We start from the raw sequence: 57,671 nt of genomic DNA on the forward strand, positions 1-57,671 counted from the left end.
TAATAGATCGCATTCAAAAAGAAATAGATAAATGCAATAAAAATTTCGGCAAATGGGAACAAATAAAACGTTTTGAATTAACTTCTGATGTATGGTCTATTGATGGCGGACATTTAACCCCAACAATGAAAATGAAAAGAGCAATTATTAAAGAAATTTATAATGACTTGTATGAAAAAATTTATAGAGGTTAATTTTCATTGTATAAAAATATTTGTAAAAAGAGATTGTAAGTACAATCTCTTTTTTATTTTAGATGTTTAACAAAAAAACAAATAATAAAGAAAAGCTTATCTTCAATACATCAATCATAAAAAAATACCATGCAGCAAAAAAACAACACAACAGCAATAGTAATTATTGCTAGTCTATTTTTCATTTTCGGATTTGTAACTTGGATTAACGGTGCATTAATTCCGTTTATGAAAACAATAAACGAACTAACAGATGCACAATCTTATTTAGTAGCCTCTGCTTCTTATATTTCTTTTGTTGTTATGGCATTGCCTGCTTCATATATTTTAACAAAAATCGGTTATAAAAAAGGAATGTCTTTAGGTTTAACTGTAATGGCAATTGGCGCTTTGGTTTTTATACCTGCTGCAGAAGCAAGAACTTACTGGGTATTTTTAGTGGGTATTTTTATTCAAGGTTTAGGAATGACTATTTTGCAAACCGCTTCAAATCCTTATATCACTATTTTAGGGCCTATAGAAAGTGGTGCAAAACGTATTGCAATTATGGGGATAGCAAATAAAACTGCTGGTGCTTTAGGCTCTGTAATTTTTGGAGCGTTGTTATTGTCTGGTATCGATGAAACTAAAGAAAAACTAGCAAATACTACTATCGAAGAAAAAAACATACTTCTAGACGGAATGGCAGATAGCGTTTTTATGCCTTATTTAATAATGGCAATTGTATTATTTGTCTTAGGTATTTTAATTAGAAAAGCTCCATTACCAAACGTAGAAGCCAAAGAAGAAGACATTTTAGAAAATGGAAAAACAGCAAAAACTAGTATTTTTGATTTCCCAAATTTATGGCTAGGTGTTTTAGCACTATTTGTATATGTGGGCGCAGAAGTAATTGCTGGCGATACTATTATTGCTTACGGAATTTCTTTAGGTTTTACTGGAGAAGAAGCAAAATACTTTACAACTTATACCCTACTAGCCATGGTTGCTACCTATGCTTTGGGAGTGGTATTAATTCCGAAATATGTAAAACAAAAAACAGCTTTAATTGCAAGTGCTGTACTCGGAATTATTTTTAGCTTTTGTATTTTAAATACTACTGGTTTTACCTCGGTTATTTTTGTAGCTGCACTCGGAATTGCAAATGCATTAGTTTGGCCAGCAATTTGGCCATTAACACTAGAAGGCTTAGGTAAATTTACAAAAACTGCCTCTGCCCTATTAATTATGGCTATTTCTGGTGGCGCAATTATTCCGCCTTTATATGGTCAAATTGTTGATGCAACTTCCGAAGAACTTATTGCCAACGGAATACCTAAATTAGAGGCATTAGCAACTGCTGCTACTAGTAGCTATTGGATATTAATACCTTGTTATGCCATCGTACTTTTCTTTGCTATCTGGGGACATAAGATTAAAAATTGGAGAAATTAATAAAAAAACCTCCACATTTCTGAGAAGGTTTGAGTTATAATTATTTTTGAAATTGTCTATACTACTTTACTTAGGATTTAAAATTTTAAACTCTGTTCTCCTATTCATTTGATGTTGCTCTCTTGTACATTGAACCGTATTAGAACATTTGTTTGTCAATACAGTTTCTCCATATCCTTTTGAAAAAATTCGATCGTTAGTTATACCTTGAGATAGTATGTATTCTAAAACAGCACTTGATCTTCTCTGAGAAAGATTCATGTTGTATGATGCCCTACCTCTACTGTCTGTATGCGATCCTATCTCTACTTTTATAGAAGGATATTTTTGCATAATGTCAACTAAATTATTCAATTTAATAGCAGCATCTGTTCTGATAAAAGACTTATTAGTATCAAAATAAATTTCTCCAATAACAATAAGTAAATTGTTATTTACCATTTTAATGCTAGCGTCTTTTGTAAAATCTTTGGCTAAATATAATTTTAATTCATTTTTATTTGTTGCTGTAACTACTTCTGATGATGGCTTGTACAACTTGTTTGTTGCTTTAATTTCACCAAAATTCAAACTACATTTTCTATTAAAATGAAACACGCCTTTACTATCTGTATAGGCTTCAAAGCTTGCCAAACTATCTTTAAAAGTGATTAAAACATTTTTTAATGGCAAATTAGTTTTCTTGTCTAAAACAACTCCATTAATGGTTTCAAAACAGTCTTTTTTAAATAATTCTGGCATGTTGTAAAACGCATAAATATCATCATCTCCTTTACCTCCAGTTCTATTAGAAGAGAAGTATCCTTTATTCTCTTTTACTAATTTTATAAAAGCAAAATCATCTGCAGAACTATTAAATGGTGCACCAATATTTTTAGGGTTAGAATATGAGTTGTTCTTTAACTCAGAAGCATAGATATCTAATTTACCAGTATTATTTTTCTGCATATCAGATGAAAAATACAATGTGTTATTTTCATCTATAAATGGAAACATTTCTTTGCCGATGGTATTAATTTTAGGACCTAAGTTTTTGGGTTGTGAATAAGTATTGTTAGATAGAACATCTACTACAAAAATATCTGTAGCACCTACACTTCCTGGCATATCAGAAACAAAATATAATTTTTTATTATCGTTAGACAATGCAGGATGCCCGGTAGAATATAAATCTGAATTAAAGGGTAATGCCGTAATATTTGTCCAAATATTGCTCACAAACTCTGCTTTAAACAGTTGTAGCACAACTTTTTTATTCTTGTCAGGATTCCCTAATTTACCATTCGAAAAATTATTCCTAGTAAAGTACATTGTCTTAAAATCTTTTGTAAACACAACAGAGCTTTCATGGTATTTTGTATTTACCTGTTTTGCTAAAGGCAGTGTATTTAAAATAGAATCGTTTGCAGAACTTATCGTACCAATATATAAGTCTAAATAAGGTTGCATATTGGTTTTCCAAAGTCTTTTTACAAATTTATTTAACTTCTTTGTGCTAGAATACACCAATTTATTTTGTTGATATATTCCTGTATTAAAATCAGAGTTTTCTGTATTTATATTTAAGTTTTTGATGTAAACATCTTTCTGTGCAACGCTTCTATTAGCATGAAACAATACCAATAAGCAAGTGAATATTATATTTTTCTTCATATCTGTTGTTTTTAAAAGAATCTTGGTGATTTTACTTGTGCTCCAATAAAACTAAAATCAAAAAGAATAAAAATTTCATGTGATCCAGAATTAAACATTCCTAAATTAGACAAGGTATGATCGTATGCGTACCCTACTTTTAGATTGTCAGAAACCAAAACATTAAACATTCCACTTACAGCATCATCCCATCTGTAAGAAGCACCAAATTCTAACTTATTATTTAGTAAAAAATTAGCCGAAACATCTAACGAAAGTGGAGTATGCAAAGCAAATTTTGATAAAACAGAGGGTTTAAATTTTAATTCATCAGACAATTCAAAAACAACACCTGCTGTAAAAAAGGCGTGCATTTCTTCAGAAGCTTTTGTAATGATACCATTACTCTTTTCAAAATGTTTTGTTTTTAATATGTTAGGAATTGATAATCCGACATAAAAATCGTCTTGATAATACAAAAGACCTGCTCCAAAATTCGGACTCGTTCTTTGTGAATTCTCGCTAAACAAAGGATCATTTTGATCAACTTGCGTTAAAGATAGCAAACCAATTGTCTGATTTGTAAATCCTAATTTAACACCAAATGCAAGTTTTGAATTCTCGCCTGTTCTTAATGTATAAGAAATATCACTATACACATTAAGTTCTTCTACAGGTCCTACTTTATCTGAAATAATAGACAAACCAAAACCTAAATTATTACCAACAGGTGCATGTGCAAATCCTGTAAAAGTTCTTGGAGCTCCATCTACATTTACCCACTGCTCTCTTACCAAAAAACCAAGACTTAAAACATCTTTAGAACCAGCATAAGCGGGGTTTACAACACTCATGTTGTACATGTATTGTGTGTACTGTGGCTCTTGCTGTGCGCTAATACTTTGTGTAAAGGTAAAAAGCAAGATTATAAGTAATTTATATATCGTTTTCATGTCTTATCGTTTTTTTATGATACTTATTTGTTCAAATACAACCACTTTTGAACTGGTTTTGTAACACCATCATTAAAATCTATGATGTACCAATAAGTTGCTGCAGGAACAATTTTTTGGTTGCTTGAAACTGTTACTCTTCCTTGAGATTTACCATTCCACCAAACAGGATTACCAGAACCGTTATTCTTATAATCATAAACGATATTTCCGTAACGATTATAAATTTGCATGTTGAAATTTGGAAAATTCGCTGCCAAACCAGGTATTTTAAAACTATCATTGATACCATCGTTATTTGGTGAAAAAGAATCTGGTAAATTCAGTATCTCAAAAGCATTTACATTTGCCAATGTAAAAACACCATAACCAGAAGGCAAAGTTGTTACAGAATTATTATTTAGGTTTACCGTACCTTTTTCATTAATCCATTGTTCTCCATTCCATCTAACAATTACTATTTCTTTGGGATTAAAAAGCAAGTTAGAAGCAGTAGTAACATCACTCCAACTTAAAGTAATAGCTACATTAGAATTCCCTTCTTCTGGTTGAATTACCCAATACTCTTCTGTATTGATATTGGTAATTGTAGACTCTTTTTTATCATGATCATAATCAGTATTAGAATTCCTCCAAATATATTCTGCAGAAAATATATCTGTTTGTAAATCTGGTGCACTAATTGCAGTAAATCTAGAAATATATCGTCCTAAAATATTATGCCCTAAAGGAAAAACAAATGCTTTATTTCCTTGTTTATATACTTTATTATCAAAATAACTTTCATCTTTTAAATTTGCATGTGAGGCTTCATCTTGAAAAATCACCTTACCATTATCTTGTTTTTCGACAACACCATCATGTAAGTCGGTTAGACCATGTATACTAATAATGCTATTTGATGTTATAGAAAAATCTGGAGAACTATTCATCACCTCTAAATTAAAAAACTCTGTCAACCCTTCTCCGTTTATGTACTGCTTTTCTAAACCTTTAAATATTGTTTTAGCAGAATTTTGACTTGTAAAACTTACAATACCATTATTTTTAAAATTTTTGCTTAAATGTAAAATTCCGTTATTTACAATCATTGCAGTATCCTTATTTTCTAGACTTTGCAATACACTTACATCCGTATTTTGTCTGATATGCATCTGACCAATATTAGTCATCTGAGCATTCACCTGGACAACAAAAACCAAAAATATGCATGTTATAATCTGTTGAATTGAAAATTTCATAATGTTGATTTTTTAAGTGTTTATATTGTGCTTTTAGAAATCACATACCAATCTTGCCCATCACTTTGAAGTGTCAATGAGCTATTAATATTAAGATCTAAGATTTCTATATCTTCTAGCACACCAATACCTAGACCACTTACTAATCCTCCATTAATTGTATCATCAGAACTTGCAGCAACATCTAAACCTAGGCTTACCACACTTCTATTTACAATTCTTAAAACTCTACCTGGGTAATTATTTGCATTAGGTAAACTTACTCTTCCTCCTGCAAGACTTCCCAATAAGGATGTCGTTTGTGAAACTATTAATGTAAAGTCATCATCTTGTATAGTGTAGAGTTCTGAACTTGCAAGGGTAACTCTTCTTAATTGAAAAGCCATTGAGCCCGCAACTGTTAAACTACTATTCTTATTAGTTGTGTTTATAGAAACCTGACCAGAGTCATGTAAAAATATATTAGAAGCATTAGGTTTCGCTGTTGAACCATCAGATTGATTTCTTAATTTCACATACGTGTTGGTCGTATCATTTTCCCATTTACTACCTTCTTTAGTAGTGTTTGCAGCAACACTTGTTGCTAAAGTTGAATTTGATAAATCTACACTTCCACCATCTACTAATGAAATCGTATTATCAGACAAACTTAAATCTTGCGTATCGCTATTAATTTCTACCCATGTAGTTCCGTCTACAGTACTATAAGACTTACCAGTTGCAGTATCTACATAAAACTGACCAGCTACTCCTGTTACAGAGCCATTCGGATCTCCAGCACCTGCTAAAGCAGCATTTGTTCCGTTTGTCCCATTAGCTCCAGCATCTCCTTTTAATGAGGCTATAAAATCAGCTTCAGTACCATTGTTATTGGCATCTTTCCATTCTTGATAAGCAGATTTTCCATTAGATCCATTTGTACCGTTTGTTCCATCATCACCGTCAACACCATCTAATCCATCCGTTCCGTTTGAACCGTTAGCTCCGTCTGCTCCTTTTAATGACGTTAAGTAGACAGATTCTGACCCTGTATTTCCGGCATCTAACCAAACTTGATATGCCGATTTTCCATCTGTACCATTTGTACCGTTTGTTCCATCTTCACCGTCAACACCATCTAATCCATCCGTTCCGTTTGAACCGTTAGCTCCGTCTGCTCCTTTTAATGACGTTAAGTAGACAGATTCTGACCCTGTATTTCCAGCATCTAACCAAACTTGATATGCCGATTTCCCATCAACTCCATTAGTCCCGTTTGTTCCATCTTCACCGTCAGCACCATCTGATCCGTCCGTTCCGTTTGAACCGTTAGTTCCGTCTGCTCCTTTTAATGACGTTAAGTATGCTGCTTCTGATCCTGTGTTGCCAGCATCTAACCAAACTTGATATGCCGATTTTCCATCTGTACCATTTGTACCGTTTGTTCCATCTTCACCGTCAGAACCATCTGTTCCATTTGAACCGTTAGTTCCATCTGCCCCTTTTAATGAATTTAAGTAAGCTGCTTCTGATCCTGTATTTCCTGCATCTAACCAAACTTGATATGCCGATTTTCCATTAACACCATTTGTACCGTTTGTTCCGTCTTCACCGTCAGAACCGTCAGAACCGTCAGAACCATTCGTACCGTTCGAACCGTTAGTTCCATCTGCTCCTTTTAATGACGTTAAGTATGCTGCTTCTGACCCTGTATTTCCAGCATCTAACCAAACTTGATACGATGATTTTCCATTAACACCATTTGTACCGTTTGTTCCGTCTTCACCGTCAGAACCATCTGATCCATCCGTTCCATTCGTTCCATTCGCTCCATTTGAACCGTTAGTTCCATCTGCCCCTTTTAATGAAGTTAAGTAAGCAGCTTCTGATCCTGTATTTCCAGCATCTAACCAAACTTGATATGCTGATTTTCCATCAACTCCATTAGTCCCGTTTGTTCCATCTTCACCGTCAGCACCATCTGATCCATTCGTTCCATTCGTTCCGTCTGCTCCTTTTAATGACGTTAAGTATGCTGCTTCTGATCCTGTATTTCCAGCATCTAACCAAACTTGATACGACGATTTTCCATCTTCACCGTCAGCACCATCTGATCCATTCGTTCCGTTTGAACCGTTAGTTCCGTCTGCTCCTTTTAATGACGTTAAATAAGCAGCTTCTGATCCTGTATTTCCAGCATCTAACCAAACTTGATATGCCGATTTTCCATCTGTACCATTTGTACCGTTTGTTCCGTCTTTACCGTCAGCACCGTCAGAACCATTCGTACCGTTCGAACCGTTAGTTCCGTCTGCTCCTTTTAATGACGTTAAGTAAGCAGTTTCTGATCCTGTGTTGCCAGCATCTAACCAGACTTGATACGATGATTTTCCATCAGTTCCATTTGAACCATTAGTTCCGTCTACCCCTTTTAATGACATTAAGTATGCTGCTTCTGATCCTGTATTTCCAGCATCTAACCAAACTTGATATGCTGATTTTCCATTAACACCATTTGTACCGTTTACTCCGTCTTCACCGTCAGCACCGTCAGAACCATCCGTTCCATTCGAACCGTTAGTTCCGTCTACTCCTTTTAATGACGTTAAATAAGTAGCTTCTGATCCTGTATTTCCAGCATCTAACCAAACTTGATATGCCGATTTTCCATCTGTACCATTTGTACCGTTTGTTCCATCTTCACCGTCAGAACCATCTGATCCATCCGTTCCGTTAGTTCCATCTGCTCCTTTTAATGAACTTAAGTAAGCAGTTTCTGATCCTGTGTTGCCAGCATCTAACCAAACTTGATACGACGATTTTCCATCAACTCCATTAGTCCCGTTTGTTCCATCTTCACCGTCAGAACCATCTGATCCATCCGTTCCATTCGTTCCGTTTGAACCGTTTGAACCGTTAGTTCCGTCTGCTCCTTTTAATGACGTTAAGTATGCTGCTTCTGATCCTGTGTTGCCAGCATCTAACCAAACTTGATATGCCGATTTTCCATCTGTACCATTTGTACCGTTTGTTCCATCTTCACCGTCAGAACCATCTGTTCCATTTGAACCGTTAGTTCCATCTGCCCCTTTTAATGACGTTAAGTAAGCTGCTTCTGATCCTGTATTTCCTGCATCTAACCAAACTTGATATGCCGATTTTCCATCCGTACCATTTGTACCGTTTGTTCCATCTTCACCGTCAGAACCATCTGATCCATCCGTTCCGTTAGTTCCATCTGCTCCTTTTAATGACGTTAAGTATGCTGCTTCTGACCCTGTATTTCCAGCATCTAACCAAACTTGATACGATGATTTTCCATTAACACCATTTGTACCGTTTGTTCCGTCTTCACCGTCAGAACCATCTGATCCATCCGTTCCATTCGTTCCATTCGTTCCATTCGCTCCATTTGAACCGTTAGTTCCATCTGCCCCTTTTAATGAATTTAAGTAAGCAGCTTCTGATCCTGTATTTCCAGCATCTAACCAAACTTGATATGCTGATTTTCCATCAACTCCATTAGTCCCGTTTGTTCCATCTTCACCGTCAGCACCATCTGAACCATCCGTTCCATTCGTTCCGTTTGAACCGTTAGTTCCATCTGAACCTTTTAGTGAAGTTAAGTAAGCAGTTTCTGACCCTGTATTTCCAGCATCAAGCCATACTTCATATGCAGATTTTCCGTTTATACCTTGTAAACTTGATAAATCAACCGATTTACTCCCCCCATTTTCCAAAGAAATGGTCAGAATATTATTTGAAAGTGATAAATCTGTAATTTTTTGATCATCAGAAATATCTGAAATCAAACTTACCACCTTTGTGTAGTTCATTAATTTCTCCCATTCAACTCCTGTCCAAAAATAAAAACCCTTGCCTGTTTGTGAATTTGTATTATACACCAATAAACTTTCCTTTATAACAAGACTTGAGACTGGTGCTGCTGTTAAAAGATCGTCTATTTTTACTCGTGGAATTAAAATTCCTTTATCTGATGCTACAACATCTAATTGAGCAGAAAAATCTGGCTCGATAGTTCCTATTCCAACTTGTGACAATACATTTACGCTACTCATTAAAAGTAGAAAGACAAAGATTACTTTTTTCATGGATCTCTTATTTAAATTAAACTTCTGACGAAACATGTTTCATAATTATTGGATAATAGAATTATTATCATAAAAATTTAACATAATTTAACTAAAAACATATATTATTATAAGGTTTTAACTAAATACTCACACAAAAGTATAATTTGTAAATACTTAAATAGAACGAAGCAGGGTCATTGATCAATTGGTTTAGTTGAATGGTACATAGGTATCGGCTAAACAACCACCATATTACTATGCATGCATAGTAATATGGTGGCAAAAATTTAAAAATTTTTAGTTTTAAATAATAAGTTGATTAAAATCAGCTCAAAAAAAAAGCATAACTAAATCATTATTAACTATTTAAAAAATTAATTCAAAAAAAAACAATCTTTTAAAGAGAAAAATAAATTTTAACTTATATAAAAGTTTAATTGAATTAAATAGAATTTACATTTAATTAACCGATACTTTAACGTCATTCAACAGCACCAATTGATACGAAACCGACAATTTTTAAGGAAATATCAGTATATTAACTATTTTTAAAAAAAATTAAAAAAATGACTAAAAAAATATCTATTTTATTTATTGATGATGATCAAATAGAATGCATCAAGATAGACCGAGTTATAAAAAAATTAGATTTACCTCATAAAATTACAAAGGCAAAAAATGGTGAAAAAGCTTTTAAAATTCTAAATACCAAAAAAAACATTCCAGATTTAATTCTATTAGATTTAAATATGTCTAAAATGAATGGTATCGAGTTTTTAACAAAACTAAAAAAAGATGATGTATTATGCTGTATACCAACTGTAATTGTAACCACATCGCAAAACAAACAAGACCTTTTAGATTGTTATAAAGCTGGTGTTTCTGGCTATATCATAAAGCCTTTAAGATATTCAGAATACGTGTCAAAAATGCAAACAGTTTTGTCTTATTGGTCAGAAAATGAATTAATGAAACTCAATTAATTGGACTAATATCTATCAGAATATTAAAAAAACATCAAATGAAACTTAAATAATTTAGATGAAAGAAAACACTTTAATGAATGAGAAAGAGTTGAAAGCAGTTGAAATAAAAATTAAGGCTAAGAAATTAGAATTAAAAGAAATTTCAAAAAAACTTAAAGATTCTAAAAAAACACTCCAAAATCTAAACACAAACTGCATGTCAAAGAATCTACTAGACGCATACTGTCAGGTAGATATGTTTGGAAATGTTCAAAAAATGAATAACGAGGCTTCTAGACTATTAAGTTTTAATGGAAACAACACCAAAATCAACTTTTTAAGCTTAGTTCATAAAGACGATTTATCCTTAACGCTTGATGTTTATGATCAGTTGCTAAGAGACGGTTCTTTTAAAAATTATAAGTGTAGACTAGTTTTAAAAGACAAATCTGTTAAAAAATTTCATATTAACGCAAGTTTACTTTATGATAGTAACGGAAAACCAGATGGTATTCAGGGAATTGCAAGAGATATTACGAATGATGAATTTCTAAATGAACAACTTGTAAAATCTGAAAACAGATTTAAGATGATATTAGAGCATTTTGATAGCGCTATTTTATTAGAAGATGAAAATCGAAATATTACATTAGTTAATAAAAAGTTTTGCGATTTATTTACTCCTAAATCAGACTCAAAATCTTTAATCGGTAAAAATTGTGTTGCTGCAGCCGAACAAGCAAAGTTATTGTTTAAAAACTCTGAGGATTTTATGAGTCAAATAAATTCATTAACCTCAAATAAGAAGGAATCTCTATCTGAGGTTTTAGTAATGTTAGACGGTACTGTTTTAGAGAGAGATTACATACCAGTATACAATGATAATGAATTTAGAGGGCATTTATGGAGCTACAAAAATGTAACCGCAGAAAAAGTTGCACAACAAAACCTGGTAGAATCTGAAAAAAACTTAAAAACGTTAATTCAGAATTTAGATCATGGTATTTTCTTAGAAGATGAAAACGGAATTGGTGTACTTGCAAACAAAAAATTATGTGAACTTTTTCACATGCCTATGTCTCCAGAATAAGTTACCGGACAAGATTTTTCTAATGGAGCCAAAGAAAGCATGGCACTTTTTAAAGAACCAGAAGAATTTTATTCACGATATAAAGAAATTATTAAAAACCAAAAAATTGTTATTGGTGATGAATTAAAAATGGCAGATGGTAAAATTTTAGAAAGAAATTACATTCCTATTTTTAAAGACAATACCTTTAAGGGGCATTTATGGAGTTTTAATGATATTACTCTTAGTAGAAAATACAATGAAAGTTTAGAAATAGAGAAGCAAAAGTATAGAAACATTATTGCAAATATGAACTTAGGTTTTGCTGAAGTAGATTTTGACGGCAAATTAGCATCTGTAAATCATAGCTTTACAGAAATATGCGGGTATTCTGAAAAGGAACTAATTGGATTAAAAGCTAGAGATGTATTTCCGGTTGATAAAGAATATGCTTTAGAAAAAACTGAGGAAACAAGGCAAGGTAAATCCGATTCATTTAAATTAGATATTGTAGATAAAAACGGTAATTTAAAAGTTGTACTTATTAGCTCTGCACCTAATTATAATTTTCAAGGAGAAATAACAGGAACTATTGGTATAATATTAGATATTACAAGACTTGAAGAATTAGAAAAACAAAAATTAGAACTACTTCAGAATTTAGAAAAAAGTAATAATGAGTTAAAAGAGTATGCGCATGTTGTTTCTCATGATCTTAAATCTCCACTTCGCAGTATTTTTTCTTTAGTTTCTTGGATTAAAGAAGATAATGAAGGAAAACTTGATACAGCAACTCTAGAAAATTTTGAACTGATAGAGACTACACTAGAAAAAATGGAGCAGTTAATAACAGATATTTTATTATACTCTAGTATTAACTCTCAAGTTAATGAAGAAAAATTAATAGACCTTAATTTTGTTATAGAAGACGTAAATCAACTATTATTCATTCCAAAACATATACATGTAACAGTTTTAAACAAGTTGCCTAAAATTTATGGTGATAGAGTAAGGTTTCAACAATTATTTCAAAATTTAATTAGTAATGCCGTTAAATTTATAGACAAAGAAAAAGGAAGTATTGAAATTGATATGGAAGAAAACAACACCCATTACCAGTTTTCAGTTAAAGACAATGGTATTGGTATTGAAAAGAAATACAATGATAAAATATTTAAAATATTTCATTCATTAAGTGATGAAAAATCAACTTCGGGTATTGGACTATCAATAGTTAAAAAAATTATTGAAAGATACGATGGTGAGATTTGGTTAGAAAGTGCTCTAGGAAAAGGAACAACTTTTTATTTTACAATAAAAAAATAATGATGATAGAAAAGCCTAATTTGAAATACATAAAAGAACTTGCTGATGGAGACACTTCTGTAGAGAAAGATGTTATAGAAATTATAAAAAATGAGTTTAAGGAAGAAGAAACTCAATATTTAAAACATTTAGTAGCTAGTAGTTATAAAAATGCAGCAGCTTCTGTTCATAAACTTAACCATAAAGTCATTATCTTTGGGCTTGAAAATAACTATGAATTAGCAATTTTACATGAGCAAAATTTAAAAAATAGTAATTTGAGTTTAATCTCTGAATATGAAAACATACTTTTAAAAATATCTATTTTTATAAATAATCTTTAACTTTTATGACTTGTATTTTTATTGATGATGAAAAGACTTCACGGTTTATTTTACAAAATTTATGTGAAAAGGTAGGAAATCTAGAGGTTATAGGTCAGTTTTCTAACGCTATGGATGCTCTTAAATTTTTAAATAAAAATAGCGTAGATCTTATTTTTCTAGATATTCATATGCCTGGTTTTTCAGGCTTTGATTTTATTGAAACCTTAAATTTACCACCTAAAATTATATTAACAACTTCAGATAGAAACTTTGCTATCGAAGCTTTTGAATATGAAAGTGTTATTGATTATTTAGTAAAACCACTGCAACTAGATAGATTAAAAAAAACATTAAAAAAAATAAAAGCCCCTGAACCTATACAAGTAAAAACTCCAATCGTAGAATCAGTAGAAATTAAAGATAATAAAAATAAAAATCACCTTTATATAAATATCGATAGAAGGTTAATTAAAATAAATATCAACGCTATTCAATCAATAAAGGCACTTGGAGATTATATTCTTTTAAAAACTGATGATACAGAATATAAGGTACACAACACATTAAAAAGTATTCATATCAAATTACCAGACTCACTTTTTTTAAAGGTACACAGATCTCATATAATCAATACTTCTAAAATTATTGATATTGAGGATAATAGTGTTTTAATTGGCAAAGACATTATCCCAGTAAGTCGTTCTAATAGACCTGAATTAATTAGAAGGTTAAACTTACTTTAAGTCTAAAATAATGGCACACCAAATTGCAGCCCTAAAATGATCTCACTTACTTAATCGTTCAGTAGTTCTAAAATAACCCAAAACCTTTATACTATAAAAAACTGTAGAAAACAAAAAACCTTCACATTTCTGTGAAGGTTTAAGTGATTTTAAAATCAAACGTCTAACTTTTTTTTGAGGATATTAAGAAGTTTTTAAGAAATATTGTTCAATAAGTAGGTAAACTTAAATACCCAAATTTTAAATATTAACATGATCTAATTTTATACCTCTAATTGAAATTAATTATTCTAGATTCCTATAGATCTTAATTTGAAATAAATAAAGAGAGGGGCAACAATTTTCATTAAAAAAAGCCTTAATAAAATTAAGGCTTTTCTATAAAATAAATTATGCTGTTTTTAAAACCCTGTTCCAGGACTGGCTGGGCTTTGGGCTTGTGCCTTTTGTGGATTCAGTATCATGTAGGTACCAAGAGCTGTTAAAGCAGTGTACTTACCATACTTTCCAATTTTCTTTAAAGCTTCTTTTCGAGTAATTTCCTTTTTATTTTCTGTATTATTATTCATGATATTTTATTTTTTAAATTCTCGATTTTTATTCTAATATTATTTTTTTACTCAAACTACCTAACTTTGTTTGAAGTTTGATGATATAAACACCTGTTGCTAAATTTGGCAAAGAAATATTTTGACTCCCTTTTGAGTTAAAAGATGTGTTTACAACTTGTTTACCTAAAATGGTAAATATTTTAAAACTACTTTCACCTTCTGTAAGACCTGATATTCTTAAATTATTGTTAGATGTTTTAAATATTCTTACACTATTAAAAGAAATGTTTTCTGTATTAAGTGCTGCAGAAGGCAAGGTATGTAGATAAAAACGCCCTATACCCTCTTGTTGTGTATCTAATGTTAAAGTGTAATTAGAATTAAGATCTAACTTGGTAAAAACATTGTTTAACCTATCCTCTAAGTAAACATTAATTCCGTTCGGTAAATTTTGATTTTCAGCACTAAAAGAGATTTGTTTTCCAGCATTTGCAACTACACCAACCGGAATTACCATCTCTTCTAAATTTGTTTCAGGTAATGCTTGTTTTTCAAAGGCAATACCATTGTCATTAGAAACTAAATGCGTATAAATATTAAAATCTGATGGGACTCCTGTAAAAAGACCAATATCTTTACCTGAATCTAAATCTGTAGTTTCAGAATTAGAATAATTTATAAAAGTTGTTTTAGATATAGAACCATCTGTAATATTTAACTTAATTGTAGAATTGTTACTTCTAAAAAAAGGTGTACTTGTTTGATGGCTTTGAATTGAAGTTGCAATTACAAAGTTATCTGCTGTAGAATTAGCCGCACTTACAAAGAAACCTTGTCCAGGTGCAATGTAATCTGTACTAGCTTCTAACGCTTCATAAGACCCTTCTAATGGTTTCCAAACATATACCGTTTGAAATGCAGCACCTAAATTAGTAGTATTCGCACTAATTAAATCTGAAACTTTTATATAGGAAGGAAATGGATTTCCTACTAAATTCCAGTTATTTACAGAGCCTTGAGTAATGGATACTGTAACATCAGCATCTGGGTAAGTACCCTCAAAAATATAAATTTCTTCATCATTATTTTGGTAATCTGTTCCTTTTTTTCTGGTTGAAAAACCGATTGCCTGATTAAAAGTCTCTGCAGTTGTACTCGCTTGAAAATAAGCCCAACCACCATTAACGCTAGAAGTATTATCATACAAAGCAATTGCACGGTTTGCCCCTGAACCTGTTCCTATAAAATTGTCTAAAATGTATTGGTTATCATAAGTTTCTCCAACAACTGGCGAAGACATTAAAGTCCAAATAGCAGGATTCGAAATAGTTCCACTCCCAGAAGGATTTGGAATGAATGCAGGAACCGTGTTACCAACTTCTGTAATTACTTTATAAGTAAATGAACCCGAAACACTTGGTGCAATAACACTACTACCTGCATAAACTTTTGTAGAAGTAGCTGTAATTGCTCCTGTAGAAGTTAAAGAAGTGTTTTTTTCAAGTACCATATTGTTAACAGATATTGCACTACTTGCTGTAGGCTGATTAGAAGTACCTGAAGGTATTAATACGTTATCATTAATTGTTGGTACTTGTGTGTGTGCCCAATTTGCTGGAGCACTCCAATCATTAGAAGCTGTCCCGTTCCAAACTAAAGCAGTTTCTGCCGATACACCATTGTCTCTAATCGCTATAATCTGATCTGGTGTTAAAACTTCTTTTGTTATTAAAAAATCATCCATGTAACCATCTAATAAACCTGCTGTTTGAGATGCTTTTTGAACACCAATTGATAATTCTGCATTGTTAGATTTATTTTGAACAATACCAGCGCCAACAGATTTACTTATTACCTGCACACCATTAATATAAAGTTTAATTGTACCACCAGTTGAGGTTTTATTCATAACAGCAGCAACATGAACCCAAGTATTAATAGCTTGGGCTGAAGAATTAACACCAGCTGCTTCACCAAAACCACAATTAATCACATTTCCTGCAGCTATTTGTAAAGGCCTACCACCTAATATTGAAGCTCCAGTTGTATTCTCTTGATGTATTAGTTTAGGTGAACCTGTGGTTGAAGTTAAAGAATTAAATTTAACCCACATTGCAATTGTAAAAGACTCTCCTGCATCAAATAGACTTCCGCTTGTTATGTATGGTTTGCTATTAAATAATGCTGCTTTACCAAATTTACCAGTGTCATAAGTATCTACTAATGCTGCAGTTTTCGGTGTTAAAGTTACAACTCCTGTTGCATCCGTTAAATCATCATCAAAAGGAAAGTGCATTAATATTTTAGACCTATCGATACTTTGTGCATGCATAGTATGAAAGCCAAATGCTATTAAAAAAGTTAAAAGTATTTTTTTCATCATAATTGTTTAATGGGGTTGTTGATAAATTAATTTTTATTGTCTTAAAATAATATGTGTTCCAAATTAACCTAATTGTATACTATTTTGTATCCTGTACTATCTTGCAAAGTTTAAAATATTAGTTTTCCCCTAAGCAACAGGATGGTTTCTTATTTCTATATTAGTAATTTTAAAAAATAAAGAATCTTTTTTTTAACCATGAAAAAAAATATTATTTTAGTTTTGGCTACATTATTTCTTTACTCTTGTAAAGAAGAAACTCAAAAAAAACCTAACATCATTTTTATTTTAGCAGATGATTATGGCATTGTAGATACTCAAGAATATGCTGCTAAATTTTTAAATACAAGTTTAGATAGCACATTTTATGAAACCCCTAATATTAATAAATTAATGAATGAGGGAATTTCTTTCTCTCAAGCCTATGCAAATCAACTATGTTCGCCAACAAGAGCAAGTATTTTAACAGGCAAACATGCATCAAGATTAGGGTTTACAACTGCAATGCCTCATAGAAACACCTATTATAATCAGAATATAGACATACCCAAAGGGTATTATGCTAATGATGTTTTAGAACACAAAGACAATATTTTAATTGAACAAGCTTTACTTAACGGAACATCTAATTCTGCTGTTCCGGCAGGAAAACAAATACAAACTAATTTAGACGAATTATCTATTGCAGAAGCAATGACCGAGTATCACAACGCCTTTATTGGTAAATGGCACATTGGTGGTTTTGGTGCCAAAGGGTTTCAGCCCCAAGACAATGGTTTTGAAACTTTGGCTTATTTTGATGGTGGAGGTTCTACTTATTTTAACTGGCAAAATGGTTGGAATCAAAAAACCAAAGCTCGTTTTCCAAAAATGCCTCAAGAAGAATGGCAAATTGGTGACGCAGGAAAATTATCTGGAGAGAAATACTTAACAGATGACTTAACAGAACAGGCACTAAATTACATTGAACAAAAAGCGAAAGATAAAAATAAACCTTTCTTTTTATACTTTTCTCATTTCGCTGTGCATTCTCCTTATCAAGGAAAAAAAGAAGAAATTGATTATTTCAATAATAAAAAAACCAAAGGTTTTAACGGACAAGACAATGCAATTTATGCATCTATGATTAAGAGTATGGACAGATCTGTGGGGCGTATTTTAGACAAATTAAAAACATTAAACATAGAAGAAAATACATTGGTAGTTTTTATGTCTGACAATGGTGGTATTGATGCCGAAATAACACCTGATGGAAATGGTACAGAAAACGCCCCTTTTTTAGGTGGAAAAGCATGTTTGACCGAAGGAGGAATTCGTGTTCCGCTAGTCTTTAGATGGAAAGGCAAAATAGAAGCTGGCAAATGGGTAGATGTCCCTGTAGACTGTACTGATATTTTTCCTACAATTTTAGAAGCCGCAGGTTACAACGCAAAAAAAGTTATTAAAAATAATAAGTTAGATGGTGAAAGCGTTTTGGGTTTACTTACTGACATTGAAAACAAACAAAAAACTTACACAAAAGATACGCATTACTGGCACTACCCTTTTAATGTAATTTATAAAAATCCTTATGACAACCTAGCATTAACGCCACATTCTGCCATTAGAAAAGGAGATTATAAACTTATTTTTGATTGGTACGGACGTTTATATTTATATGATATTGAAAAAGATCCTTTTGAGAGAAATAATTTATATGATATCCAAAAAGAAAAAGGAAACGCACTTTTTAAAGATTTAATTTCTTGGCTAGAAACTAATGTTGACAAACGTTATTGGCCAACTAATAACCCAAATTACGACCCAGAAAAAGAAGTAAGAACTGTTCCTTTTAAAGATTTAGTAGCTGAAAGTAAATAACAAAAAAAGAGAAGCAATGTTGCTTCTCTTTTTTTGTTATTTCATATTTATTTTACTAGTAACTCTTAAACTGCATAACAGGAAAAACTTACACTGTGTATATCTTATATTCTACTCCTAATTTATTTCTAACTTCTTTCCTCTTAAACCACCTAGTTGTTTTCCTATATTTTCTGGTTTGTATTTAGCAGGATTAAACTTGGGGTTTTTAATTGGCACAATCGCTTTTGTATCCTCTATGTGCTTTTGAATTAAGGCATCTAATTCAGCAACCTTTTTTGGATATTTTTTTGCTAAATTATTGTGTTCACTAATGTCCCATTTTAAATTGTATAACAAATAATCATGCTCGAAATTTATTCCTTGATGAAATAAACGAATTAACTTCCAATCATCAGCATGTACAGAAATAGAAGTAGGCAACCAGTCTGGAACTCCAGGTTGATGAGGGAAATAGGTAAATATGCCTGCTCTCTTAATATCATTTCCTTTTAATGTCTGTGTAATATCTATACCATCTAAAGAATGGTTTTTAGGAACCTTTATGTTTGCTAAATTTAATAAAGTAGGATAAAAATCTGTTGACTGAATTAAAGCATCTGATAACGTTCCTGGTTTTGTAATGCCTGGATAAGAAATTACTGTAGGAACTCTAACTCCACCTTCAAACATTGTTGCTTTACCACCACGTAAAGGTCTGTTACTTGTTGGAGCTGCCATATATTTATCTCCATTAGGTAAAATATCTGTAACACCATTGTACATGTTTCCGCCATTATCACTTGTAAAAACAATAATTGTGTTTTCTGTTAAACCTAATCTATCTAATTCATCCAACAAACGCCCTATTGCATCATCCATAGAATGTACCATTGCAGCATATGTTATAGAATGTTGTGCATCTGTTAAATCTACTTTTTTTCTGTATTTATCTTTTAATTCATCTTTAGCATCAAAAGGAGCGTGCACAGAGAATTGCCAATAATTTATAAAAAAAGGTTTGTTTTTATCAATTTTATTCAACCAAGTAACAGCTTCATCAGCCATTCTGTCTTCTATGTGTTCGTTTGGATATTTTGGTTTAAAATTTGGATATTTCCAGGGAGCAACAAAACTACCTGCTGGTCCTGGCCCATTAAAATGAGGAATATCAACATCAAAACCATGTTCTAATGGCGAATAGGGTGCTGTCCCCAAGTGCCATTTTCCAAAATGAGCAGTTTGATAGCCTGCATTTTTAAATTGCTTACCCAAAGTTGGTATATTATTATTTAAACGAGTTACAGACTCTAAAACAATAGCTTTATTTGCAGGGCCAGTGCCTCTGTTTAAAGAAGCTTTTAATTTCACTTTTCCTAAATGAGCAGTTGGAGCAGTAATACCAGTTCTTGTTGGTGTTTGCCCTGTTAAAATACTAGCTCTTGTAGGTGAACAAAGAGGGCTTGCTGCATAAGCTTTTATATAAGTAACACCTCTTGCAGCTAGGCGCTCTAAATTAGGTGTTTCGTACAACTTAGTTTTGCCGAACAATGTAACATCACTCCACCCTAAATCGTCTGCAAGAATAAAAACGATATTGGGTTGTTTTTTTTGTGCTGAAATAGTTAAAGCAGTGAATAATGTTAATATAATTAATTTTATTTTTAACATAAAACTATTTATTTACTGATTTAAATTGATCTTCTAAAGATACACCGTAGATAGATTCTAATTCTTTTACAGATTTTTTATAAAATTTAGTTGCTGGTGGTAACGCAATATTTTTCCAAAAAATGGGGTTATATTTAATGTCATAATCACCAATATCTTTCTTATCATAAAGGGTATTTTGTATGTTGAATTTTTTCTTATCGCTTTCTATATTTAACACAATTCCTTCGTGCCTATAAGAGCTTTGAACAAATCGTGTTTTTAATTTTAACAGTTTTCTTTTTTGTTCAGATATGGGGGTTCTAAATTTAGCTTCTCTATTATGATAACTTAAAACTAATTGACCATCATTGTCTTTTTTGTAAATATAAAAGGCTTTTAAATTAGAAAACTCATTTCCATATCTAGAAACATCAATTTTATAAACACTATAAGTATCCATACCAATATATAGTTTAATAAAATTTTCTTTTTTATTGGCTTTTTGATCTTTTTTAGTTCCTCTAATTATTAAAATATCTTCACCGTCATAAGAAGTATCTCCATCTCTTTCCCAATTATAATCAGACTCATAAATTCTTTGTCTCAAGGGGTTAATTTGCCCCATAATATATACAGCATGAATTGGTTGTTTTTTAAAAGCAAATCTGTAATCTGCAGACTTTCTAGATTCTGCAATACCAATTTCATCAAATCTATTATCAGAAGGTCCATAATCTAAAATATTTAAATAGTGCTCTACCATAAAACGTGTTTTACCGTTTTCTACAGAAGACCTTCTATATAACATATTTATCTGATGTTTTGAGCTTAAAGTGTTGTTTTTTACTTTTTTTAAAGCTTTCTTAACAATACTATTTGTCTTCTCTAATGTAATTGCAGCTAATGATACAACTTCTTCAATTAAAACTATTTTTAAAACATTGTTGTTAATGTAATCTTCAATTTTTATTTTATAAGTTTTAAATCCAATAGTAGATACTTCTAAAATATCTTTTATATTTTCTGATGAAATTTTTAAAGAAAAGGCGCCGTCATCATTTGTCGCAGTTCCTATTTGTTTCGATGGTATCCCAATAGCTGCATAAGCAATTGGGTTTTCAAACTCATCTAAAACAACACCTTTTAACTCTACTTTTTGTTGAGAAAAACTTGTTGAAATATTTAAGCATATAAAGAGTAATAATAGTATTTTTTTTAATTGATTACTTTTAATATTTATATTATTTGTTTTCATATTCACGTTTTTTATTTAAGAGTTCTAAAGGAGAGTATTCATAATTGTACGTCCATTTACTTTTTGGCTGAACTGCGTTAAACTCTTTTGCTCCATAAAACTGATCGTCGTATTTTTGCATCCATTCTTTTGTATACCCTTCTAATTTTGCCTGAATATTTTTATACGCAGGATTATTATAAAGGTTATTTAATTGTCCTGGATCTTTTTCTCTATCAAAAAGAGTATTTATCATTGAATTATTACTTTCTTTTGAGGTAGAAAAAGTATACCTGTCTGTTTCTACACCCCGCCAATTAGAATTTCTTGCTCTACCAATTCTGTAGTTCCAAATAGGTACATAATCATCTTTATCTAATTTATTATTCAAAATATCTCTAGATAAATCTAAACCATCAAAACTTTCTTGGGTTTCAATATTCATAAAACTTAATAATGTTGGTAAAATATCCATAGTTCCTAGCAAAGATTTTGATTTAAAGCCTGATTTTATTTTACCAGGATATTTTATAATAAAAGGTATTTTATTAGAATAATCGTGCGGATATTGTTTTGGCAATTTGGCATTATGAGACTCTAACATATCACCATGATCTGCAGTAAAAGCTACCAAGGTATTTTTTTCTACATTCATATTTTTTAACTGGGTCATTAAATTACCAACTGCAATATCTATTCCTGTAATTTGTGCCATATGTCCGTGGTACATTCTTCTTCTATCTGGCGTATCTTCTAAACCAGGTCTTAATATAATTTCATTTCTTTCATAGAGAGCCATAAGCTCATCTAAAGTATCATATCTATAATGCATTTTTCCATCTTCACCTTTAAATTTACCCCAATCATGTGGTGGATGTAATGATAATATAATTGCAAATGGTTTAGAAGGGTCTATATTATTAAGATAATCAATCGCTTGATTTGTTTGCGCATAAGGCTCCCATTCATTAAAAAATTCTTTTTCTCCTTTTTCATTCCAAAAAAATGCTTTCCCTGGTCTAAAATCTACATGGCAATTGTTAGTTAATACTTTATCAAAACCATAGGTCATTTCTTTGGGAATACCTCTATCTCTATTACCTCCTAGCAAATGCCATTTTCCAAAATAAGCAGTTTGATAGCCTTTTTCTTTTAAAATTTCTGCCATTAATTTTGTTTTATTTGGCAACAAAGGAACATCATTAACAAAAGCACCATTTTTTAATGGATGCATACCACTCATTAACATTCCTCTAAAAGGTGTACATACAGGCTGACTTGCAAAAGCATTTTCTAACAAAACACCTTCACTTGCTAATTTATCTAAATTAGGGGTAATTAATTGTTTATTTCCATAAGCACCAACCATATCTGCAGAATGTTGGTCAGACAAAACTATCACTAAATTTGGTAACCTATCATTTTCAGAAGTTGTTTTACTGGTATCCATCTTTTTTGTCTTACAAGAGACTATTGTAAAAAAGACAACTGTACACATTACTATTCTATTCATTTAACAAGCTTTTATTTGTTAATCTAAAATAGCTGTAAACATAAATATTTACAGCTATTAATTCTTTTTCACTATTTGTTACCAACCCGGATTTTGAGTTAAATTTGGGTTTTTTGCTAATTCTACTAAAGGAAGAGGGCTTAATTTAAATTTCTCTTCCCATCCTTGTCCTGGATTTCTCCATATTCTTAATAGGTGGTTATTATACTCTTCTTCTGCAATATTCCATCTTCTTACATCAAATAACTCTCCCATTTCTCCATATAATTCTCTTATTCTTTCGTTTCTAAGTACTGTTCTTAAAGAATTTTGATCTGTAGTAGTTATGACACTCGCATTAACTCTATCTCTTGCAATTTTTAGGTAAGGTAAAGCTTTATCTGGTTCACCATTTTCATTATATGCCTCAGCTAACATTAAAAAAGCATCAACATATCTGTAAACTATGTGGTCTTTAGAATGAATAACATTACCTGTAGCACCTGGGTCTTGATATTTTGTCATAGAAATACCGTTTCTTCCTCCATAAAAACCAGGAGGTACATTTAATGGATTTCTTCTAAATGTTCTGGTTACATTATTATTAATCTGTTTATAAGTGTAAGTAAAACCATCTGTAAGCCTATCATCTGTTGCATCATATAAATCAAGTAATGTTGGATGCCAAGCTATTTGATAACCACTTCCATTTCTAGATTGAATTCCTCCAAAAGGACTAAATTGTGGATTTGTCCAAAAAGGTAAAACTCCACCTTTTAGATTTTCATAAATGTTACCATGCGCAAAAATGATTTCTTTATTACCTTCATTATTAATACTAAATACATTTTTCCAATCATTTAATAATTGCACATCATAATCAGTACCATTGTCTGCTAAAGGTTTTAAAACATCAATTGCTTTTTGATAATTATCTGTAATTTGTAATGGAAAACCCGCAGAAGTTAGGTATACTTTACCTAATAAAAAAGCTCCTCCCGCTTTAGTTACTCTTCCCTTACCTGATTTAGACCAAGAAATAGGTAGATTATCTTTAGCAAATTCTAAATCTGCTATAATTAGATTGTAAACTTCTTGTACAGAACTTCTAGATTTAAACAATATTTCTGGATCTGAATTTTCTACAGGTTCAGAATAAATTGGTAAATCCCCAAATAATTGAGTTAATTGAAAATAAGTGTAAGCTCTCATCCATCTTGCTTCTGCAATATATTGATTAGCAATATCTGTGTTTTCTGAGTAAAAACTTGATAGAGGCAAGTATTTTATTACAGTATTAGCTCTAGCAATGGCCTCAAAACCAACTCTCCACACTCTATCATATCTAAAAGGTTGTTCGTCTAAAGTTTGATAAGCTGCATGATAAGAAAAACCTAGCTGAAAACTTGTAGCAAACCTACCTGTCATACTAACCAACATATACATATCTTGTTCCCAAACAACATGATTAAAAGATTCGTAAATCCCTATATTTTGAGCTTGAAGCTGCTCTTCATTTTTAAAAAAATTTGAAGCTGTATATGAAGAGAATACATCCTCTTCTAGAGTTGTATTACAAGAAAATAACCCTGTAAATATTATTCCGAGAATTAATAGTTGTTTTAATTTCATAATCTATATTTTTAAATCTAAAATGTTAAGTTTAACCCAAGTGAAAATAACTTAGGTCTTGGGTATGCAGAATAATCAATACCTCTATTTAAGGCACCATTCCCATTGGTACTAACTTCTGGGTCTGGACCGGTGTAATTTGTTATTGTAACTAAATTAGTACCTGTTAATACTACACCTACATTAGAAAAGAATTTGATATCTTTAAAATTATAACGCACACTTAAGTTTTTTAATCTTACATATGAACCATCTTCTATAAATACTGAATTTGGTACAGTAACACCTGATGGCCCGTTAAAACTTGGGTATCTTACATCATTGTGTTGATTGTTAACTGTCCATCTATTATTGTAATAATCTTGTGTGCCATTTGCACCTTGCCATCCAGAACCTATAAAGGCTTTATTTAAGTTTAAAATATCATTTCCAACAGAACCTTGTATAAACATAGAAATATTAAATTCTCCTATTCTAAATTGATTATTCCAACCAAAGAAAAAATCTGGATTTGGATTTCCAATAGTTTGCCTATCTTCTTGGTTAATAATACCATCTCCATTGATATCTTCAAACTTCCAAAGACCAGGAGAATTCGCAACAGGACTTCCAGTCGTAGGGTTATTTCTAACTGTTGATGCAAAAATTTGTTGTTGTGTAATATTCCCAGAACCATCATCTACATCTTCTGTTTTAATATTGAAATTACCTCCTGCGTAATCTACCAAATCACTAGGTTGAATTAAACCTGTAACTTTATAACCAAAAAACAAACCTAATTCTTCACCAGGATATGTTCTTGTTGCATTTATTTGAAAGAAATTTGCAGCAATACCTGGACCATCAACAAATTCATTAGTTCCATAACTTACAAGTCTTGTTACATTCCTTGTCCAATTTAACTTACTTGTCCAAGAAAAATTTTCTTTTTTAAAAACATCGTAAGCAATATCTACTTCTATTCCTTTATTATTTATTTCTCCATCATTAATAGGTATTCTTGAAAAACCTGTTTGCAAAGGAATTGGCAAATTATTTAAAAGATTATTTGTGATTTTTTCATAAACATCTACACTTGTTCTAAGCCTATTCCTAAAAAAGTTTGCGTTTAAACCTAAATTAAGTGTTGTACTTGTTTCCCATGTTAAATTTTGATTTGCAATCCTTGCAGGAAAAGTAGCTGTATATAAATTATTATCTGTTAAACCAATATTACCTATATTATAAAGATCTAAAGTCGAGTATGGCCCAACACCTCTAGAACTACCAACTTGTCCATAAGAAACTCTAAATTTTAATAATGAAATGTCTCTAATATCTCTAATAAACTTTTCTTTATGCATGTCCCAAGAAAGAGCGGCTGATGGAAAAAATCCCCAAGGTTCTCCTGCACTAAATTTAGAATCTCCATCATATCTTCCTGTTGTTGTTAAAGTATATTTATCATCAAAAGTATAGTTTAATCGGTACAATAGAGATTTGATGTAATTATTAGTTCTTACAGAATTAAAATTTTGTGCTGTACTTGCCAATTGAATCGCGTCTATACCCAAATCATCAAAAGTAAAATCTGTATATAATTCTGACTTTCTGTAAGCATTTATATCTGTATAACTTGCTCCAACAGTTGCATTTATTTTATGCTTATTAACTCTCTTATTGAAATTTAAAAAAGATTCTGCAGTAAATCTATTGGTTTCTGCCTCAGCTAAAAATAATCTTCCATTAAAATTAGCTCCTACTACTGTTTTTTTATTATTAAAAACTTGGTTTGTATTTAAACCTGCATTGTATCCAATTCTATTTGTCCATTTTAATTCTGGTGTAAAAGAATAAACACCAGTTGAAGAGAAAATTACTCTTTTGGTTTTTTGTACATTATCTGATTGTGTTGCCTCAATTGCAGGGTTTGTAATAATTTCATCATTTACTCCTATTTGGTTATAATCTCCAGTATCTGAATCTAATAAAGGGATAAAAGGGTTTATCCTCATTGCACTAAATACAACACCAGACAAACCGGTTCTTGCACTTGTTTGTACTCTTTGATTTCTAGAATAATTTAACTGTATGTTAGAGTTTAATTTAAATTTATCTCCGATTTTTAATTTAGAATTATACCTTAAATTTACTCTTTGAAATTTAGAGTTTAAGATATTTCCTTCATTCTCATTATAATTTAATGATAGTAATTGTGATAGATTTTCATTACCTCCAGATACAGTCACATTTGCATTGGTAATAAGAGATTGTCTAAAAATGGCATCCATAAAATTAGTACCATCTATTGCATTTTCAGGAAGTGGTCTTCTATCATTAAGTCCGTCAAAAGGAAGTCTATTATCTGCTAATAATTCTTCAAATGAAGTTTGTGGATTTTGTAATGTTACAATATCATTTCTAAATTGTGCATATTGTCCTCCTACCATTAAACTATAAGGAACTCCGACATCTGAAATTGAAGCTCTTAAATTAGCAGTAATTTTAACATTACCTATTTTTGCTTCTTTAGTTGTAATCAATACCACACCATTTCCTGCTCTTGCCCCATAAATTGCAGTTGCAGAGGCATCTTTTAACACTTCTATACTTTGTATATCATCAGGATTTAAAGAAGCTAACGGATTTGTATTGGTAAAATATTGATCTCCTTGCGCTTGTATATTGTCTTCTAGGGGTATACCATTTAAAACATATAGTGGCTGAGTACTACCTGTAAGACTATTTATACCTCTAATTTGTATAGAAATTCCTGCCCCTGGCTCACCAGAATCAGAACTCACTAAAACCCCAGAAGCTTGTCCCTGTAATGTTTCACTAATATTTGTATATACTTGATCTTCTAAATCTTTTGCTTTAATAGAACTAACAGCTCCTGTAACATCTTTTCTCTTTTTTTCGCCATAACCAACAATAACGATCTCTTCAAGAGTCTCAGATTCTTGTGTTAATTTTGCATTTAAAGTTGTTGTAGAACCAATTGACTTTTCTATATTTTTATATCCTAAATATGAAAATATTAAAACTTTACTTTGATTATCAAGTAGTTTTAATTCGTAATTTCCATCAAAATCTGTTGACGTCCCGTTCTTGGTTCCTTTTTGTAAAACAAAAGCTCCTGGTAAAACATCTCCCTCTACAGATGTAATTTTACCTGTTATTGTTATTGTTTGAGCTTGGAATAGTAATGAAATACTAAAAAAAACAAAAAACATTGTTCGTTTTAAAATACCATTAAAATAATAATTATTCTTATTTTTCATAATTAAACTATTGTTGGTTTATAGATTACACCAATATTAAATACAAATATAATTTTTGGCATCCTGCTCTTGCAGGTAATTGTTGTTATTATTTATTTTTTTAAAGGAGCATTAATATTATACTTACCAGAACCAACTTTAATAACAGTCTCATAACTTGTCTTAGAAATAATTGTTATTCTTTTCTTATTCGCCAAAAATTGCTCGTTTATTTTAATTTTATTAAATTCTTCTGTTGGAATATGAATATTGGCAGTTGTATTAATTGGTATTTCTACTATCATATTAAAATGATTCCTTTTAATTCTCCAATTTGATGTTATTTTTCCATTAATGGTTTTTGTACTTCCATTAATAAATTTCATTTCATCTAAAATAGCAGGTTTTATGATTATGTTTCTATAACCATTTGTTTGAGTATCAATACCAGCTGCATATTGAAACATCCACTCTGCTACAGAACCAAATGCATAATGACTAAAAGAATTCATGGCTGCATTTAAGTTAGCATTTTTAGAATTATCCTTTGTAAAACTGTCCCAACGTTCCCAAATAGATGTACTGCCGTTTTCTATAGAAAAACCCCAACTTGGATATGCTTTCTGCTGAAATAACTTGTATGAAACGTCGTGAAAACCATATTTTGACAGGGCTAACATTACATGTTTTGTTCCTAAAAAACCTGTAGCAAATTTATACCCATTATTTTTAATTTTTTCTACCAATCGGTTTGCTCCTTTTTGTGCTAAATCTTCCGGATACAAGTTAAAATACAACGCTAAAGCATAACTGGTCATAGAATCTTCTGTAGTTTTACCATCAGAAGTAATATATTTAGCAGCGAACTGTACTTGTATATTTTTAAAGTCTATCGCATACTTTTCATAATCTTTTGTTTTTCCTAATTCATTTGCCATTTCTGACATTAATTTAGCTGCATATCCATAATAAGCCGAAGCAATAAAATCATTACTTGTTTTTTCATTAACAGAAAGCCAGTCTCCCCAATTTTTTCCTTCACCAGGTCGTAAATAGTTAATACTCGCTTTTTCTTGAAAATCCATAAATTTTTGCATTCCATCATACATATAAGCTACAATTCTTGTGTCATTATAGACTTTCATCATTGTGTATGGTATAATAATACCTGCTTCCATCCAAGCTGGCGAATACTGACCAGGTCTAGAAAAAGGAAATGGTGCAAAGTTAGGATATGCGCCATACCAGCGTTGTGCATCATCTAAATCTATTGCAAATTTTGTAAAAAATGAAGCAACATCTGAATTATAGGTGGCAGACTTTGCAAAAACTTGTGCATCTCCTGTCCAACCTAAACGCTCGTCTCTTTGAGGACAATCTGTAGGAACATCTAAAAAATTAGCTGCTTGAGTGGTTTTTATATTATCAAATAATTTATTGTTCATTGGGTTAGATGAACTAAAATTACTACCATTTGTATTTATAGAGCTTAATTGAATACCTGTAATGGTTTCTAGACTTGGTTCTTCTGTTAAACCTGTAACCTCTACAAACTGAAAACCATGATATGTAAAACGAGGTTCCCAAACTTCTTCTCCTTTTCCATTTAAAATATAGGTATCTGTAGCTCTAGCCCTTCTTAGATTTTCTGTTAAAAGTGTTCCATCATTTTTAAGAATTTCGCCAAAACGTAGGGTAATTTTTGTTCCTGATTTTCCTTTAGTTTTTAATTTTACAACCCCCGCAATGTTTTTTCCTAAATCAAAAATATAGGTCCCTTTTTGGGGCTCTGTAATATTAATAGGCGTAATTGTTTCTTGGTTTTTTACTGCAGTTGTTGGTGATGCCATTAGCTTACCATTTGGTAAAGTGTAACGCTTTGGTTTACTCCAATTGCGATCATCAAAACCTGCTTTATCCCAATTTTTATGCTCTAAACGGGCATCATATGTTTCGCCCATAATAATATCTGCCTCTAAAATTGGGCCTTGGTTTGCTTTCCAAGTTTTTTCATTAGAAGCAATAATTTCTGATGTACCATCTTCATATTCAATTTTTATTTGCCCCATAAAAGAAGGGTTTACTCCATAAAACTCTCTAACTTTGTCTAAACGCACTAAAAGGGCATAACCAACATAACCTGCATACCAACCATCAGCTAAAATTGCACCTACAACATTTTCTCCTTCTTGCAATTGATCGGTAATATCAAAAGTTTGATAATACAAACGCTTGTTATAATCTGTCCAGCCAGGTAAAAGATAATCGTTACCAACCTTATTACCGTTCAAACGTAACTCATACAACCCTAAAGCTGTTGCATAAGCTGTTGCTCTTTTTATCTTTTTATTTATTTTAAAAGAATAACGCAAGTATCTTGCAGGTGGTAAATACAGCTCGTTATATTTATCTTTTTTATTATATCCTACATTATGACCGATATACTGAGCCTTCCAATCTATAAAATCTAAATTACCCATAGACCATGAGGCAATTTTACTTGTAGATGAAATATCATTTTCATCCCAAACGGTTACCTTCCAAAAGTATTTTTTTCCTGAAACCAATTCTTGTCCAACATATTCTATTTGATTTGTAGCATTAGAATTAATTTTACCACTATCCCAAATTGTCTCTGTACTTGAAAAAGATTTATGATTACCTACTACTATTTGATATGCTGATTGATATCTATCAAATCCATCCCCTTTTAAAACCCAGCTGAACCTTGGCGACTTTACATCGATCCCTTCTGGATTCTCTAAATACTCTGTTCTTAATTGATGAATCTCTAAAGGTGATATGTTATTATATTCAGTACCAAAAACACTAAAGGTTACCAACAATAATAAAAGCAATAGATCTCTTTTTTTCTTTAGTACTACATTCATCGTTTAATTATTTAAAAATTGTTATTTAGTTTTAAGCGCTAAGTAGCAATAATAGCTAGAACTATTAAATTTGCTATCCTGTACTATCATTTTTTTTGATTCAAAATAAAAAAAATATAATTTAAATTTTAAAGCAATAAAAAAGAGCGCTTTAAATGAAGCACTCTTTTTTTACTTTTTAAAAATAAATTAAATATGAATCGTTTATTTTTTAATTAATTATAATTTTAAAACTTTTAAAGCTGTTTTTATTTTTTACACTAACAATATAAATACCTGCATTTAAATTATTTGTAGAAATTCCCTGAGAAACACCTCCTAAAACTTCCTTAGAGTAAATTTGTTTTCCTGTAATATCAATTACAGAAATATTAATCTTATCAGTATTTGTAAACCTTTCTAAATTTACAAACACCTTTTCTCCTTGACTAACTGGATTAGGATACATATAAGCCGCATCTAAAGAAAGTTGATTTTCTACTGAAGCAGTACTATCTTGCTTTGTAAATCTAATGTAATCAAAAGAAACAACCCCTTCAGATCCATCTGCATTTGGGTCAAGTCTAATATCTGTAAAGTTATTAGTAACTGACCAGTTTGGCACGGTTGCAGGTAAATTAACAACAATAGTTTCAAATTCTGTACTATTTGGAGTCATGTTAAACTGTGCTGCTCTGGTTCCTCCACCTTCAATAAAAAATATAATGGTTCCATTATCACTAGCAGTTTCATTTTTCACTCTTACTGTTAAAAATCTAGCACCAGCAGCACTAAAAGTTTGTGCCGTTGTATTTCTAACATTAGGATCAGCTCCACCTGTAGTAGTAACTTCTAAATAACCATCGCTATTCCATGCAGTTGTACAATTTTTTAGATCCTTATTCCAGCCATCTACATCGTTACCAAATTCAAATGCAAGAATAGTATTTGGTGCTTGTGTTATTGTTATTGTTGTTGAATCACTAACATCACTACCATCTATACTTGTTGCAGTTACTTTAACAGTACCAGCTATTTTAGGAACTAAAACTCCGTCTGAGTTTATTGTTGCAATATTTGTATCATCTACTGAATAACTTAACGTTTTATAACTAGCATCACTTGGTAAAATAGTTGCTTCTATTTGCGCTATTTCATTGGTTGTTATTGTTGTTGGACCAACAATTGAAACAGATGTTGCTAATACAGTGTTTGTAGGAGCGCCAAGTAATTTCACATAATCATAAGAAACAATACCTGCAGCACCACTATTATTAGGATCTAGCCTAACATCTGTAATAGTTAAGTTGTTTGCAAATTTATTAACAGTTGATAAATCGATTACGATAGTTTCAAAATCGGCACTATTAGCAGTCATTGGTACTGGCACATTAATAGTACCAACACTCGTAAATAAAAACACTCCACCAGTAGTATCTGCAGTTCCATTTTTTACTCTTAACTCTATAAAATTAAAATTACTGGCATTAAACTCAACTTTTGGATTTCTGTAAAAAAATGGGTCATTCTCACCATTTGTAGTAACTTCTAAATACCCAGAGTTCCATGTTGCAGAACATCTTGTAAGAGTTCTATTCCAGTCTTCATCATCTGTATCAAACTCCCAACTATAAATAGTATTTGCTCCTTGGGTTATTGTCAACTGTGTAGAATCACTTACATTAGAACCATCTGTAGTTGTTGCTGTTACTGTAACTGTACCCGTTGTTTTTGGCACTAAAAGACCCGAAGCATTAATTCTAGCAATATTATCGTCATCAACAGTATATTCCACTTCATTAAAGGTCGAATTACTTGGGGTAATTGTTGATGTAAATCTAGCTATCCCATTTGTATTTATTGTGGTTGGCCCATCAACTGAAATAGAAGTTGCTAATATTGGATTTGTAGGAGCTTCTAAAAATCTTATGAAATCAAAAGAAATAGTACCTTCAGCACCGCCGTTGTTAGGATCTATTCTAACATCATCTATCTGTAAATTATTTGTGTAATTTGTAACTGTTGATAGATCTACAACTAAGGTTTCAAAAGCAGAACTATTTGCTGTAGAAGTAAACGGAATGGTAATGTTTGTATCATTTGTTCTTATTAGTATAATAGTTCCACCAGCATTTGGTGTTCCGTTTTTTATACCTAACTCTAAAAAGTTAACATTTGCAGTATTCATCTCAACAGGAGTAATGTTAAAAAAGTAAGGATCAACTTCTCCTATTGTTGTAACATCTAAATAACCTTCTGGATTCCATACAGTTGTGCATTTTTGGGGGTTTTTATTCCAACCTTCGTCAGTAGAATCAAACTCCCAACCTTTAATTGTTTGACCATTTAAAACTTGCATTCCTATGGAAAGTAAATAAAAAGTAAAAAGTAATTTTTTCATAATATATATTTTTTAGTTATGCAATTTTATTTTAATAATTTACAAGAACTATCCTGTACTATCAGTTATTTATGTTCTTTATGACCTAAAAATTATAACATAAATAATAAAAAATTCAAACTAATTTATCAACTCTTTAACGGTAATCTAGTTTTAATTTTAACAGGATTATTTTCAATATCACCTGTTTCTTTTCTCCATTTATTTAAAGCTGTTCTTAATTCTATTTTTTTTGCTTTATAAGCTGGGTTATTGGCTAAATTTTTTAATTGAGATTGATCATTTTGCATGTCATATAATTCAACACCCGGCCTTCCTTTTTCAAGAGTTTTTAAAAGATTGTATTGCATTGGGTGTGTTTCTTTTGCTTTCACAGTTGCTTCATAACTCCTATTACTCCAACCTTTGTACTCTCTTAAATCTGCAGGTAATAAATAGGATTTGTTAGGCATTAAGTTTCTAATTAAGTAAAATCGCCCATCAAACACAACTCTACTTGGGTAGTGCTCTCTTTTATCAGGGCCATGAGAATTGTGCTCTGCAAAAATGTATTTCCTATCTGTTACAGTATCTTGTTTACCTGTTATTATTGGTAAAATAGACTTCCCTTGAACAGTTTCTGGTATTGGTAAACTTAAAAAGCTTAAGATTGTTGGCATAATATCTACATGAGAAATCAAGGCTTTTGAGACTTGACTCTTAGAAATATTTGGACCAACAACGGCATAAGGCACATGCAAGCCTTCTGCGTATGCAGATGCTTTTGCTCTATGATATGGCTGCCCCTGGTCTGAAGTAAAAATAATTAAGGTATTTTCAAACTCTCCTTTTCTTTTTAATGTTTCTATAATTGCTCCCGCACAAGCATCTGCTAGCTGCACACAACCATAATACTTACTTAAATCTTCTCTCATTAGAGGAGTGTCTGGCAAATAATCTGGCACTACAATATTATTTACATCAGGCATGTATTCTGGAAACTTTTTCATGTGTGCGTCAAAATTTCGATGAGGAGGCGAAATATTTGCCTGAAAAAAGAATGGCTTATCCCCAGAAGCATCAATAAACTCAGCTATAACTTTCTTATACTTTTCCGGATCGTTGTGCACAGAATTTCTATCAGAATATGGAAATTTCCAAGGCGGACTCATATGAAATTTTTGAGTAATTGCCGTAAAAAAACCATTTTCTTGTAAAATCTCTGGTAATGTATTTATGTACTCATGCACACCAACTTTATCAACCCTTTTTGCCTCTCTACTAAAAGCTTCATCGTTATCACTTAAACTTGGTGTTATTGTATTTCTCCAATGCCCGTTTGCATGAGGAAACATACCCGTATTTATAGAGCTTCTACTAGGCGAACAAGAAGGCACAGAAGCATAAGCATTTGTAAAACGAACTCCTTGTTTTGAAAAACTATCAAAATTTGGAGTCTTAATACCCTTCATACCGTCTATAGAAGTATCATAACCTTGATCATCCATCAAAATTAAAACTACGTTTAAAGGTTTTTTATTATTGTTTTTTTTTAACTTAACTTCCTTAGGAAGACTGCAATTAAAAAAAAGAAATCCGAAAAATAACAATACATAAACGTGTGATTTCATAAAATATAAGTTTTTATTTTTTTTTTATAAAACTACTCTAAAAAAAACCAATCGGCATCCTGCACTAACAGGTTAGAGCAGGATGTTTTCAATAGAAATTAATACAATTTTTGAATGACTAAAAAGATTCAATAATGAACTACTCTGTAAAATTACTTTTTTTATTTGTTTTTGCGATACAAATTGGGCTTTCTCAAAATAAAAAGCCAAACATTCTTTTAATTGTTGCAGATGATTTAGGTTTTAGCGATGTAAGTTCTTTTGGCGGCGAAATCCCTACTCCAAATATTGATGAACTAGGAAAAAATGGAGTGAAATTTAATAAATTTTACGTTTCACCTATGTGTGTAACCAGTAGAGTTGCTATAATTGCAGGTTTAGAGTTTCAAGCTGCTGGCAAAAACAATTTTCCGAAAGGAGAAAGTATTGCTCTGCAACTCCGTAAAGCTGGATACACGACGAATTTAGTCGGTAAAAATCACGGAATGGATAAACTTAAAATTGGTGATATCAAAAATGATTTTGGCTTCGATCATTTTTACGGCTTTACGGGAGGTCAAATTAATAGTTTTACTGGTCAAGGAAATGTAAAATGGCAAAATGATGGTAAAATTTTTCCAAACTCTCAATTGCCAGAAGATTTTTATGCAACAAAAAATTTTACTGATTATGCCATAAAATATATGGATGAAGCAATCAAAAGAAACAAACCTTTTTTTAGTATGGTTTCTTATAACGCACCACATAGCCCATTAGATGCTCCTGAAAGAAATGTTCGCAAGTTTTATGACCCAGAAAACGGAATAAATGTTTACAAAAATGGATGGAATAATCTTCGTGAAAAACGCTTAGAACGGATGATTAATCTTGGTATTGTTGACAAAAACACTAAACTACCAGAATTGGGTGTAGAGATTCCTGATTGGAAATTATTACCAGAAACCTCTAATAATCAATGGGAAATTCAGAAAAAATTTGAAACTCTTTCAAGAAGTGCCTATGCTGGTATGGTTGATAATATGGATGAAAACATTGGGCGAATTACAGCGTATTTAAAAGACCCAAATCAAGACGGGAATACAAATGATAGTGAATTAGAAAACACCATTATTATATTTATATCAGATAATGGCGGTTGTTATGCAGGTCTACACACAAATAGAAAAGCGGTGCCTTGGAGCCAAGAAAATAGAGGCGCAGGCTTTACCACAAATTATGGCTGGGCAGCTTTAAGCAATACTCCTTTTTCTTCTTATAAGCACGGTAGTAAAGAAGGCGCAATTCGTTCGCCAATGATTGTACATTGGCCAAACGGAATAAAATTGAAAAAAAATTCCATTAACAAACAAATGATACGAATATGGGATTTATATCCTACCTTTTTAGAGATAGCAGGTATAAAACTTCAAGAAGTAAAAACAAAATTGATGGGGAAAAGTTTTTTACCCTTAATTGAAAATAAAAAGTATGAAGAAGAAAAATTTTTTGTTTCAACTTTTTATCGCTCTAAGGGTCTTATAAAAGGAGATTGGAAATTAGTTAGTTTTTACGACAGTCCTTTTGAATTATACAACCTAAAAAAAGACCCAACAGAAATAAAAAACATAAGACATAAACACCCCTTAAATATAAAGACCTTTTAAATTCTTGGACAAAATATACCCAAAAGCACGGTTTCGAAAACAATAAACAATGGAATATGCCTACTGGCTCTATAAAAAGAGGTTTTGGTTTTAATAGAGTTAAAAATATAATGGTTAGTTCTTCTCCAGAGTTTATGGAAGACAACGTTTCTACCAATCAAAAATTAACTTTTGTTTTTAAAAACGTCATTAGTTTTAAAAATACTAAAAATAGAAAAATAAGATTACAAAAATATGGAAATCCAAAAATATTATGGACTAAAGATTTTAATGAAAACTCTATATTTGAAGGGCAAAAAAAAATCATTTTTACTGATTTCCCAACATTAGAGCCCAACACGCATTATTATATTACTTGGGACAGCAATTGGGTAAAAATAAATCAAAACGGTAACCTAACACCTATTCAACCTGTTAGAGAAAGTGCATTTGCATATCGTTTTAAAACCAGATCAAAATAGTTCTACAGGTTGCCACAGGATAGCAAAAATGTCTAAAAAAAATAAATTTACATTGGTAAAAACCATCTAATCATTAAACATTTTAATTTATAAAAAATGAACAAATTATATTTAGTATTATTGATATTATTTTTTACAAAAACAGTAATATTTGCTCAATTACCTCCTGTTTTTGATACAAATGACGAAAAAAGAGCTAGTCATTCGGAAATGATTAAAACCTATTTAACACCAACAAGAATTGTTTGGAAATCTGATGATTCTGGTAATCACATTAAAAATGAAAATACATTATTAGAAAAAGGAAATGGTCAAGTTGCAGTAAACGACGAAAACTTATTTCGATTAATCAGTAATAAAGACCATAAACCAGGAATAATGTTGGATTTTGGAAAAGAAATTAATGGTGGAATTAAAATATCTATGGGAATTAGACCTTCTAAAACACCTTTAAGATTAAGAATTCGTTTTGGAGAATCAGTTTCTGAGGCGATGTCTAATATTGGAGGAAAGAGTAATGCTACCAACGAACACTCTTTAAGAGATTTTACCTTAGAAGTTCCTTGGTTAGGTTCTGTAGAAATTGGAGAAACAGGTTTCCGTTTTGTTAGAATAGATGTATTAGACGCAAACGAAAATGCACCAATAAAATCTATAGAAGCTGCATTTGTTTATAGAGATTTAGAATATATAGGTTCTTTTGATAGTAGTAATAAAAGATTAAATGATATATGGTTAACAGGTGCTTATACTGTGCACTTAAATATGCAAAACTATCTTTGGGATGGCATTAAAAGAGACCGATTAGTTTGGGTTGGAGACATGCATCCAGAAGTAATGACGATTAATTCTGTTTTTGGTAGTAATAGTATTGTTCCAAAGAGTTTAGACTTAGCAAGAGATCAACACCCTCTTCCACAATGGATGAATACCATTAGTTCTTACTCTATGTGGTGGTTGCTAATTCATAAAGACTGGTACAATTATCATGGAGACTTCGCATACTTAAAAGAGCAAGAAGCCTATATGATTGCTTTGTTAGACCAGTTAAGCACTTTTATAGATAAAGATAATAAAGAAGTTTTAAATGGTGGACGATTTTTAGATTGGCCAACAAGTACAGACCCAAAAGCAGTTCATGCTGGTTTACAAGCAATGATGATTATGACTTTTGAAGCAGGAGCTGAAATGATGAAGACTTTAGAAAGACCTGAATTGGCAAAAAAATATATAAAAATTTCTAAAAATCTAAAAAAACACACTCCAGAAGGTAACACCTCTAAACAGGCGGCTTCTTTAATGGTATTAGCGGATATTGCTAAAGCGAAGAAAATTAATGTAGAAGTTTTAAAGAAAAATGGTGTAGAAAACATGTCTACCTTTTATGGGTATTACATCTTAGAAGCAATGGCAGAAGCAAAAGACTATCAAGGCGCACTAGATGTTATTAGCGAATATTGGGGAGGTATGTTAGATTTAGGAGCCACAACCTTTTGGGAAGACTTTAATATTTCCGAAGGAAAAATTAGCGGAAGAATTGATGAACTTCCTGCCACAAATAAAAGTGATATTCATAGCGATTTTGGAGACTTTTGTTATGTTGGCCTGAGACATAGTTTAGCCCATGGTTGGGCAAGCGGACCTACTGCTTGGTTAACACAATATGTTTTAGGTGTAAATGTTTCTGATGGTGGAAACACCATTACAATAGAGCCTCATTTAGGTAATTTAGAATTTGTAAACGGAACATTTCCTACTAAATTTGGGGTTTTAAAAATTAGTCATACCAAAAATTTAAAAGGAAAAGTAGTTACTAAAATTGATGCTCCAAAAGGATTAAAAGTAAACTACAAATAACTTAGATTTTTTTAATATGAAATCTCTCAAAAAAATAGTATTTATTTTTTCTTTAAGTTGTATTTACTCTTTTTATGCACAAGAATCAAACAAGACCATAGAACTACAAAATTATAATACAGATAATTGGGTTGCTACTGATGCTTTAGGAAGAGAAGTAGTAACTTTTGATACTGCGGGTACTTTAAAAAACAATAAAAAAGTAGGCGTTTTTTATTATGTATGGCATGGCCATCATAGTAAAAAAGTATATGATATTACAAAAATCTTAAAAGACCCAAAAGGCAAGAGAAAATGGGGGCCAAAAGATAAATTTCACTTCTGGGGAGAACCTGAACAAGGTTACTACAGAGCAGAAGACCCATGGGTTTTAAGGAGAGATTTACAAATGCTTACCAATGCAAAAGTAGATTTTATCTACCTAGATGTTACTAATCATTTTATATATCCAGAAACCGTTCATGCACTATTTAAAATGGGAGCAAAAATGCGTTCAGAAGGTATTCCTACACCAGATATAACCTTTACAACAAACTCTAAAAGCGGCCTAACAGTTACTAAAATTTATAACGAATTTTATAAAAAAGGATTGTACAAAGACCAATGGTTTATGTGGGATGGGAAACCTTTAATAATGGCAAATCCGAAAGATAAAAACCTTTCTGATGTAGCTCGAAGTTTTTTTACGATTAAATATAGTTGGGCTTGGACAAAAACAAAAGAAAACCCTAATCATTGGCAATGGATAGATACTACACCACAAGATTATGGTTGGAGTAAAAACAAAGAAATACCAGAACAAATACCAGTGTCAGTTGCTGGTCATCCTGTAGAAGTAAGTCATGGTCTTTACGGCACAAGCAGAGCTAACGGAAAACAACCAAAAGTTAATAAGTTTCACGTAACAGAAACTACAGGCCAGGGACAACATTTTCAAGAACAATGGGATATAGCTTTACAAGTTAATCCAGAAATAGTAATGGTTACTCAATGGAATGAATGGTTAGCGCAACGTTTTATCTGGGATGGTAAATTAAAACACCCAGGCTATGCTGGTCGACCGATTCATATCGGTGATTCTTATTTTATAGATGTTTTTACAGAAGAATTTAATAGAGATATGGCACCAATGAAAGGTGGACATACTGATAATTATTATTATCAATTAGTATCTAATATGCGAAAATTTAAAGGAATGAATGCGCCTGTTAAATTTTCTCAAAAAAATAAAATTAAGGTTGATGGAAATTTTGAAGAATGGTCAAATGTTCAACCAGAATTTTACGATCCAACAGGAGATACCATGCACAGAGATTTTGCGGGATATGACCCGACTACAATTTACACAAACAAAACTGGTCGAAATGATATTATTTCATCAAAAGTTGGTTTAGATAAAAATGATGTTTTCTTTTATGTAAAAACAAGAAATAAACTAACCAATTATAAAGGAGACAAATGGATGTTATTGTTTATTGATATTGATAAAGATATAAATACAGGCTGGGAAGGTTATGATTACATAGTAAATCATGAAATTCTATCTTCAAAAAATTCTACATTAAAAAAATGGAATGGAACAAATTGGATTAATGTAGGAAAAGTGAACTTCAAAAAAGAAAACAACGAGCTAGAACTTTGTATAAATAAAAAACACCTTAATTTAAAAGACAAGCTAGACTTTTATTTTAAATGGGCAGATAATTCTATAGAATTAAAAGATATTTCATCATTTTTTATGAATGGAGATACTGCGCCTGATAGACGATTTAAATATCATTTTAAAGAATAAAAAATGAAAAATAATAGTAATACCTTTTTAGTTTTAATCACATTAATCATTTTTTCTTGTAAAAAAGAAGGGAAATCAACATTATTAGAACCATTAAAAAAACCAAATATTATTTTTTTAATGGACGACCAGCATCGTTTTGATGCACTTGGAATAATAAACAAACAAGTAATTACACCTACTTTAGATAGTTTAGCTAAGGATGGTGTTTTTTACAGTCAAGCAGTTTGCCAAGCGCCAATGTGTGTGCCAAGTAGAAATTCTATGATGTTAGGTTTGTATCCAAATCAAACAGGGGTCTACAGAAATAGTGATGGCATAAAAGATGAAAATGTTCCTGTAAAAACAATGGCAGAATATTTTAAAGAAGCTGGTTATGAAACTGCAGGTTTTGGAAAAACACACTGGGGTAAGTATAAAACGAACACTAGAGGTTTTGAAACAAGATACACATCAGAAATAAAAGAAGATGGCGGCATTACCATGTTAGAAATGAATCCTGAAGCAAAGAAAAAATATGATGCTGAAATTGCTGATATGGGACCGGGCGAAGAAAATAATTTAGGCTATTTAGGTTTTACAAGTAAACTAGAAGAAGATGAACATAGAGATGGTTGGGTTACAAAACAGGCAATAAATTATATTAAAAAAAGAAACGATGAAAGGCCTCTTTTCTTGTATTTATCGTATATGAAACCTCATGCAGGCCATAATGTACCAAAAGGCTATGAAGACTTGTATGATGCAGACACTATAAAATATGCCGAACAGCCAAATTGGAAAAAAGACAATTCGCCACACTCAGAAGGTGTGAATAGAAGAGACATGTATAGGACTTATTGGAGTAAAGCTTCTAAAGAAGATTGGCAATTAATGACCATGCGATATTATGCAAACGTAACTTGGATAGATGATATGATGGGCAGAACTTTAGCAGCTTTAAAAGAGAAAGGACTGTTAGAAAACACCTTAATTGTCTACACTTCTGACCATGGAGAAATGCTAGGCGAACGTTTCTATAAATTTAACAAATATAATTTATATGATGCTAGTGTAAGAGTACCAATGTTACTGGCAGGAACAGCTTTACCAAAAAACCTACAAAGGAATTCTATTGATAATTTATCTGCAGAAAATACAGATTTACTACCAACTTTACTAGATTTTGCTAATATAAAACAAGATAAACCTTTGTTAGGAGAAAGCCTGTTATCAAACAAAAGAAACGAAGCTACTTTTGCTGCTTTACACGAAAGAGATGGTGAAGCTGCTTTTATGTGGAGAACAGTAAACTACAAACTTATTTTAGTGCTAAATAGAAGAGAAAACGCTGCAAACTACTCTGAAAAAGATATTATTACTGGTGAATTCTACAACTTAAAAGAAGATCCAAAAGAATGGACAAATTTATATGATAATTCTGAAGTTAAAGAAATTCAGAATAGATATAAAATAGCATTGTTAAATTACCTTAAAAAAATGGCTAAACTATAATATACATAGTTATATGACAGCTTTTTACAACAGGAAAGAACAGGATGCTTTTTTAGCTTTTTTTTCCGAATTTTGTACATACAATAATTTTTATAAAACAGCTTACTTAAAAATGAACAAAAAAACATCCATTTTTATACTTCTTTTAAGTGTTTTCGGAGCGTTATCTTTTACAAAACCTCCTAATGATAAAGAATTAATTACTTTTAAATATTATTGTGCTCCAAACTCTATAGCTTCAATACAAGCGATTTCTAATGGTAGTTGGAACAATGCAGCTACTTGGAATACAAACCAAGTTCCAACTTTAGAAGATGATGTAACAATACCATCAGGATTTGTGGTCACTTTATCACAAGGTTCATTAGCAAGATCTGTAAGAGTGGATGGTACTCTTAAGCCTCTAAATTTAACCTCTGATTTCAGCATTGAAACTAAAGGAATTATGATACATTCTGGAGGTAAATTGTTAATTGGTAGTGAAACAAATGCTTATACAGGAAATGGATTAATTACCTTAATAGGGACTAACTCTAATGAAATATTAATGAGTAGTAGCCCTATTATGGGGTCTAAATTAATAGGAGTAATGGATGGTGGTATTTTAGACTTACATGGCACCTCAAGAAAGACATGGACTCAGCTAAATGAAACTGCAGAGAAAGATGCAACTTCTATTACTTTAAAGGAAACTATAAATTGGAATGTTGGCGATGAAATTGTTATAGCATCAACAGATTTCGATCCTCACCAAGCAGAAAAAAGAACAATTACTGAAATAAACGGCAAAATAATCTCTTTTGTAGAGCCACTTAATTACATGCATTTTGGAGTATTACAGACATATAATAACGGAACTGAATATAAAATATTAGATGAACGAGCAGAAGTTGGTTTATTAACGCATAATTTAAAAATTCAAGGAGATTCTGACAGTGACTTAAACGGATACGGTGGGCATATCATGTCAATGCCAAACTCTGTTTCTAAAGCATCAAACATAGAATTGTACCGAATGGGACAAAAATCTAAAATTGGAAAATATCCTTGGCATTGGCATTTATTAGGTGATGCAGATGGACAGTACATAAAAAATACAGGTATTCATAAATCTTACAATAGAGTTATTACTGTTCATGGTACAAATAATACAGTTGTAGAGGGTAATGTTGGGTATGATTTTATAGGTCATGGTTATTTTTTAGAAAACGGTAGTGAAACAGGCAACTTGTTTAAAAACAATTTAGGTGTCGTTTGTAAAAGACCTGTTGAAGGTGAAGAAACTACCCCTCATGATCTTGGAATTGGAGCTCAAAATGGGGCACACCCAGAAGCTTTTCCTGCAACGTTTTGGATTACAAACCCTAATAATGATTATATAGGAAACGTATCTGCTGGATCTGACGGATCTGGTTTTTGGCATTTAATATTAAACAAGGTTCTTGATGGCCCAGATCAAAATTATAGACCGGGCATACAACCGATGGGGATATTTAATGATAACAAAGCACACTCAAACCTTTTTAGCTGGGGTGTTGATGGTGGTGTTGATAGAGATAGTGATGAAATAGTTAATGGTCATTATAGACCTCAAAATTCAGATGGCTCACAATTTATTCCTGAAATACATAGATTTGACGGCTATAAGTCTGTAGATAGAAACGTTTGGATTAGAGCAAATACAATGAATTTTTACGATTGTGATTTTGGCGATAATGGTAGAGCAGATTTCTTTTCATACAATCAAACTTTGTTTAATTCTTTAATTGTTGGTAAATCTGCAAATATCGGTAACCCTTCATCAGCAAGTGAAAATCAGGCAGGCAGATCATTACCCTACCCAGAAAGACCTGTAGATAATTTTCATAATGCATTTAGAGGGCACAGTATTTATGATGGTCCTTCTGGAATCGTTGATACTCATTTTGACGGATTTAATCAGAATGGTGCAAAATCATATTCTTTTCAAATAAATGGTGCTTCAAGAAAATCTACCAACCATTTTGCAAGGGGTATCACATTTGGGCCAGATGTTGATGAGAATGCTAAATTTGATTTTGATTATAATTCATTTTTTAGCTATATGTATTTAAGCGGCTTAATTGATGAAGATGGTAGCCTAACTGGGGTTGTAGGCGCAAATATTAGACCTTTAATTAAGGCGAATCCAGGAACAAAAAATTTGTATGAAAAAGGAGCGAATACGCAAATGACAGATGCAATAGAAAAACCTGAATGGGGAGCTTGGTTAACTGAAAATAAGACTTATAATTATTTTGTAGATACTGATGAAACTAATAAAGTTAATGGGGCTTTTACACCCCGATATTTTATTGCAGAATATCCAAATAAAACCTCATATGCGGTTTTTAACACACAAACACAGCAACAATATTTTGATGCACCTGTAATTACTAATGATTTAGACTATACCTATTACATGCAGTATCATAAACTGCCATTTCTTATGAGATCTGAGTTAAATGGTACAAAAACAAATTCAGAGAACGTTATTGTTGCTTATTCAAATATACCAGGTATTTCTTATGGAGGAAATGCAAATAGAGTAACAAGTATGAGTCTCTTAAAGGCAAGTACAAGCCAAGCATATTTTATTAAAGACAATACGGTTTATTTTAAATTTATTAGTAATAATATACAATCAGAAACATTTCAAAGGCAGTTTGGAAACAACTACCGTTTTGAGAGTAAAGATGCATTTCTTTGTAATACTGGAAATTGTTCCGACACAAGTATTCGAAGTAATATAATTAATAAAGTAACTCTAATAGACTACAGTGTTAGAACTATGGACCTAGGATCTATTGAAACCAATGACGATACTAGAGATAGTGCAAATACTTCAGATGAGCTTACGATGCCTATATTTTCTTACAATGATAGAAAAGTTAATTTTAATGTAGAAAATAATGGAAACGGAATTAGTGGGCATACTGATTATATAATTACACTTCAATCTAGACAGGTTTGGGAGTATTTTGAAACATTAAGCTTAGATTACACAGGACCTTCTGTTGAAATTATTGTTGAAAGTGAAAATGGTGATCAGTTTAGTGCTGGTACTTATAGCGACAACGATTCTAATAATGTTAGAATTGGTCAAAACAATCATTTTAGTAAATACACCAATGTTAAAAAACTAATATTGCGATTTCATGAGAGTAATTTAGGAGACATAAATACAGCATCTTCAAATCAAGTTACTATTAATCAAATTTTGTTAGGTATAGATATTCCTGATACTTACAGCGACTCTTCTACTCTTGTTAGTCAAGATTCTGATGGAGATGGTATATTAGATGAAGACGAAATAGATAACTGTAGAAATTTTAGTTCTGCTTCAGATTTTGCATTAGAATTTAATGAAGACAACAATATTTTTGATAACTACACACCAATGTTTTTAGAAAACATAGAAGAAAGTAATGGTATTTTAAAAGCTACTTCAACAGGTGGAGATTCTAAATTAATAAAAAACAGTTTTGTTAATTTTAATGGATCTAATGTCACTAGTTTAACTTTTAGATATAAGGCTAATATTGCATTAACAAAACTACAATTATTTTGGGAAACTACTGATAATAATAACTTTTCTGCAGCAAGAACAATCTCTGAAAATTACACTGGAAATGGAGCTTGGCAAGAAATAGTATTTGATTTAAGCAATCATTCTGAATGGGGGAATAAAACAATTATAGGTTTTAGAATAGACCCTACAAATAACAATAATGTTACTTTTGAAATAGATTGGATTAGAGCACAAAACGCTTTCGACGTATCTAATTCTTGTATCCCTCAAATAGACAATGATAATGACGGATTGTACAATAAAGAAGAGGAAGAATTGTGTAGAGATATTGACTCTGCATCTGACTTTGCTTTAGAATTTAATGGAGATGATATATTTAACGGATTTAATGATAATTCTATTGATAATTTAGAAGAAGTAAATGGAGTTTTAAGAGGAACTAGTAATACAAATGACCCAAAAATAACAAATAATAATTTTGTTTCTTTTTCGGGTACAGAAGTTACAAGTTTGACAGTAAGAATGAAAGCTAATATTGATCATACAAAGTTTCAATTATTTTGGGCTAATGAAGAAGAAGGTATAACTGCCAATAAATCTGTTAGTACAAATTATAATGGAAATGGAAATTGGCAAGAAATTATATTAGATTTATCCACACACACAGAATGGAAAAATAAGATCATTAAAGGCTTTAGAATTGATCCAACAGACAACCTCAATGTAAATTTTGAAATAGATTGGATAAGAGCCCAAAATGCAAAAGACGAGTCTATTTCATGTGTTGTAGACACTACGATTCCTGTAATTACTCTTATAGGAAATAATACAGAAAATATTGAAGTAGGATCTAATTACACAGATGCTGGTGCTACAGCTACCGATAATTATGACGGAGATATTACAAACAGCATTCAAGTAACAGGTAATGTCAATACAAATATAGTAGGCACCTATACACTAACTTACAATGTTAGCGATGCTAGTAATAATCAAGCAAACACTGTATCTAGGACAATCAATGTGGTTGATACTACTATCCCTGTGATTACACTAATTGGAAACGATTCAGAAACCATTGAAGTAGGTTCTAATTATACAGATACTGGGGCTACTGCTACAGACAATTATGACGGAGATATTACAAATAGCATTCAAGTAACAGGTAATGTCAATACAAATATAGTAGGCACCTATACACTAACTTACAATGTTAGCGATACTAGTAATAATCAAGCAAACACTGTGTCTAGAACAATCAATGTGATTGATACTACTATCCCTGTGATTACACTAATTGGAAACGATTCAGAAACCATTGAAGTAGGATCTAATTACACAGATGCTGGTGCTACTGCTACAGACAATTATGACGGAGATATTACAAATAGCATTCAAGTAACAGGTAATGTCAATACAAATATAGTAGGCACTTATACACTAACTTACAATGTTAGCGATACTAGTAATAATGAAGCAAACACTGTGTCTAGAACAATCAATGTAGTTAGCACTTTAAGAGTTAACGATTTTTACAAACAAAACGTTAGAATATTCCCAAATCCGACAACAAGTAATTGGACCTTAGAATCTAAGACAATAATTAAAAGTATTCAAATAATTAATATTCTTGGTAAGGTTGTAAAAGAAATAAAACCTAATAGTTTGTTTGTAAAAATTGATTCTGATAGACTTTCCAAAGGAATATATATTGCTAGAATTAATAATGTGTTTTCTGTTAAATTAATAAAATCTAATTAATAAAAATAATTCTAAATTTCTGTATAATGAGTTTTAAAGGACAAGAGTAAAATTATCCTCATTAAAATCATTTTTAAAAATTACAATATTATAAGCCTTTTTTATTTTTTGATAAATAAGGCTTATTTTGTTGTTTAAGTTTGTATTTTCTTTATTTGGTAGAGAAGCTTTCTGTTTACCAATATCCCAATACTCTAGATTGATAAAAATACCTATTGCAAATTGTTTTCTACATTTATTATAGGTAATTCTTCAATATATAGGTGCTTTATTATTTTTTTTTATTCTATTATGTGCTATAACAAATAACACACGTATTTTATGATTATTCATAGTTTCGTTTTATTTAAAATGAATTGATACCTCGTAGTAAAAATTGATACCTTTTTGTGTGCCTATTTAAATGGCAAATAATGTAAATGAAGAAATATTGAAAACTTTGTGAAGTAATGGAAACACTTTAAAAACCTATAGAAAACAAAAAAAAACCTTCACATTTCTATGAAGGTTTAAGTGATTTTAAAATCAAACGTCTAACTTTTTTTTGAGGATATAAAAAACTCCTTAAATAGTTAGAAGAGATCTAAAAAAATTAATTATTTCAATTTAATTTAGAAAAATCCACTAAAGTAAGTTGATTTCTTTGTGGCTTAAATCCGTTATTACCATCAAAAGAATAGCGCTGAGCAACTTTACCATTTAATGTGTTTAATTCTATAATAGCACCTTTATTACTTCCTCCGCCCTCTTCACAAGTTACATAAAGTCGTTCGTTTGTAGATTGCACAAAAGTCCCTAAAGGTCTTCTTCCTTCTAAATCTAAAGTATTGGTAAATTCTATAGAATTTGTGTTTATATCAACAGTATAAATGGTTCCAGAATTTAAACCATGCACTTCCTCTTCTGTTGTTGTACCGTATAACAACCCATTAAACTCAACAAAACCTCCTTCTGGATTAGAACCTTGAGCTGTAATTCCTGAAACCATTGAAAATAGGGTTTCATACCCACTTCCATCTTTATTAATTTTAAAAACACAACCTTGCTGAGAACTACCTCCTTCTCTTGACGAACCATATAACACACCATTTGAAGCTTCATATAGTTGATTGTTAAATGAACTTCTAAATTCGTTTCCAGAAGAAGAGTACAATCTTTCTAATGAGTTTAAAGCTTTATTATATTTTACTATAGCCCCCTTATTGCTTGTTCCTCCATTAAAAGTAGTTATATATAAATTACCGTCTGAGGCTTCTAATAATTTAGACTTTGGTTGCCCAAAATAGTTTGTAAATGTTTCAAGAACAGTAAAAGTTCCATCAGTAGGATTAAAAGAAGATAATTTTCCTACAAAATCAGCCAAGCCAAAATCTTGACTAGCCATATAAAGTAACCCATCAGCACTTAATATAGGAGCATCAAGAAAAAAATTTCCTATTGCAGATTGATCATCAATATATTCAATTACAACAAAAGAGTTTGTTAACGGATCAAATTCATAAAATGTGCCAAGTGCTATTGCAGCTCCAGGGTTTACAATCTTTCCATCGGCAGTTGTAAAACCATATAATTTTCCATTATTTGCCAGTGTTAAACCTCCGATAGGTTTGCTACCTGTTGCAGTTTCAAAATCATAAACTTTTTCATAATTTTGACCACTTTGGTCAACTTTATAAATTACACCCAAATCATTAGCTCCACCATCATACGTTGTACCATACATGTACAAACCTTTAGTTATAGGCTGTTCATATTGATAAATATTGATCGTTTCTTTTGTGCATGAGCTCACCATGATCATTAAAAATCCAAAAGAAAGTTTTAGTAATATGTTTTTTAAGTTTTTTGTCTTTTTCATCTATATTTTTATTTAATATACGTTAATTAATAACGCCTTACTACTATATTTTTTTACTACTGTAATTTAAGATATTACAGTGATTTTATAATCTTATTTTAATTTAACCAAAGTTATCATAAATACTATTTTTCACATCAACTTATTACTAAAATCTAAAAAGAATTGACAAATAATGATATTTTTTCAAACTTTGATTTAAATTCTGATAAAGAAATTGCATTTACAGAATAGTTGTTCGTGTTGTATTTTTCTTTAAGTTTTAGCATGCATTCATCTAGCGTTTTATATATATTATCTTGATGTATGATAATGATTAAATTTTTTGGTAAATCAAAGAAATTTAGATTTTTTAAAGAAAAATCAGTCATTAAAACTCTTGATTTATCTAAAAATCCAAAATCAACTTCAAGTAAACACCAATCAATTTCTTGAAGTTTATAGTTGCCTACATCTAACGTTTCAATGGCTATTTTGTCATTAAAAGGAACACAAGAAACTATTTTATCGATCGCTAAACTACCAATATGCTCATTTAAATTCGTCAAAAATGAAACATAGGTTTTAGAGTGAAAAACATTCAGTGAACTATCTGAAGATTTGATAAATAGATCCGTAAAAGTATAAAAATCAAATGCTGTTTCATCTTCTCTTTTTTTAAACAAACCCTTTAATAAATTAAAAATTTTTTTCATTATTTTTAGTTTTAATTGTAATCAACTTCAGGATATTTTTTTAACTATCTTATCATAAACTCAGTCCTTCTATTTTGATTGTGTTGCTTTTTACTACATTTTTTTACTCCTACACAAGTACTAATTGGCTTTAACTCCCCCAACCCTTTTGTTGTTATTCTAGAAGCAGAAACACCTCTTTTTACCAACCATTTTTTGGTTGATTCTGCTCTTTCTAAAGAAAGTTCTTTGTTGTATTCTTCTGCTCCTCTTCGATCTGTATGACCAATAAGATCTATATTAATCTCTGGATATTTGTTCATTAGTAACACCACTTTTTCTAACTCTAATTTTGATTGTTGGCTGATTTGAGTTGCATCAAAATCAAAATAAATAGGTGCTAACTTTACTACTTCTTTTAAATCTATAGCCGTTAGTACGGGTTCTTTTTCAGTAAGATAAACAACAATTGTGTCTTTTACTTGATGGCTAACACTCGTTTTTAATGCTTGGTAATTATCGTTTAAAAACTCTAGTTGATATTTTTTTGATGCCTTTAAATCAAACAAGGTTATCTCTTGGTCTATTGCTGGTAATTCTACTGTAGTATTTATATTGTCTGTTAACTTTACTTTTGTGACACCTATTAAAGGCTTTTCTTCTTTAGATTTAATAAGTATTGTTACATCTTTTAATTTTGGTATTGTAAGTCCCTTAAACTGGTAAATATCATCAGAACCTACACCGCCTGCTTTTCTATTTGATGTAAAAAAACCTGTTTGCTTTGCTTCTTTATAGACCAATCCAAAATCATCAGAAGAACTATTTACGGGTGCTCCAAAAGTATATACTTTTTGGCTTTTAGATGTTAAATCTACATAATACAAATCTAAACCTCCCAAACCTTTTCTGGCATCTGAAGCAAAAACCAATATATTTTCTGAGCTCACAAAAGGAAAAGTATCTCTTCCCACTGAATTTATTGAATCGCCTAAATTTTCTGGCTCCCCGTAAGCCGTTCCATTTATAGCAACCCTAAATAAATCTGAAGCTCCCTTTGTTCCATCCATATCTGATGAAAAGTACAAATAATCTTCATCTGCACTCAATGCTGGGTGTGCACAACTGTATTGATTGCCGTTAAAAGGCAATGCTTCTACATTTCCCCAACGCTTTCCATTAAAGGTAGCCTTGTAAATTTTTAAAAGCACATTGTTTAGAGAATCTGTAGCTACTTTACCAGAAAAATTATTATTACTTGTAAAATACATGGTTGTACCATTTTTGGTAAATACCGCTGAAGATTCATTGTAATACGTATTAATACTTCCTTTTAATTTAGTTAATGACACCAATGAATCTTTGTCATCAAGCGCACCTTGGTATAAATTTGTGTAAGCATCATTGTTCCACAATGTTCTTTTTGAAAACCTTTTTTTTGTATCTCTGCTGCTTGTAAACACAATTTTATCTTCTCCTAAATACGCTACCTTATAATCTGAAAAATTAGAATTAAAATGAACGTTTTTTACAGCAAGTTGTTCAACAGATAACTTTTGTGAGCTCCCAAAAAAGTTTGCTTTATTATTTGTCTGTTGTTTTTCTTTTGGATACAAATCTATCAATTGCGCATACCAATATTCTGCAGCTTTGCTTTGCTGTTGATTTTTTAAAACACTAATGTATTTATAATACGTAGCCGCAGATACTTTTTTATTAATGGTAAATAACGAGTCGTAACTAACTTTTGCCAACTCATAATTCGACTGATAGTAATAAGCATTTGCTAAGTTTTCAAATATTTCTGCAGTTCCATAACCATCGTTTACTAAATTGCTATAAAGCGATATTGCTTCTACGTAAGACAAATTATTGAATTTAGCGTTGGCTTTGTTCAAAATATTTTGCTGACCAAATAGAATACTATTGATTAGTAATAAACAAAGAGTAGTATATTTATACTGTAATTTCATAATTTATAAATTAAAGATATTAGAAGAATCGAGGTGCTTTAACATTATTGTTTCTAAAAATTTCATAACGTAAAAACACTTCATGAGAACCAGAGTTATAGGTAGATAATGTATTTGTATCTACATCATATCCATATCCTAAAAACCAACTTTTATTCAACTGAAATCCGGCTAAAAAACTCACCGCTGCATCTACTCTATAAGAAGCTCCTAAAGTAAACCTATCATAGAACTGAAAGTTAGAGGAAACATCAACCTGTATTGGAGCTCCTGAAATAATCTTTGTTAAAATTGCAGGTTTAAACAATACATTTTTGTTGATATCAAACACATACCCTGCTGTTAAATGATAATGCAAACGCTCTTTAGAAATAGAACTTACAGAAGTATTTAAATTACGATTGATATGTTTTGTCTCTAATAAATTAGGAATCGAAAAACCTAGATAACTATCTTCTGAATACCAAAACAATCCAACACCTAAATTCGGTGAAAATCGATTGTTAATATTATTCTGCGCCAATACATCATCTGGATTAAAAATATTTAGTTTCATAAAATCAACATTTAACATATGCGCACTTGCTCGCATTCCAAAAGCCAATTTATAATCATATGAGGTATTGATACTGTATGAAATATCTAATGAAACCATATTTTCTTCAATTGCACCTATTGCATCATTTAAAATACTCAATCCAAACCCTACCTTAGAAGAACCTAAAGGACTGTGATACGACAATGCATTTGTGGTAGGTGCACCATCAAAACCAACCCACTGAGAACGTTGAGATAGGTAAATACTACTCGTACCACGTGAACCCGCATACGCAGGATTAAAACTTAACGTATTGTACATATAGTTACTAAATTGAGCGTCTTGCTGCCCATAACCAATATGTGTTATTAAAACAAAAGCAATGATAAATACTCTTTTTATTCCGGTTGTATCTAAACTATTATTTTGCATCTTATTCTTTTTATTTTGTTAAGTTTAAATAACCTGTTCTATTTTTCCAAACACCACTAGACCTGTACTTTAACACATAAAAATAGGTGCCTGATGGTAGTGACGAATTTCCATTTATGGTAACTCTTCCTCCAGATTGCCCTATAAAGTATCTACCATTTTGTCCATATCCAGAAACATCGTACACCTTAACTCCCCAACGATTATAAATCTCTAAGGTGTTCTCTGGATATAATTCTATGTTTCGAATGACAAAAACATCGTTTTTACCATCGCCATTTGGAGTTAACAAATTAAAAATCTCTAATTCATCTTCTGAGGGTTGTTGATTGTTAAACTCTAAATAATCATAAATATCATTATTATTAGAATCATTTGGATCTGTAGCATATTCACCTATTTCTTCGCCATTTGTTAATCCATCTCCATCACAATCACTATCTAAAAAATCTTGTGATAATGCCATTGTAATACTTGATGGAACTGATGAACATGAATCTTGCGCATCGGTATTGTCTATTTCTTCTTGTGCATTTGATACACCATCACCATCACAATCTAACATAGAAGCTTCTATTGTAACTACAATACTTACTGTTGTTTCGTTACCGCTAACATCTGTTATTGTATAACTAACGGTAGTATCTCCCTCTAAAAATAAATCTCCGCTTTCATGTGTTTGTACAATACTAGCTATGCTGCAATTGTCTGTAAATTCTGGCTCATTCCAAAATACAATTGCTCCACATTGATTAGCATTACTGGCAAAATCAATAACAGTTATAATTGGTTGGGATACTACCACAGGTTTCTCTACATCTATAACTGTTACCTCAAAACTACTAATAGTTTCATTTCCATAATTATCTGTAGCTGTATACGTTACAGTTGTACTTCCTACTGGAAATAAATCTCCTGAATTATGAGAACTTACATACGAGGCAATTGAGGCATTGTCTGATACTGTTGGCGCTGTCCATGTAATTACAGCTCCACATAAACCTTCATCATTGTTTTGAGTGATATCTGAAGGAGTATCTGAAATAATAGGATTTTCTATGTCATTAATTGTTACCTCAAAACTACTTGTAGTTTCATTTCCATTGATATCTGTTGCTGTATAGATCACAGTAGTAGTTCCTATTGGAAATAAATCTCCTGAATTATAAGAACTCTCAAAGGTATCAATAGCACAATTATCTGCTGCCGTAGGCAATGTCCATATTACAATTGCTCCATTAACTCCTAAATCATTATTTTGATTTATTGCTACGGGTGTATTTGTAATTATTGGATTTTCTGTATCTGTAAAAGCAACTTCAAAACTTATTGATTCAATAGCACCGTACTCATCTTCAGCATTAATTATAATACTGGTAGTACCTTGCATGCCGATTACTGGTGTAATTCTAAAAGTAAAATTATTACCTATATGTGAGATAGCAATTTCATTATTAGCAACTATGTTTTGGTTAGAAGAACTTGCTGTTACTAATAAATTTGCGGCACTTGTTTCTAAATCTATAATAGGAGTGGTAATTTCTAAGTTTGTATTAGGACAACTATTTGTGTCTGAAATAGAAGTTATAATAGGTGCTGTATTAAGGTTTGTAACTAAAATCTGTTTTGTGGTACTATTGTTACAAGATGTGTAGGTTACTGTAACTGTACCTTCTGTAATACCTGTAAGAACGCCCGTTTGTGATATTGTAGCAATATCTGTATCATTTACAGACCATATTCCGCTTTGTATAACATTAGAAAGGTTTATTGTTTGTCCAATATTAACGTTATTAAAACCTGTAATTTGTGGAAAATAACCCTGTACCCAATTACTAGTGATACCTGTTAAAGATAGATTGTTTAAAGTACCTATATTTGGATTTAAAGTTTTATCTTTTAAAGTAGTAATACTTGTATTATCAGCATTAATAATACCTTGATTAAAATTGTAATATGCAAGAAGACCTGTTTCTGTGCCTTCTAACTTTCTAGACATTTCATCTTGAATTTCGGCTTGTGTTTTAGCTACATCCCAAAAACGAACTTCATCAATTATTCCATGAAACAATGTGTTTGCTGTAGAATTAGAATTGAACAAAGCTTTACCACCAATAATTCTTGGCGCATTGTTAGATCCTGTTGCGTTGTTTGTATGTGAAGAAGTATCTTCTTCTCCATTTATATACATTTTAACAACTCCGTTTTTTCTAGTAACCGTTACATGTGTCCATTGATTTAGAGGTATAGAAGTTGTAGAGTTTATACCTGCTCCAACCCAAGTAGTTCCATTACCAAAATTAGCATGAAGTTTGTTAGCGCTTGTAATAGCCATAGAAGAAATATAGTCTTTTGTATATATTTCTGAAAAACTGATAAAAGAACCTTCCCAATACACCCAAGCTTGAGATGTAATATCATTTAAATTTTCAATTACATCGCCAACTAAAACATAGTCGTTAACGCCGTCAAAATGCAATGCGTTATTGGTTACCGCAGTTAAAGACACTCTAGTACTAGAACAACCAATTGAATTTTTAGTTTGTGCATAATATGTAGTTCCTGGAACTAATACTGTTGAAGACGCCAAAGCATTTCCACCAGTTGGTGTTGTAAACCACTCAACAGTATTGCCAATAATAGTTGTAGCGTTTAAGTTTGCAATAGTTTCTCCTACACAAATTAATTGGCTACCATTTGAATCTATAATTGGAGAATTTGGAGAAGGTTTTACGAAACCAGTTACACTAATTATTTTTGGGGTTGCACCTGTTGAAGAAATAGTTACATTACCTGAAAGATTTCCTGAGACTGTATTACTTTTTGTACGAATATATATCGGTGTTGATGTTACCAAACCATTCGTTTGTAGTAGCGTTACAGAACTTGTAAAACCACTCCCAGATGTAGTACTCAGTTCCCAATTAGAAGGGGCAGTAACTATAATATCTTCTATTAGATTTAAACCTGAAACTGTGAAAATTTGCTCACTAGAGTTTGAACCAGCACATGAGGTCGAATTAGTTAAACTTTGTGTAACATTTAAAATAATTGAATCAGTATCTAAACAGTTCGGGACACCATCTCCATCGGTATCTAAAGACAGGCTGTCTGCATCTAATGGATCTGAACCACAAGCAACTTCGTCGGCATCACTTTGACCATCTCCGTCATCGTCAGTATCTTCGTTGTCACCAATATTATCGCCATCGGTATCAGTGTCTTCAGTGTCATCTAATGGGAAATCATCGTCAACATCTAATGTGCCGTCACCATCATCGTCAGTATCTTCGTTGTCGCCAATATTATCGCCATCGGTGTCAGTGTCTTCTGTATCATCTAATGGGAAATCATCATCTACATCTGGTGTACCGTCATTGTCATCGTCAGTATCGGCGTTATCACCAATATTGTCGCCATCGGTGTCAGTGTCTTCTGTATCATCTAATGGGAAATCATCATCGGCATCTGGTGTGCCGTCATTGTCATCATCAATATCTGCGTTATCACCAATATTGTCACCGTCTGTATCAGTGTCTTCTGTATCATCTAATGGGAAATCATCATCTACATCTGGTGTACCGTCATTGTCATCGTCAGTATCGGCATTGTCACCAATATTGTCGCCATCGGTGTCAGTATCTTCTGTATCATCTAACGGGAAATCATCATCTGCATCTGGTGTGCCGTCATTGTCATCATCAGTATCTGCGTTATCACCAATATTGTCGCCATCGGTGTCAGTATCTTCTGTATCATCTAACGGGAAGTCATCATCTGCATCTGGTGTGCCGTCATTGTCATCATCTGTATCTGCGTTATCACCAATATTGTCGCCATCGGTGTCAGTATCTTCTGTATCATCTAACGGGAAGTCATCGTCAACATCTAATGTGCCGTCATTGTCATCATCAGTATCTGCGTTATCACCAATATTATCGCCATCTTTGTCAGTGTCTTCTGTATCATCTAATGGAAAATCATCATCTGTATCTAGTATACCGTCATTGTCATCATCTGTATCGGCGTTATCACCAATAGTATCGCCATCGGTATCAGTGACTTCTGTATCATCTAACGGGAAATCATCATCTGCATCTGGTGTGCCGTCATTGTCATCATCAGTATCTGCGTTATCACCAATAGTATCGCCATCGGTGTCAGTATCTTCTGTATCATCTAACGGGAAGTCATCATCTGCATCTGGTGTGCCGTCATTGTCATCATCCGTATCAATACAATCTGGTATACCGTCTGCGTCAGTGTCTAAAGACATACTCGCTGCATCTAATGGATCTGAACCACAAGTAACTTCGTCGGCATCACTTTGACCATCTCCGTCATCGTCAGTATCTTCGTTATCACCAATATTATCGCCATCGGTGTCAGTATCTTCTGTATCATCTAATGGGAAATCATCATCTGCATCTGGTGTGCCGTCACCATCATCATCTGTATCGGCGTTATCACCAATAGTATCACCATCGGTATCAGTGTCTTCTGTATCATCTAACGGGAAGTCATCGTCAACATCTAATGTGCCGTCACCATCATCATCAGTATCGGCGTTATCACCAATATTGTCGCCATCGGTGTCAGTATCTTCTGTATCATCTAACGGGAAATCATCATCTACATCTGGTGTGCCGTCATTGTCATCATCAGTATCTGCGTTATCACCAATATTGTCACCGTCTGTATCAGTATCTTCTGTATCATCTAATGGGAAATCATCATCTACATCTGGTGTGCCGTCATTGTCATCATCAGTATCTGCGTTATCACCAATATTATCG

Annotated in this window: 34 protein-coding genes (2 of these 34 only partly in view); 14 read left to right on the forward strand and 20 right to left on the reverse strand. The window is 31.7% G+C overall.

Features of this window, described 5'->3' with window-relative positions:
• Window positions 1-194: the final stretch of a long-chain fatty acid--CoA ligase gene (locus Q0678_RS03025; protein ID WP_299053655.1), read on the forward strand. Its footprint begins 1,582 nt before the window's first position; only the last 194 of its 1,776 coding nucleotides appear in the window; its start codon lies off the left edge, out of view; its stop codon occupies window positions 192-194.
• Window positions 195-323: 129 nt separating this feature from the next.
• Window positions 324-1,628, forward strand: a complete 1,305-nt coding sequence (locus tag Q0678_RS03030) for a sugar MFS transporter (protein WP_299053657.1) — start codon at window positions 324-326, stop codon at window positions 1,626-1,628.
• Between the two features lie 66 nt (window positions 1,629-1,694).
• Here Q0678_RS03030 and Q0678_RS03035 read toward each other — a convergent pair whose 3' ends face one another.
• The 4 genes from Q0678_RS03035 to Q0678_RS03050 are packed head-to-tail and all read right to left on the reverse strand — an operon-like array spanning window position 1,695 to window position 9,545.
• The gene (locus Q0678_RS03035) at window positions 1,695-3,281 is read right to left on the reverse strand and encodes an OmpA family protein (protein ID WP_299053659.1); all 1,587 of its coding nucleotides are present in this window, start codon (window positions 3,279-3,281) and stop codon (window positions 1,695-1,697) included.
• An 11-nt stretch (window positions 3,282-3,292) separates the two neighbouring features.
• A complete protein-coding gene (locus tag Q0678_RS03040) occupies window positions 3,293-4,213 on the reverse strand; it encodes a type IX secretion system membrane protein PorP/SprF (protein WP_299053663.1) in 921 nt (306 codons plus the stop codon).
• Between the two features lie 23 nt (window positions 4,214-4,236).
• Window positions 4,237-5,454: a gliding motility-associated C-terminal domain-containing protein gene (locus Q0678_RS03045; RefSeq protein WP_299053665.1), complete on the reverse strand. Its 1,218-nt coding sequence runs from the start codon at window positions 5,452-5,454 to the stop codon at window positions 4,237-4,239.
• Between the two features lie 20 nt (window positions 5,455-5,474).
• A complete protein-coding gene (locus Q0678_RS03050) occupies window positions 5,475-9,545 on the reverse strand; it encodes a hypothetical protein (RefSeq protein ID WP_299053667.1) in 4,071 nt (1,356 codons plus the stop codon).
• Between the two features lie 548 nt (window positions 9,546-10,093).
• Here Q0678_RS03050 and Q0678_RS03055 point away from each other — a divergent pair.
• Genes Q0678_RS03055 through Q0678_RS03075 form a run of 5 tightly spaced genes read left to right on the forward strand, consistent with a single transcriptional unit; the run spans window position 10,094 to window position 13,935 of the window.
• The gene (locus tag Q0678_RS03055) at window positions 10,094-10,510 is read left to right on the forward strand and encodes a response regulator (RefSeq protein WP_299053669.1); all 417 of its coding nucleotides are present in this window, start codon (window positions 10,094-10,096) and stop codon (window positions 10,508-10,510) included.
• Window positions 10,511-10,568: 58 nt separating this feature from the next.
• Window positions 10,569-11,582, forward strand: coding sequence for a PAS domain-containing protein (locus tag Q0678_RS03060; RefSeq protein WP_299053672.1), 1,014 nt, complete (start codon window positions 10,569-10,571; stop codon window positions 11,580-11,582).
• Window positions 11,583-11,621: 39 nt separating this feature from the next.
• Entirely contained in the window at window positions 11,622-12,887 is a 1,266-nt protein-coding gene (locus tag Q0678_RS03065) for an ATP-binding protein (protein WP_299053674.1), read from the forward strand.
• Window positions 12,887-13,210 carry an Hpt domain-containing protein gene (locus Q0678_RS03070; protein ID WP_299053676.1) on the forward strand — a complete coding sequence of 108 codons (324 nt, stop codon included), beginning with the start codon at window positions 12,887-12,889 and terminating at the stop codon, window positions 13,208-13,210. The genes Q0678_RS03065 and Q0678_RS03070 overlap by 1 nt, the downstream gene beginning before the upstream one ends.
• Before the next feature lie 5 nt (window positions 13,211-13,215).
• A complete protein-coding gene (locus Q0678_RS03075; RefSeq protein ID WP_299053678.1) occupies window positions 13,216-13,935 on the forward strand; it encodes a LytTR family DNA-binding domain-containing protein in 720 nt (239 codons plus the stop codon).
• A 401-nt stretch (window positions 13,936-14,336) separates the two neighbouring features.
• Here the strand turns inward: Q0678_RS03075 and Q0678_RS03080 are convergent, their stop codons facing one another.
• Both Q0678_RS03080 and Q0678_RS03085 read right to left on the reverse strand, forming a co-directional pair.
• Window positions 14,337-14,504: a hypothetical protein gene (locus Q0678_RS03080; protein WP_299053680.1), complete on the reverse strand. Its 168-nt coding sequence runs from the start codon at window positions 14,502-14,504 to the stop codon at window positions 14,337-14,339.
• A 28-nt stretch (window positions 14,505-14,532) separates the two neighbouring features.
• Entirely contained in the window at window positions 14,533-16,869 is a 2,337-nt protein-coding gene (locus Q0678_RS03085) for a LamG-like jellyroll fold domain-containing protein (RefSeq protein ID WP_299053682.1), read from the reverse strand.
• 198 nt (window positions 16,870-17,067) lie between these two features.
• Between Q0678_RS03085 and Q0678_RS03090 the strand changes: the two genes are divergently transcribed.
• Window positions 17,068-18,729 (forward strand): sulfatase, encoded by a 1,662-nt coding sequence (locus tag Q0678_RS03090; RefSeq protein WP_299053685.1) that lies wholly within the window; start codon window positions 17,068-17,070, stop codon window positions 18,727-18,729.
• A 117-nt stretch (window positions 18,730-18,846) separates the two neighbouring features.
• Here Q0678_RS03090 and Q0678_RS03095 read toward each other — a convergent pair whose 3' ends face one another.
• The 8 genes from Q0678_RS03095 to Q0678_RS03130 form a co-directional block, all read right to left on the reverse strand.
• Window positions 18,847-20,379 (reverse strand): sulfatase, encoded by a 1,533-nt coding sequence (locus Q0678_RS03095; protein ID WP_299053688.1) that lies wholly within the window; start codon window positions 20,377-20,379, stop codon window positions 18,847-18,849.
• A 4-nt stretch (window positions 20,380-20,383) separates the two neighbouring features.
• Window positions 20,384-21,616, reverse strand: a complete 1,233-nt coding sequence (locus tag Q0678_RS03100) for a carboxypeptidase-like regulatory domain-containing protein (protein ID WP_299053691.1) — start codon at window positions 21,614-21,616, stop codon at window positions 20,384-20,386.
• Complete coding sequence (locus Q0678_RS03105; protein WP_299053694.1) at window positions 21,603-23,108, reverse strand: sulfatase-like hydrolase/transferase; 1,506 nt, start codon at window positions 23,106-23,108, stop codon at window positions 21,603-21,605. Before Q0678_RS03105 ends, Q0678_RS03100 begins: the two co-directional genes overlap by 14 nt.
• A gap of 78 nt (window positions 23,109-23,186) precedes the next feature.
• Entirely contained in the window at window positions 23,187-24,719 is a 1,533-nt protein-coding gene (locus tag Q0678_RS03110) for a RagB/SusD family nutrient uptake outer membrane protein (protein ID WP_299053697.1), read from the reverse strand.
• 17 nt (window positions 24,720-24,736) lie between these two features.
• Window positions 24,737-27,982, reverse strand: coding sequence for a TonB-dependent receptor (locus Q0678_RS03115; RefSeq protein ID WP_299053699.1), 3,246 nt, complete (start codon window positions 27,980-27,982; stop codon window positions 24,737-24,739).
• Window positions 27,983-28,074: 92 nt separating this feature from the next.
• A complete protein-coding gene (locus Q0678_RS03120; RefSeq protein WP_299053701.1) occupies window positions 28,075-30,852 on the reverse strand; it encodes an alpha-L-rhamnosidase in 2,778 nt (925 codons plus the stop codon).
• Between the two features lie 211 nt (window positions 30,853-31,063).
• Window positions 31,064-33,232, reverse strand: a complete 2,169-nt coding sequence (locus Q0678_RS03125; protein WP_299053704.1) for an Ig-like domain-containing protein — start codon at window positions 33,230-33,232, stop codon at window positions 31,064-31,066.
• Between the two features lie 128 nt (window positions 33,233-33,360).
• Window positions 33,361-34,842, reverse strand: a complete 1,482-nt coding sequence (locus tag Q0678_RS03130; RefSeq protein ID WP_299053706.1) for a sulfatase — start codon at window positions 34,840-34,842, stop codon at window positions 33,361-33,363.
• A 134-nt stretch (window positions 34,843-34,976) separates the two neighbouring features.
• On the opposite strand from Q0678_RS03130, the gene Q0678_RS03135 reads away from it, so the two are divergent.
• From Q0678_RS03135 to Q0678_RS03160, 6 genes are all read left to right on the forward strand, one after another.
• The gene (locus Q0678_RS03135) at window positions 34,977-36,485 is read left to right on the forward strand and encodes a sulfatase-like hydrolase/transferase (RefSeq protein WP_299053709.1); all 1,509 of its coding nucleotides are present in this window, start codon (window positions 34,977-34,979) and stop codon (window positions 36,483-36,485) included.
• A gap of 56 nt (window positions 36,486-36,541) precedes the next feature.
• Window positions 36,542-36,946: an Ig-like domain-containing protein gene (locus tag Q0678_RS03140; RefSeq protein ID WP_299053712.1), complete on the forward strand. Its 405-nt coding sequence runs from the start codon at window positions 36,542-36,544 to the stop codon at window positions 36,944-36,946.
• 96 nt (window positions 36,947-37,042) lie between these two features.
• Window positions 37,043-38,803 carry a hypothetical protein gene (locus Q0678_RS03145; RefSeq protein ID WP_299053715.1) on the forward strand — a complete coding sequence of 587 codons (1,761 nt, stop codon included), beginning with the start codon at window positions 37,043-37,045 and terminating at the stop codon, window positions 38,801-38,803.
• A 16-nt stretch (window positions 38,804-38,819) separates the two neighbouring features.
• Complete coding sequence (locus Q0678_RS03150; protein ID WP_299053718.1) at window positions 38,820-40,595, forward strand: hypothetical protein; 1,776 nt, start codon at window positions 38,820-38,822, stop codon at window positions 40,593-40,595.
• A gap of 3 nt (window positions 40,596-40,598) precedes the next feature.
• Window positions 40,599-42,089 (forward strand): sulfatase-like hydrolase/transferase, encoded by a 1,491-nt coding sequence (locus Q0678_RS03155; RefSeq protein ID WP_299053719.1) that lies wholly within the window; start codon window positions 40,599-40,601, stop codon window positions 42,087-42,089.
• Window positions 42,090-42,201: 112 nt separating this feature from the next.
• The gene (locus Q0678_RS03160; RefSeq protein ID WP_299053722.1) at window positions 42,202-47,400 is read left to right on the forward strand and encodes an immunoglobulin-like domain-containing protein; all 5,199 of its coding nucleotides are present in this window, start codon (window positions 42,202-42,204) and stop codon (window positions 47,398-47,400) included.
• 33 nt (window positions 47,401-47,433) lie between these two features.
• On the opposite strand, the gene Q0678_RS11670 is transcribed toward Q0678_RS03160, so the two are convergent.
• The 6 genes from Q0678_RS11670 to Q0678_RS03185 all read right to left on the reverse strand — a co-directional run.
• Complete coding sequence (locus Q0678_RS11670) at window positions 47,434-47,649, reverse strand: hypothetical protein (protein WP_367181484.1); 216 nt, start codon at window positions 47,647-47,649, stop codon at window positions 47,434-47,436.
• Window positions 47,650-48,001: 352 nt separating this feature from the next.
• The gene (locus tag Q0678_RS03165; RefSeq protein ID WP_299053725.1) at window positions 48,002-49,258 is read right to left on the reverse strand and encodes a choice-of-anchor tandem repeat GloVer-containing protein; all 1,257 of its coding nucleotides are present in this window, start codon (window positions 49,256-49,258) and stop codon (window positions 48,002-48,004) included.
• 155 nt (window positions 49,259-49,413) lie between these two features.
• Window positions 49,414-49,953 carry a hypothetical protein gene (locus Q0678_RS03170; RefSeq protein WP_299053727.1) on the reverse strand — a complete coding sequence of 180 codons (540 nt, stop codon included), beginning with the start codon at window positions 49,951-49,953 and terminating at the stop codon, window positions 49,414-49,416.
• Window positions 49,954-49,997: 44 nt separating this feature from the next.
• Window positions 49,998-51,905, reverse strand: a complete 1,908-nt coding sequence (locus Q0678_RS03175; protein ID WP_299053730.1) for an OmpA family protein — start codon at window positions 51,903-51,905, stop codon at window positions 49,998-50,000.
• 19 nt (window positions 51,906-51,924) lie between these two features.
• Window positions 51,925-52,875 (reverse strand): type IX secretion system membrane protein PorP/SprF, encoded by a 951-nt coding sequence (locus Q0678_RS03180; RefSeq protein ID WP_299053733.1) that lies wholly within the window; start codon window positions 52,873-52,875, stop codon window positions 51,925-51,927.
• A gap of 10 nt (window positions 52,876-52,885) precedes the next feature.
• Window positions 52,886-57,671: part of an HYR domain-containing protein coding region (locus Q0678_RS03185; protein ID WP_299053735.1), annotated on the reverse strand (this coding region is incomplete at its 5' end). 1,025 nt of the annotated region lie beyond the right edge of the window; the window shows 4,786 of its 5,811 annotated nt.

This window comes from uncultured Polaribacter sp. (assembly GCF_947497125.1).
Classification (GTDB): domain Bacteria; phylum Bacteroidota; class Bacteroidia; order Flavobacteriales; family Flavobacteriaceae; genus Polaribacter.

Bases quoted from the DNA above. Each gene is read 5' to 3' on its own strand.
- Q0678_RS03180 (WP_299053733.1), bottom strand. From the start codon at position 52,875: ATGCAAAATAATAGTTTAGATACAACCGGAATAAAAAGAGTATTTATC.
- Q0678_RS03040 (WP_299053663.1), bottom strand. From the start codon at position 4,213: ATGAAAACGATATATAAATTACTTATAATCTTGCTTTTTACCTTTACA.
- Q0678_RS03065 (WP_299053674.1), top strand. From the start codon at position 11,622: ATGGCACTTTTTAAAGAACCAGAAGAATTTTATTCACGATATAAAGAA.
- Q0678_RS03135 (WP_299053709.1), top strand. From the start codon at position 34,977: ATGAACTACTCTGTAAAATTACTTTTTTTATTTGTTTTTGCGATACAA.
- Q0678_RS03170 (WP_299053727.1), bottom strand. From the start codon at position 49,953: ATGAAAAAAATTTTTAATTTATTAAAGGGTTTGTTTAAAAAAAGAGAA.
- Q0678_RS03075 (WP_299053678.1), top strand. From the start codon at position 13,216: ATGACTTGTATTTTTATTGATGATGAAAAGACTTCACGGTTTATTTTA.
- Q0678_RS03130 (WP_299053706.1), bottom strand. From the start codon at position 34,842: ATGAAATCACACGTTTATGTATTGTTATTTTTCGGATTTCTTTTTTTT.
- Q0678_RS03110 (WP_299053697.1), bottom strand. From the start codon at position 24,719: ATGAAATTAAAACAACTATTAATTCTCGGAATAATATTTACAGGGTTA.
- Q0678_RS03035 (WP_299053659.1), bottom strand. From the start codon at position 3,281: ATGAAGAAAAATATAATATTCACTTGCTTATTGGTATTGTTTCATGCT.
- Q0678_RS03080 (WP_299053680.1), bottom strand. From the start codon at position 14,504: ATGAATAATAATACAGAAAATAAAAAGGAAATTACTCGAAAAGAAGCT.
- Q0678_RS03045 (WP_299053665.1), bottom strand. From the start codon at position 5,454: ATGAAATTTTCAATTCAACAGATTATAACATGCATATTTTTGGTTTTT.
- Q0678_RS03165 (WP_299053725.1), bottom strand. From the start codon at position 49,258: ATGAAAAAGACAAAAAACTTAAAAAACATATTACTAAAACTTTCTTTT.
- Q0678_RS03050 (WP_299053667.1), bottom strand. From the start codon at position 9,545: ATGAAAAAAGTAATCTTTGTCTTTCTACTTTTAATGAGTAGCGTAAAT.
- Q0678_RS03115 (WP_299053699.1), bottom strand. From the start codon at position 27,982: ATGAAAAATAAGAATAATTATTATTTTAATGGTATTTTAAAACGAACA.
- Q0678_RS03060 (WP_299053672.1), top strand. From the start codon at position 10,569: ATGAAAGAAAACACTTTAATGAATGAGAAAGAGTTGAAAGCAGTTGAA.
- Q0678_RS03070 (WP_299053676.1), top strand. From the start codon at position 12,887: ATGATGATAGAAAAGCCTAATTTGAAATACATAAAAGAACTTGCTGAT.
- Q0678_RS03140 (WP_299053712.1), top strand. From the start codon at position 36,542: ATGCCTACTGGCTCTATAAAAAGAGGTTTTGGTTTTAATAGAGTTAAA.
- Q0678_RS03095 (WP_299053688.1), bottom strand. From the start codon at position 20,379: ATGTTAAAAATAAAATTAATTATATTAACATTATTCACTGCTTTAACT.
- Q0678_RS03175 (WP_299053730.1), bottom strand. From the start codon at position 51,905: ATGAAATTACAGTATAAATATACTACTCTTTGTTTATTACTAATCAAT.
- Q0678_RS03085 (WP_299053682.1), bottom strand. From the start codon at position 16,869: ATGATGAAAAAAATACTTTTAACTTTTTTAATAGCATTTGGCTTTCAT.
- Q0678_RS03125 (WP_299053704.1), bottom strand. From the start codon at position 33,232: ATGAAAAAATTACTTTTTACTTTTTATTTACTTTCCATAGGAATGCAA.
- Q0678_RS03160 (WP_299053722.1), top strand. From the start codon at position 42,202: ATGAACAAAAAAACATCCATTTTTATACTTCTTTTAAGTGTTTTCGGA.
- Q0678_RS03030 (WP_299053657.1), top strand. From the start codon at position 324: ATGCAGCAAAAAAACAACACAACAGCAATAGTAATTATTGCTAGTCTA.
- Q0678_RS03105 (WP_299053694.1), bottom strand. From the start codon at position 23,108: ATGAATAGAATAGTAATGTGTACAGTTGTCTTTTTTACAATAGTCTCT.
- Q0678_RS03055 (WP_299053669.1), top strand. From the start codon at position 10,094: ATGACTAAAAAAATATCTATTTTATTTATTGATGATGATCAAATAGAA.
- Q0678_RS03120 (WP_299053701.1), bottom strand. From the start codon at position 30,852: ATGAATGTAGTACTAAAGAAAAAAAGAGATCTATTGCTTTTATTATTG.
- Q0678_RS03090 (WP_299053685.1), top strand. From the start codon at position 17,068: ATGAAAAAAAATATTATTTTAGTTTTGGCTACATTATTTCTTTACTCT.
- Q0678_RS03155 (WP_299053719.1), top strand. From the start codon at position 40,599: ATGAAAAATAATAGTAATACCTTTTTAGTTTTAATCACATTAATCATT.
- Q0678_RS03150 (WP_299053718.1), top strand. From the start codon at position 38,820: ATGAAATCTCTCAAAAAAATAGTATTTATTTTTTCTTTAAGTTGTATT.
- Q0678_RS03100 (WP_299053691.1), bottom strand. From the start codon at position 21,616: ATGAAAACAAATAATATAAATATTAAAAGTAATCAATTAAAAAAAATA.
- Q0678_RS03145 (WP_299053715.1), top strand. From the start codon at position 37,043: ATGAACAAATTATATTTAGTATTATTGATATTATTTTTTACAAAAACA.